The 54,880-nt window shown below is 70.0% G+C and carries 58 protein-coding genes and 1 riboswitch (2 of these 59 only partly in view); of the genes, 19 read left to right on the top strand and 39 right to left on the bottom strand.

The window, feature by feature from the left end:
• Both MUN33_RS13850 and MUN33_RS13845 read right to left on the bottom strand, forming a co-directional pair.
• Positions 1–249, bottom strand: partial view of a 3-methyladenine DNA glycosylase gene (locus MUN33_RS13850; RefSeq protein ID WP_244805480.1) — the start only. The gene continues 693 nt to the left of window position 1, outside the view; 249 of the gene's 942 nt are visible here — the first part of the coding sequence; it begins with the start codon at positions 247–249; the stop codon falls past the left edge of the window.
• Positions 250–354: 105 nt separating this feature from the next.
• Positions 355–720: a MerR family transcriptional regulator gene (locus tag MUN33_RS13845; protein WP_244805479.1), complete on the bottom strand. Its 366-nt coding sequence runs from the start codon at positions 718–720 to the stop codon at positions 355–357.
• 83 nt (positions 721–803) lie between these two features.
• On the opposite strand from MUN33_RS13845, the gene MUN33_RS13840 reads away from it, so the two are divergent.
• Positions 804–1,403 (top strand): DUF998 domain-containing protein, encoded by a 600-nt coding sequence (locus MUN33_RS13840; RefSeq protein WP_244805478.1) that lies wholly within the window; start codon positions 804–806, stop codon positions 1,401–1,403.
• A gap of 63 nt (positions 1,404–1,466) precedes the next feature.
• On the opposite strand, the gene MUN33_RS13835 is transcribed toward MUN33_RS13840, so the two are convergent.
• The 5 genes from MUN33_RS13835 to gnd all read right to left on the bottom strand — a co-directional run bounded on the left by MUN33_RS13835 (position 1,467) and on the right by gnd (position 7,338).
• Entirely contained in the window at positions 1,467–1,841 is a 375-nt protein-coding gene (locus MUN33_RS13835; protein ID WP_244805477.1) for a hypothetical protein, read from the bottom strand.
• Positions 1,842–1,939: 98 nt separating this feature from the next.
• A complete protein-coding gene (locus MUN33_RS13830; RefSeq protein ID WP_244805553.1) occupies positions 1,940–3,001 on the bottom strand; it encodes a hemolysin family protein in 1,062 nt (353 codons plus the stop codon).
• Positions 2,994–4,385 (bottom strand): hemolysin family protein, encoded by a 1,392-nt coding sequence (locus tag MUN33_RS13825; RefSeq protein WP_244805476.1) that lies wholly within the window; start codon positions 4,383–4,385, stop codon positions 2,994–2,996. Before MUN33_RS13825 ends, MUN33_RS13830 begins: the two co-directional genes overlap by 8 nt.
• A gap of 7 nt (positions 4,386–4,392) precedes the next feature.
• The gene (locus MUN33_RS13820) at positions 4,393–5,535 is read right to left on the bottom strand and encodes a DEAD/DEAH box helicase (RefSeq protein WP_244805552.1); all 1,143 of its coding nucleotides are present in this window, start codon (positions 5,533–5,535) and stop codon (positions 4,393–4,395) included.
• Between the two features lie 354 nt (positions 5,536–5,889).
• Positions 5,890–7,338: an NADP-dependent phosphogluconate dehydrogenase gene (gnd, locus tag MUN33_RS13815; protein ID WP_244805475.1), complete on the bottom strand. Its 1,449-nt coding sequence runs from the start codon at positions 7,336–7,338 to the stop codon at positions 5,890–5,892.
• Positions 7,339–7,442: 104 nt separating this feature from the next.
• On the opposite strand from gnd, the gene MUN33_RS13810 reads away from it, so the two are divergent.
• A complete protein-coding gene (locus tag MUN33_RS13810; protein ID WP_244805474.1) occupies positions 7,443–7,988 on the top strand; it encodes a PaaI family thioesterase in 546 nt (181 codons plus the stop codon).
• 28 nt (positions 7,989–8,016) lie between these two features.
• Here the strand turns inward: MUN33_RS13810 and MUN33_RS13805 are convergent, their stop codons facing one another.
• The 4 genes from MUN33_RS13805 to MUN33_RS13790 form a co-directional block, all read right to left on the bottom strand.
• Positions 8,017–9,567 (bottom strand): bifunctional hydroxymethylpyrimidine kinase/phosphomethylpyrimidine kinase, encoded by a 1,551-nt coding sequence (locus MUN33_RS13805; RefSeq protein WP_244805473.1) that lies wholly within the window; start codon positions 9,565–9,567, stop codon positions 8,017–8,019.
• A complete protein-coding gene (gene thiE, locus MUN33_RS14325; RefSeq protein WP_244805472.1) occupies positions 9,564–10,268 on the bottom strand; it encodes a thiamine phosphate synthase in 705 nt (234 codons plus the stop codon). Before thiE ends, MUN33_RS13805 begins: the two co-directional genes overlap by 4 nt.
• The gene (thiM, locus tag MUN33_RS13795; protein WP_439647866.1) at positions 10,265–11,092 is read right to left on the bottom strand and encodes a hydroxyethylthiazole kinase; all 828 of its coding nucleotides are present in this window, start codon (positions 11,090–11,092) and stop codon (positions 10,265–10,267) included. Before thiM ends, thiE begins: the two co-directional genes overlap by 4 nt.
• 10 nt (positions 11,093–11,102) lie before the next feature.
• A riboswitch (TPP riboswitch) is annotated at positions 11,103–11,198 on the bottom strand.
• A gap of 103 nt (positions 11,199–11,301) precedes the next feature.
• Positions 11,302–12,729, bottom strand: coding sequence for an NAD(P)/FAD-dependent oxidoreductase (locus tag MUN33_RS13790; protein ID WP_244805470.1), 1,428 nt, complete (start codon positions 12,727–12,729; stop codon positions 11,302–11,304).
• 329 nt (positions 12,730–13,058) lie between these two features.
• On the opposite strand from MUN33_RS13790, the gene MUN33_RS13785 reads away from it, so the two are divergent.
• Positions 13,059–14,381 carry a class I SAM-dependent methyltransferase gene (locus MUN33_RS13785; RefSeq protein ID WP_244805469.1) on the top strand — a complete coding sequence of 441 codons (1,323 nt, stop codon included), beginning with the start codon at positions 13,059–13,061 and terminating at the stop codon, positions 14,379–14,381.
• Between the two features lie 33 nt (positions 14,382–14,414).
• Here the strand turns inward: MUN33_RS13785 and MUN33_RS13780 are convergent, their stop codons facing one another.
• Positions 14,415–15,791 carry an MFS transporter gene (locus tag MUN33_RS13780; RefSeq protein WP_244805468.1) on the bottom strand — a complete coding sequence of 459 codons (1,377 nt, stop codon included), beginning with the start codon at positions 15,789–15,791 and terminating at the stop codon, positions 14,415–14,417.
• A 152-nt stretch (positions 15,792–15,943) separates the two neighbouring features.
• On the opposite strand from MUN33_RS13780, the gene MUN33_RS13775 reads away from it, so the two are divergent.
• Positions 15,944–17,650 carry an FAD-binding dehydrogenase gene (locus tag MUN33_RS13775; protein WP_244805467.1) on the top strand — a complete coding sequence of 569 codons (1,707 nt, stop codon included), beginning with the start codon at positions 15,944–15,946 and terminating at the stop codon, positions 17,648–17,650.
• Positions 17,651–17,677: 27 nt separating this feature from the next.
• Here MUN33_RS13775 and MUN33_RS13770 read toward each other — a convergent pair whose 3' ends face one another.
• From MUN33_RS13770 to MUN33_RS13760, 3 genes are all read right to left on the bottom strand, one after another.
• On the bottom strand, positions 17,678–18,196 hold the full coding sequence (locus tag MUN33_RS13770) for a phosphoribosyltransferase (protein ID WP_244805466.1): 519 nt from the start codon (positions 18,194–18,196) through the stop codon (positions 17,678–17,680).
• A 41-nt stretch (positions 18,197–18,237) separates the two neighbouring features.
• Complete coding sequence (locus tag MUN33_RS13765) at positions 18,238–20,091, bottom strand: BCCT family transporter (protein ID WP_244805551.1); 1,854 nt, start codon at positions 20,089–20,091, stop codon at positions 18,238–18,240.
• 253 nt (positions 20,092–20,344) lie between these two features.
• Entirely contained in the window at positions 20,345–21,121 is a 777-nt protein-coding gene (locus MUN33_RS13760) for a DUF2786 domain-containing protein (protein ID WP_244805465.1), read from the bottom strand.
• Positions 21,122–21,187: 66 nt separating this feature from the next.
• Between MUN33_RS13760 and MUN33_RS13755 the strand changes: the two genes are divergently transcribed.
• From MUN33_RS13755 to MUN33_RS13745, 3 genes are all read left to right on the top strand, one after another.
• Complete coding sequence (locus tag MUN33_RS13755; RefSeq protein WP_244805464.1) at positions 21,188–22,528, top strand: hypothetical protein; 1,341 nt, start codon at positions 21,188–21,190, stop codon at positions 22,526–22,528.
• 230 nt (positions 22,529–22,758) lie between these two features.
• A complete protein-coding gene (locus MUN33_RS13750) occupies positions 22,759–24,423 on the top strand; it encodes a TROVE domain-containing protein (RefSeq protein ID WP_244805463.1) in 1,665 nt (554 codons plus the stop codon).
• A gap of 9 nt (positions 24,424–24,432) precedes the next feature.
• Entirely contained in the window at positions 24,433–24,660 is a 228-nt protein-coding gene (locus tag MUN33_RS13745) for a hypothetical protein (RefSeq protein WP_244805462.1), read from the top strand.
• A 55-nt stretch (positions 24,661–24,715) separates the two neighbouring features.
• Here MUN33_RS13745 and MUN33_RS13740 read toward each other — a convergent pair whose 3' ends face one another.
• Genes MUN33_RS13740 through MUN33_RS13725 form a run of 4 tightly spaced genes read right to left on the bottom strand, consistent with a single transcriptional unit; the run spans position 24,716 to position 27,761 of the window.
• Positions 24,716–25,780, bottom strand: coding sequence for an FUSC family protein (locus MUN33_RS13740; RefSeq protein ID WP_244805461.1), 1,065 nt, complete (start codon positions 25,778–25,780; stop codon positions 24,716–24,718).
• A complete protein-coding gene (gene thiD, locus MUN33_RS13735; protein ID WP_244805460.1) occupies positions 25,777–26,598 on the bottom strand; it encodes a bifunctional hydroxymethylpyrimidine kinase/phosphomethylpyrimidine kinase in 822 nt (273 codons plus the stop codon). Before thiD ends, MUN33_RS13740 begins: the two co-directional genes overlap by 4 nt.
• Before the next feature lie 45 nt (positions 26,599–26,643).
• A complete protein-coding gene (locus tag MUN33_RS13730) occupies positions 26,644–27,330 on the bottom strand; it encodes a DJ-1/PfpI family protein (RefSeq protein WP_244805459.1) in 687 nt (228 codons plus the stop codon).
• Positions 27,324–27,761, bottom strand: a complete 438-nt coding sequence (locus MUN33_RS13725) for a nuclear transport factor 2 family protein (RefSeq protein WP_244805458.1) — start codon at positions 27,759–27,761, stop codon at positions 27,324–27,326. Before MUN33_RS13725 ends, MUN33_RS13730 begins: the two co-directional genes overlap by 7 nt.
• A 53-nt stretch (positions 27,762–27,814) precedes the next feature.
• On the opposite strand from MUN33_RS13725, the gene MUN33_RS13720 reads away from it, so the two are divergent.
• Positions 27,815–28,789, top strand: a complete 975-nt coding sequence (locus MUN33_RS13720) for a GlxA family transcriptional regulator (protein WP_244805457.1) — start codon at positions 27,815–27,817, stop codon at positions 28,787–28,789.
• Here MUN33_RS13720 and MUN33_RS13715 read toward each other — a convergent pair.
• Complete coding sequence (locus MUN33_RS13715; RefSeq protein ID WP_244805456.1) at positions 28,759–30,039, bottom strand: pyridoxal phosphate-dependent aminotransferase; 1,281 nt, start codon at positions 30,037–30,039, stop codon at positions 28,759–28,761. The two genes, MUN33_RS13720 and MUN33_RS13715, sit on opposite strands and share 31 nt — an antisense overlap.
• The gene (locus MUN33_RS13710) at positions 30,036–31,043 is read right to left on the bottom strand and encodes a DMT family transporter (RefSeq protein ID WP_244805455.1); all 1,008 of its coding nucleotides are present in this window, start codon (positions 31,041–31,043) and stop codon (positions 30,036–30,038) included. The genes MUN33_RS13715 and MUN33_RS13710 overlap by 4 nt, the downstream gene beginning before the upstream one ends.
• Here MUN33_RS13710 and MUN33_RS13705 point away from each other — a divergent pair.
• Positions 31,042–32,505, top strand: a complete 1,464-nt coding sequence (locus MUN33_RS13705; RefSeq protein ID WP_244805454.1) for an aminotransferase-like domain-containing protein — start codon at positions 31,042–31,044, stop codon at positions 32,503–32,505. The two genes, MUN33_RS13710 and MUN33_RS13705, sit on opposite strands and share 2 nt — an antisense overlap.
• Here MUN33_RS13705 and MUN33_RS13700 read toward each other — a convergent pair.
• From MUN33_RS13700 to MUN33_RS14320, 5 genes are all read right to left on the bottom strand, one after another.
• Positions 32,468–33,346, bottom strand: coding sequence for an HAD-IIB family hydrolase (locus MUN33_RS13700; RefSeq protein WP_244805453.1), 879 nt, complete (start codon positions 33,344–33,346; stop codon positions 32,468–32,470). The genes MUN33_RS13705 and MUN33_RS13700 overlap by 38 nt on opposite strands.
• Positions 33,343–33,792 carry an META domain-containing protein gene (locus MUN33_RS13695; RefSeq protein WP_244805452.1) on the bottom strand — a complete coding sequence of 150 codons (450 nt, stop codon included), beginning with the start codon at positions 33,790–33,792 and terminating at the stop codon, positions 33,343–33,345. Before MUN33_RS13695 ends, MUN33_RS13700 begins: the two co-directional genes overlap by 4 nt.
• On the bottom strand, positions 33,792–34,196 hold the full coding sequence (locus MUN33_RS13690) for an META domain-containing protein (protein ID WP_244805451.1): 405 nt from the start codon (positions 34,194–34,196) through the stop codon (positions 33,792–33,794). The genes MUN33_RS13695 and MUN33_RS13690 overlap by 1 nt, the downstream gene beginning before the upstream one ends.
• Positions 34,197–34,250: 54 nt before the next feature.
• Positions 34,251–36,050 carry a penicillin-binding transpeptidase domain-containing protein gene (locus MUN33_RS13685; protein ID WP_244805450.1) on the bottom strand — a complete coding sequence of 600 codons (1,800 nt, stop codon included), beginning with the start codon at positions 36,048–36,050 and terminating at the stop codon, positions 34,251–34,253.
• A gap of 134 nt (positions 36,051–36,184) precedes the next feature.
• Positions 36,185–36,379 carry a hypothetical protein gene (locus MUN33_RS14320; protein WP_439647863.1) on the bottom strand — a complete coding sequence of 65 codons (195 nt, stop codon included), beginning with the start codon at positions 36,377–36,379 and terminating at the stop codon, positions 36,185–36,187.
• Positions 36,380–36,445: 66 nt separating this feature from the next.
• Here MUN33_RS14320 and MUN33_RS14315 point away from each other — a divergent pair, with 66 nt between their 5' ends.
• On the top strand, positions 36,446–36,781 hold the full coding sequence (locus MUN33_RS14315) for an alpha/beta hydrolase family protein (RefSeq protein ID WP_439647862.1): 336 nt from the start codon (positions 36,446–36,448) through the stop codon (positions 36,779–36,781).
• Positions 36,782–36,810: 29 nt separating this feature from the next.
• Here the strand turns inward: MUN33_RS14315 and MUN33_RS13675 are convergent, their stop codons facing one another.
• Positions 36,811–37,551: a GAP family protein gene (locus MUN33_RS13675; protein ID WP_244805449.1), complete on the bottom strand. Its 741-nt coding sequence runs from the start codon at positions 37,549–37,551 to the stop codon at positions 36,811–36,813.
• An 89-nt stretch (positions 37,552–37,640) separates the two neighbouring features.
• Between MUN33_RS13675 and MUN33_RS13670 the strand changes: the two genes are divergently transcribed.
• Genes MUN33_RS13670 through MUN33_RS13640 form a run of 7 tightly spaced genes read left to right on the top strand, consistent with a single transcriptional unit; the run spans position 37,641 to position 43,384 of the window.
• Positions 37,641–38,876, top strand: a complete 1,236-nt coding sequence (locus MUN33_RS13670; RefSeq protein WP_244805448.1) for a sensor histidine kinase — start codon at positions 37,641–37,643, stop codon at positions 38,874–38,876.
• The gene (locus MUN33_RS13665; protein WP_244805447.1) at positions 38,876–39,553 is read left to right on the top strand and encodes a response regulator; all 678 of its coding nucleotides are present in this window, start codon (positions 38,876–38,878) and stop codon (positions 39,551–39,553) included. Before MUN33_RS13670 ends, MUN33_RS13665 begins: the two co-directional genes overlap by 1 nt.
• Before the next feature lie 17 nt (positions 39,554–39,570).
• Positions 39,571–40,386 (top strand): thioesterase family protein, encoded by an 816-nt coding sequence (locus tag MUN33_RS13660; protein WP_244805446.1) that lies wholly within the window; start codon positions 39,571–39,573, stop codon positions 40,384–40,386.
• Complete coding sequence (locus MUN33_RS13655; protein WP_244805445.1) at positions 40,383–41,195, top strand: class I SAM-dependent methyltransferase; 813 nt, start codon at positions 40,383–40,385, stop codon at positions 41,193–41,195. Before MUN33_RS13660 ends, MUN33_RS13655 begins: the two co-directional genes overlap by 4 nt.
• A gap of 20 nt (positions 41,196–41,215) precedes the next feature.
• Complete coding sequence (locus MUN33_RS13650) at positions 41,216–41,776, top strand: hypothetical protein (protein ID WP_244805444.1); 561 nt, start codon at positions 41,216–41,218, stop codon at positions 41,774–41,776.
• A gap of 13 nt (positions 41,777–41,789) precedes the next feature.
• Positions 41,790–42,353, top strand: coding sequence for a hypothetical protein (locus MUN33_RS13645; protein ID WP_244805443.1), 564 nt, complete (start codon positions 41,790–41,792; stop codon positions 42,351–42,353).
• Complete coding sequence (locus tag MUN33_RS13640) at positions 42,350–43,384, top strand: isopenicillin N synthase family dioxygenase (RefSeq protein WP_369414972.1); 1,035 nt, start codon at positions 42,350–42,352, stop codon at positions 43,382–43,384. The genes MUN33_RS13645 and MUN33_RS13640 overlap by 4 nt, the downstream gene beginning before the upstream one ends.
• A 9-nt stretch (positions 43,385–43,393) precedes the next feature.
• Here MUN33_RS13640 and MUN33_RS13635 read toward each other — a convergent pair whose 3' ends face one another.
• The 6 genes from MUN33_RS13635 to MUN33_RS13610 all read right to left on the bottom strand — a co-directional run bounded on the left by MUN33_RS13635 (position 43,394) and on the right by MUN33_RS13610 (position 47,960).
• The gene (locus MUN33_RS13635) at positions 43,394–43,702 is read right to left on the bottom strand and encodes a thiamine-binding protein (RefSeq protein ID WP_244805442.1); all 309 of its coding nucleotides are present in this window, start codon (positions 43,700–43,702) and stop codon (positions 43,394–43,396) included.
• Positions 43,703–43,707: 5 nt separating this feature from the next.
• Complete coding sequence (locus tag MUN33_RS13630) at positions 43,708–44,838, bottom strand: aminotransferase class V-fold PLP-dependent enzyme (protein ID WP_244805441.1); 1,131 nt, start codon at positions 44,836–44,838, stop codon at positions 43,708–43,710.
• A 495-nt stretch (positions 44,839–45,333) separates the two neighbouring features.
• Positions 45,334–46,668 carry a magnesium transporter gene (gene mgtE / locus MUN33_RS13625; protein WP_244805440.1) on the bottom strand — a complete coding sequence of 445 codons (1,335 nt, stop codon included), beginning with the start codon at positions 46,666–46,668 and terminating at the stop codon, positions 45,334–45,336.
• Between the two features lie 6 nt (positions 46,669–46,674).
• A complete protein-coding gene (locus MUN33_RS13620; protein WP_244805439.1) occupies positions 46,675–46,860 on the bottom strand; it encodes a hypothetical protein in 186 nt (61 codons plus the stop codon).
• Positions 46,861–46,878: 18 nt separating this feature from the next.
• Positions 46,879–47,565: a YceI family protein gene (locus MUN33_RS13615; RefSeq protein WP_244805438.1), complete on the bottom strand. Its 687-nt coding sequence runs from the start codon at positions 47,563–47,565 to the stop codon at positions 46,879–46,881.
• A 35-nt stretch (positions 47,566–47,600) separates the two neighbouring features.
• Positions 47,601–47,960 carry a hypothetical protein gene (locus MUN33_RS13610; protein ID WP_244805437.1) on the bottom strand — a complete coding sequence of 120 codons (360 nt, stop codon included), beginning with the start codon at positions 47,958–47,960 and terminating at the stop codon, positions 47,601–47,603.
• A gap of 138 nt (positions 47,961–48,098) precedes the next feature.
• Between MUN33_RS13610 and MUN33_RS13605 the strand changes: the two genes are divergently transcribed.
• Both MUN33_RS13605 and MUN33_RS13600 read left to right on the top strand, forming a co-directional pair.
• A complete protein-coding gene (locus MUN33_RS13605; protein WP_244805436.1) occupies positions 48,099–48,470 on the top strand; it encodes an RNA polymerase-binding protein RbpA in 372 nt (123 codons plus the stop codon).
• 140 nt (positions 48,471–48,610) lie between these two features.
• Positions 48,611–50,038, top strand: coding sequence for an HNH endonuclease signature motif containing protein (locus MUN33_RS13600; RefSeq protein ID WP_244805435.1), 1,428 nt, complete (start codon positions 48,611–48,613; stop codon positions 50,036–50,038).
• Here MUN33_RS13600 and MUN33_RS13595 read toward each other — a convergent pair.
• The 6 genes in view from MUN33_RS13595 to MUN33_RS13570 are tightly spaced (at most 30 nt apart) and all read right to left on the bottom strand, a layout consistent with a single transcriptional unit that may run on beyond the window.
• A complete protein-coding gene (locus MUN33_RS13595; protein WP_244805434.1) occupies positions 50,035–50,847 on the bottom strand; it encodes a polyprenol monophosphomannose synthase in 813 nt (270 codons plus the stop codon). The two genes, MUN33_RS13600 and MUN33_RS13595, sit on opposite strands and share 4 nt — an antisense overlap.
• Positions 50,848–50,854: 7 nt before the next feature.
• Positions 50,855–52,414 (bottom strand): apolipoprotein N-acyltransferase, encoded by a 1,560-nt coding sequence (gene lnt / locus MUN33_RS13590; protein ID WP_244805433.1) that lies wholly within the window; start codon positions 52,412–52,414, stop codon positions 50,855–50,857.
• Positions 52,411–52,911: an FxsA family protein gene (locus MUN33_RS13585; protein WP_244805432.1), complete on the bottom strand. Its 501-nt coding sequence runs from the start codon at positions 52,909–52,911 to the stop codon at positions 52,411–52,413. Before MUN33_RS13585 ends, lnt begins: the two co-directional genes overlap by 4 nt.
• 10 nt (positions 52,912–52,921) lie before the next feature.
• On the bottom strand, positions 52,922–53,671 hold the full coding sequence (locus MUN33_RS13580) for an SDR family NAD(P)-dependent oxidoreductase (protein ID WP_244805431.1): 750 nt from the start codon (positions 53,669–53,671) through the stop codon (positions 52,922–52,924).
• On the bottom strand, positions 53,668–54,771 hold the full coding sequence (locus MUN33_RS13575; protein ID WP_244805430.1) for a M24 family metallopeptidase: 1,104 nt from the start codon (positions 54,769–54,771) through the stop codon (positions 53,668–53,670). Before MUN33_RS13575 ends, MUN33_RS13580 begins: the two co-directional genes overlap by 4 nt.
• Before the next feature lie 30 nt (positions 54,772–54,801).
• On the bottom strand, positions 54,802–54,880 hold the end of the coding sequence (locus MUN33_RS13570; protein ID WP_244805429.1) for a DEAD/DEAH box helicase. It continues 2,633 nt past the right edge of the window; 79 of the gene's 2,712 nt are visible here — the last part of the coding sequence; its start codon lies beyond the right edge, outside the window; it ends in the stop codon at positions 54,802–54,804.

The following is a 54,880-nucleotide window of genomic DNA, read 5'->3' as shown; positions in this document are numbered from 1 at the left end:
CAGGCTCCCGGTGAGCCCGGGACGCTCCCCGTCGTCGGCGACGAGCGAGACCCCGACGCCGGGGTTCCACCGCCCGAGCTTTCCCGGCGTCACGGGGTAGTAGGAGAACATGAAGTCCCAGACAGGGTGGCGTTCCCCACGGGACCGGCGGGCCCGGTGGCCGGCCGTGAGCTCGTCGACGGCTCGGCGGTGCTCTTCCTGGTGAGCGCGCCAGACCTCCGGCTCCAGCACGACATTCCTTTCTTGCATGACGTCTACCGTACGCCCCGACACTCAGTTCGTTGAACGTAGCGTGATCAGCCCCGTGTCCACTATCCGGGGGTCGGGCCCAGGGGACACGCACTCAACCAGGTGTCATCTACCCGCGCGGTGGTCCCCTGACCTCAGAACTTCGAGTGCCTCGTGAACAGTCGCCCGACTCTTGGTCAGACGCTCGATCCGTTCCTCGATGACATCCAGCTGTGTCTCCAGCAGCGTGACCCGCTCGTCGTCCGGCAGAGTCTCCCAGTCGCGCAAGCGGGTCTTCATCTCCGCGAGCGAAAAACCGGCGTCCCTTCCCGCCTGGATGAGACCGAGACGACGTAGAGCGTCCGGACTGTACACCCTGTAGCCATTGGACGCACGTTCGATCTGGCCGGGACCGAACATGTCCTCCTGCTCGTAGTAGCGGATCGCTGAAGGGGAAAGCCCGGTTCTACGTGCGACTTCACTGATCCTCATGAATCCTCCTTGACCTTCAAGGTACTTGAATCTCTAGAGTCCGAACCAGTCCTCGTCTCCGGCTATCCTATGGAAGGCTTCCTATGGCTGACCCCCTCTTCGTCCTCGCGGTCGTGCTGTTCTCCGCCCGACTGCTCCTGCTGTTCCTACTGCAACTGTTGCCGGGCGGTGTCGATCCAGTCCGCGACCCTGTCAGCGACTACGCCGTCGCCGATGCGGCGCGGACTCGGGTGCTGGCCACGACAGCATCATGGGCAGCGGCTATGGCGTGGATAGCCCTGGGCTCCGCGGTCGTGCTGCACACAGACCTCGGCGACGCGAGAGCCGGCCTGGGGTTCTGGCTTCTCGCCCTCGGCCTGCTCCTGGCCGCGATGCCTCTGGTCCCGACTGACAGGACGGGCTCGCAGACGACGCTACGCGGGCGTGTGCATCTCCTGGCCGCGGTCCTCTGGTTCACCCTCGCGTACTCGACCATCGGCCCATTGGGTCGGCTCGTGCGCGACCCAGCCGGACAGATACTCAGTGTGCTCGATGTTGCTGCAGGTCTTACGCTTGCAGCGCTCGTCATCGCACTCGTCCTGCGTCCGCTCCGCAACTGTGCGTTCGGAATCGTGGAACGTGTATTCATACTCGTTGTCACCGTCGCACCCCTCGTCGCGAGTATCGACCTCGCATCTCGATAGGTGGTGTTCACACCGCGCCCGTGCCCCCGGCCAACTGACAAGTCGGGAACAGGATTAGAGCGCTTACCCCTTGTTCACGATGGCGGTATGCCGGACAGTCTCGCCGCCGTCGCGGATCTCCCAATGAATCGACACGCTACCGTGCGGGTACCGGGCCGCTTCCGCAATGTCGTGGTCGATACGGTACTTCGCCGACGAAAGAACGAGAACAGTCGTCGTCATCTGTCCGGTCGAGTGCACGAGCCTCGCCGCAGTGTGGGCAACTTCGCCTGAAGGCGTGGCCGCAAGGACCTTCGTCGTCACCGGGTCGATGTAAATCTGACCCGTCCGCGGGTACAGGCCCTGATCGGTTGTTGCAGCGTTGGCGGCCGGAGCGGCCACGCCGATCGTCGTTGCGGCGGCGACAGCGGCCGCTGCGAGCTTCATAGAACGCTTCATGAGCTTTCCTCTCGGTCAGATGGATGATGATCTATATATATCTGCCCGGAGAGTGCCATGCAGCATGAACTGAGTATCGGAGGCGCCGCACCTGCGGTTCAGTCGTCATGGGTCCAGTCCCGCACGGTTCCCACGAGCTCCTCGATGACGTCCTCGAGGGTGATCACCCCGACCACGGTGCCGTTGTCGGAGATCTGGGCCATGTGCGAACTCGTCCTGCGCAGCTCCTTCATCGCGTGGTCGAAGTTCACCCCGCCCTCCACGGTGATCAGCGTGCGGATGTCGTGCCGGTCGACGAGCTGGTCGGGCCCGGTGGCGGGATCGAGCAGGTTGTCGAGGACGTCCTTGACGTGGATGTACCCCAGGTAGTCGCCGGACGGCCCGGTGACGGGGAACCGTGAGTAGCCGGTCTGCGACACGGCGTCCTCGACCTGACCGACGGTGATCCTCCCGGTGGTCGGGTCGACCGGGATGGTGTGCACGGCCGAGCGGGGGATCACGACCTCGCTGAGGGTGCGCTTCGAGGAGTTCAGGGCCTTCGACAGGCGCGTTGCCTCGGACGGGCCGATCAGTCCCTCGGACCGCGACTCGGCGATCATCTGGGACAGCTCCGACGGGGAGACCGTGGAGTCCAGCTCGTCCTTCTGCTCGACCCCGACCATCTTCAGGGTGATCCTCGCGATCCAGTTGAGCAGTGCCATCACCGGGTGCACGAGACGGCAGAACAGCAGGTGCGGTGCCACCAGGACGGTGGCCACCGACTCCGGGCCGGCGAGGGCGATGTTCTTCGGCACCATCTCGCCGAGGATGATGTGCAGGACCGTGACGATCAGCAGCGAGATCGCGAAGGACACCGGGTGCAGCAGGTTCTCAGGGAGCCCCGCGGCGTGGAACGGCGCCTCGATCAGGTGGGCGATGGCGGGTTCGCCGACTTTGCCGAGGAGCACCGAGGCCACGGTGATGCCGAACTGTGCCCCGGCGAGCATGATCGTGAGGTGTTCGATGGCGTACAGGACCTTGCCGGCACGGCGGTTGCCTGCGGCGATCATGTTCTCCAGCCGGTCGCGACGCGAGGAGATCAGGGAGAACTCCACACCGACGAAGAAGGCGTTCAGACCCAGCAGCAGGACGGCGAAGGCGATGGCCCAGAGGTCATTCACGGTGCTCACCGTCCCCGTCCACGACGTGGCTGTCGGGGACCGGGCGCAGCTGGACCCGGTCGATCCGTCGGTTGTCCATGGACACCACGGCCGCCTCCCACCGGACGGGGTGACCGTCGGTGACGCGCTCGACCAGGTCCCGTTCGCTCGGTGGCAGCAGGACGCGGTCTCCTTCGGTGGGGATGCGTCCCAGCGTGGCCATCACCAGGCCACCGAGCGTCTCGTAGGGACCGTCGGGGGCGGCGTACCCGCAGGCGTCCTCGAGTTCATCGCACCGCACCAGTCCCGAGAGGTCCCAGAACTGTCCGCTGCGCTGGACCTCGGAGTCGGTCCGGTCGTCGTGTTCGTCCCAGACCTCGCCGAGGATCTCCTCGACGACGTCCTCGATGGAGACGATGCCGGCGGTGCCGCCGTACTCGTCGACGACGAGGACGAGCTGGGATCCGGCGGACCGGACGAGGTTGAGGACGGCGTCGCCGCCGAGACTCGTCGGCACGGTGGGCACCCGCCGGGCCAGGTCGCGCACCGGCGTGGTGGCGCGCTCGGCCGCCGGGATCGTCAGGGCGTCCTTGACGTGGACGACGCCGATGGTCTCGTCGAGGTCCCCGTTGACCACGGGGAACCGGGAGTGCCCGGACTCGTGCGCCTGGCGGATGAGGTCGAGCGCGGAGTCGGTGGTCTCCAGGGTGTCCACGGTGGAACGTGGGGTCATGAAATCCTCCGCACTGGCGTCGCCGAACTTCAGGGACCGGTCGAGGATGCGCACCTTGGACTGGTCGAACCCGTCGGCGCCGGTGGAGTGCCGTACAAGCGCCGAGAGCTCCTGCGGGGACCGCGCCGAGGCCAGTTCATCGGCGGGTTCGACGCCGAACCGGCGCACGATGACGTTGGCGGCGTTGTTCATCAGCTGGATGAACCGGTGGAACAGGGTGTTGAAGATCCACACCGGACGTGTCAGCAGCCGCGCGGTCTGCAACGGATTGGCGATGGCGAGGTTCTTCGGGACGAGCTCGCCGAAGACCATCGACAGGACAGTGGCGATGACCAGACTGAGGATCAGCGCCACCGATGTCGACGCGGACGCGCCCAGGCCGACGAGTTCGAGCACCGGGGTGAAGTACCTGGCGAGGATCGGTTCGGCGAGATAGCCGGTGGCCAGGGTCGTCACGGTGATCCCCAGCTGCGACCCGGAGAGCATGAAGCTGAGGTCGCTGTGGGCCCGTCTGACCATCTTCGAGGCGGCGTCGCCGCGGACGGCGACGTCGTGCTCGATCGTCGAGCGTTCCAGACTGGTCGTGGAGAACTCGACGGCGACGAAGACCCCGGTGCCGGCGGTCAGCAACACGAAGCCCGCCAGACCCAGGATGCTGAGCAGGAGGTCCATCCCCGTACTACCTGTCCAGCCCCAGCTCGCCGAGGTAGGCGGTGACGCCGTGGCGGTCCAGCACCCATTCGGTGGGGCTGACTCCGGCCTTGCGCATCATCTGCTCGGTCTCCCGCCGGGTCTCCGCGGTGGTCAGTGTCAGGACGGTACCTGCCTCACCGGCCCGCGCGGTCCGGCCGGCACGGTGCACGTAGGCCTTGTGCTCGGCAGGGGGGTCGATGTGGACGACCAGGTCGACGCCCTTGATGTCGATCCCGCGCGCGGCGATGTCGGTCGCGACGAGGACGGTGGCCCGTCCGTCGGAGAACTCCTCGATCGCGCGGGTACGCGCGCCCTGCCCCTTGTTGCCGTGGATGCCGACCGCCGGGACGCCGTCACGGACAAGCTTCTTCACTTGACGGTCGACGGTGTGCTTGGTGCGCATGAACATGATCGTCCGGGTGGACGCGCGGCCCAGCTGGAGGACGACGTCGTTCCTCGCCGGCTTGTCGTCCACCACGCCGAGGAAGTGCGACATGGTGTCGACCTTCGCCCGGACCTCACCGGTGGAGTGGGTGACCGGGTCGTTCATGTACCGCTGGACCAGCACCTTGATGTCACCGTCGAGGGTGGCGGAGAAGAACAGGTGCTGGGCGTCGGCGGGAACGTGGTCGACGAGGCGACGGACCTGGGGCAGGAACCCCATGTCCGCCATCTGGTCGGCTTCGTCGAGGGCGATGATCTCGACCTCGCCGAGGTTGAGCGCCTTCTGCCGGATGAGGTCCTCGGCACGGCCCGGGGTGGCGACGAGGATGTCGACCGGACGGGCGAGTGCGGTGAGGTTGCGCTTGATGTTGACCCCACCGACGACCTCGATGATCCGCTGTCCCACGGACTCCGCCAGCGGACGGAGCCGACCGGCGACCTGCTGTGCGAGCTCGCGGGTGGGGACCAGGATCAACGCCCGGGGTTTACCGGGGCGGGAGGCCGCACCGGTGAGCCGGGTGATGACGGGGAGTCCGAAGGTGAAGGTCTTGCCGGAGCCGGTGGGACCCCGTCCGAGCACGTCCTTGCCCGCCAGGGCGTCCGGGATGGCCGCGGCCTGGATGGGGAAGGGGTGCTTGAGTCCCTGTGCGGAGAGCTCCTTGACCACCGGGTCAGGCAGACCCATGTCGGCGAAGAGCACCGAGGTGTCGACCCCGGCGGCGGGGCCGGTGGGCACCGGGGTGACGGGGGTGGCAGGGGTGGCACGGGGCTCGGTGCCCTGCGGCTGCCGCTTCTCCTGGTGGATCCGCGGCTGTTGGGGACGACGCCGGGAACGCGTCTGGTTGTTCCTGTCCTGCGGACGGCCGCTCTTCTTCTGCTGTGAACGCTGACCCCGGCCCGAGCCCTGCGGGGACCCTGAGGAGGATCCCCGTGACGACCCGGTGGCCTCCGCCGCGCGGCTGCCGCGGACGACTTTCCGTCGCCGGTTCTTCGACCCGGCGTTGGTGTCGCGCCGTCCTTGCTGTTGACCTGACACGGGTTACGCTTCCACCTCACTGCGGTCGCCGGACCAGAGGGTGTGGAAGTGGCCGTCCCGGTCGGTGCGCTCGTAGGTGTGCGCACCGAAGAAGTCGCGTTGGCCCTGGATCAGCGCGGCGGGGAGCCGCTCGGACCGCAGCGAGTCGTAGTAGGACAGCGAGGAGGCGAACACCGGGATCGGCAGGCCGAGCTGGGTGGAGGCCACGACGACCCGTCGCCAGGAGTCCACCAGGGAGCTGACCTCGTTGTTGAAGTAGGGGTCGAGCAGCAGGGACTGGACGTCCGGGTCGGTGTTGTAGGCGTCGACGATCCGGTTGAGGAACTTCGCACGGATGATGCATCCGCCGCGCCAGATCGTCGCCAGGTCGCGGGGGTCGACGTCCCAGCCGTGTTCGTCGGAGCCGGCCTTGATCTCGTCGAATCCCTGGGCGTAGGCGACGAGCTTCGACGCGTACAGTGCCCGACGGACGTCCTCGACGAAGTCGTCCCGGGACACACCGAGGGCCTCGAGGGTGGTCAGTGCACCGGAGGGGAGGTTCCCGGTCGTCGCGGCGCGCTGGTCACGGGCACCGGACAGCGCACGGGCGAAGACGGCCTCGCCGATGCCGGTCGTGGGGATGCCGAGGTCCAGGGCGGCCTTGACCGTCCAGCGGCCCGTACCCTTCTGCCCGGCGGCGTCGACAATGACGTCGATGAGGGGCTTGCCGGTGGCGGCGTCGGTCTGCGAGAGCACCTCGGCGGTGATCTCGATCAGGTAGGAGTCCAGGTCGCCGTCGTTCCAGGTGCGGAAGATGTCGGCGATTTCGGCGGGCTCGATTCCGGCGGCGTACCGCAGCAGGTGGTAGGCCTCGCCGATGACCTGCATGTCGGCGTACTCGATGCCGTTGTGGACCATCTTGACGAAGTGGCCGGCGCCGTCGGGGCCGATGTGGGTGCAGCACGGGGTGCCGTCGACCTTGGCGGAGATGTCCTCGAGCAGCGGGCCGAGGGACCGGTAGGATTCCGCAGGGCCACCGGGCATGATCGCGGGGCCGTTGAGGGCGCCCTCCTCGCCGCCGGAGATGCCGGCGCCGACGAAGTGCAGGCCACGGGCGGACATCTCGGCTTCGCGGCGGATGGTGTCGGTGTACAGGGCGTTGCCGCCGTCGATGATGATGTCGCCGGGCTCCATGGCGTCGGCGAGCTGGGAGATCACCGTGTCGGTGGCGGGGCCGGCCTGCACCATGATCAGCGCCCGGCGCGGGCGTTCCAGCGAGGCGACGAACTCGTCGACGGTGGCGGAGGGCACGAAGCTGCCGGTGTCGCCGAAGTCGGCCATGAACGCGTCCGTTTTGGCGGCGGTGCGGTTGTAGACGGCTACGGTGTGGCCGTGGTTCGCGAAGTTCCGGGCGATGTTGGAGCCCATCACTGCGAGGCCGACAACGCCGATCTGTGCGGAGGATTCTGTCATGGTGATCCATGATAGCCCCCGGTGCGCCAACTCCGCCCGCCGCGGGGCGCCTGTCGCTAGACTCTGCGGAATACAGGACGCACGGACGCGAGGAGACACGGACGATGACACAGGCGGCACAGTCGGCAGAGTCGGCAGAGGGCGCGGCACAGGGGACGGACGGGACGGGGGTGCCGGACGGTGCGCTGGAGCGGATGCTGGAACTGATGACGTCGGCGAGTGCCGGTGAGCTCAGCGAGGGACAGACCGCGGAGCTCTCGGAGCTCTTCAGTTCCTCCATCCCCTCGCTGGACCGCACGCTCGGGCTGCGGTACGTGGAGTTCGTGCCCGAGGTCGTCGTGGAGTTGACGGTGGCCGAGGCGCACGTGCAGCCGTGGGGGATCACCAACGGCGGGGTCTACGCGACGATGGGGGAGTCGGCGGGGTCCTTCGCCGGTTTCATCGCCGGCGGCGGGGGGATGGTGATGGGGACGACCAACTCGACGAACTTCCTGCGGCCCTCGACCCCCGGTGACGTGATCCGGTCGACGGCGCGTGCGGTGCACACGGGGCGGACCAGTCAGCTCTGGCGCATCGAGCACGTCAACGCCGGCACCGGGAAGTTGTGCGCGACCACGGAGCTGCGCACCGTGGTGGTGCCCCGCGGGTAGTTCCCCCGCTAGGGCTGCCGTGGCCAGGTCAGCGGCGGTGGGCCTGGTCGAAGAACTCGACCTCCCAGCGGGCCGCGTCGAGGAACGCGCGGGCGGCTTCGGCGCGCTGGCGGGGGCCGGCGGAGGCGAACGCGTCCTCCACCAGGGAGACCGCCTGGCGTACGCTGCCGGTGAATTCGTCGCCGGAGTAGGTGTCCAGCCAGGCCGAGTAGGGGTTGTCCGGGGTGGAGCGTCCGGCGAGGTCCAATCCGACCTCGGCGTAGAGCCAGTAGCAGGGGAGGACGGCGGCGGCGCCGACGACGTGGTCGCGGGACTGCACGCAGGTCGCCAGGTGCGAGGTGTAGGACGCGGTGACGTGTGACGGGGCGGCAGGTTCGGCGTCGCCCAGCCAGGAGCGGTGCAGTTCGGCCTCCTCCTCGAGGCATTCGACCGCGCCGCGGACCCAGAACAGTGCGGAGGTGGGGTCGGGTGCGCTGGCCCCCAGGGAGGCGAGCGCGGGGGAGTAGCGGGACAGGTAGACCGCGTCCTGTGCCAGGTAGAAACCGAAGTCCTCCCGGGACAGGGCTCCGCTGCCCAGGTCGGTGATGAAGGGCAGTTCGGTGACGGCGGCGAGCAGGGGTGCCTGGGCCTGCCACAGGGCCGCCGTCCAGGGGCCGGCGGCGGGGATGCGGGCGGCGGGGGCCGTCGTCCCGCCCACGGCCGCGAGCTCGTCCGGGGTGTCGAGGGCCCCGGGGACGGATGTGGACAGGCTCCACGGGGTGGTGTCGGCGGCGCGGGCCAGTCGTCGTGCCCGGTGGGTGTGGTCCACCGGGCCGTTGCCGGTGCCGACGTGCAGGTCGTCGGCGTGGCGGATGGCTTCGGAGAGCCAGCGGCTGGACCACCGTAGTGCCTCTGCCGGGCTGTCGCCTGCGGCGAGCCGTGTGGCCAGGGCCGACGACAGCGAGCAGCCGGTGCCGTGGGTGTTGTGTGTGTCGACGCGGGTGACCGGTACGGCCGTGACCTGGCCGTCCGGTGAGACCACCGCGTTGTCGGCCGCGGTGCCGGACAGGTGACCGCCCTTGACGACCACGGTGGTCTGCAGCCCGGCGGCGAGCCGGCGGCCCTGGTCGAGTGCCTCGTCCAGGGTCGTGGCGGTGGTGGTGCCGCCGAGGGCGGCCAGTTCGGCGAGGTTCGGCGTGATCACGTCCACGGTCCGGCAGAGGTCACGCAGGGCGGCTTCGGCGTCTTCGGTGAGCAGCCGGTCGCCGCTGGTGGCGACCATCACCGGGTCGACGACGGTGACCGGGACCGGGTGGCGCCCGAGGTACTCGGTGACGGTGCGGGTGATCTCGGCGGTCCCGAGCATGCCGATCTTGACCGCGTCGACGGTGACGTCGTCGAAGACGGCGTCGAGTTGGGCGGTCAGGAAGTCGGTGCCCGGGGTGTGGACCTGCCGGACGCCGTGGGTGTTCTGGGCGACCAGGGCGGTGACCACGCTCATGGCGAACCCCCCTGCGGCGCCGATGGACTTGATGTCCGCCTGTGCACCGGCGCCTCCGGTGGGGTCGGTGCCGGCGATGCTGAGTACGCGGGGGATCATGCGGGGTCCTTCCGGTCGGTGTGCGTGAACAGGGTGTGCAGGTCGTCGGCTGCGGTGGTGGGGTCGTCGGCGGCCATGACCGCCGAGACCACGCAGATGCCCGCCACGGCGGTGCGCCGCAGGGCGGCGGCGTTGGCGGTGGAGACACCGCCGATCGCGACCGAGGGGATGCCGAGTTCCAGGGCGTGGCGGGCCAGGTCGTCGACACTGCCCGGGCCGGTCACCCCCAGGGCGCGTCCGGTGTCGGTCTTCGTCGGTGTCAGCTCCACCGGGCCGAGGCCGAGGACGTCCGGCGGGCGCATCCCGTCGGCGACGAGGCTGCTGAGCCGGTCGATCTGGGAGTGGTCGTCGACGGAGAGCCCGAGCATCAGGTGGTCGGGCAGCAGGTCCCGGGCGGTGCGGACGTCGGTGTCGTCCTGGCCGATGTGCAGGTGCAGCCCCAGCCGACGGGCCACGTCGATCCGGTCGTTGACGAACAGGGGGACCCCGGTGCCGGCGAGGACGTCGGCGACGTCCGCCGCGCGGTCGGCGAAGGCCCGGTCGTCGAGGGTCTTGTCGCGCAGCTGGACGACGCCCACTCCGCCGGCGACCGCCTGCTGGACGATGCCGGCCACCGCGTCGCGTCCCCCACCCAGTTCCGGGTCGGTCACCAGATAGAGGCTCCAGTCGACCTGCTCGGCGGTGGGGTGGCCGGGGGTCACCGGCCGGTCTCCTCGACCGCGACCAGGTCCGTGATGAGCGACGGGTCGGCCGCGACGGTGTGGAGCGCGTCGAGCCAGGCGACGGCGAAGCTGCCGGGGCCACGTCCGCCGCCGTCGGCGTCCCGGGCGGCGAGGGTGCCGGCAGCGCCCACGTGGGCGTGGGCGGCGAGCACCGCGTCGTGGTCGGTGAGCTCACCCGGGGTGGCACGGGCCGCACCCAGGTAGGCGGCGGTGAGTGCGCCGAGGGAGCACCCGGTGCCGATGACGAGCTGCAGCAGCGGGTCGCCGGAGTTCAGCCGGCTGGTCCGGCCGTGGGAGACGACCAGGTCCTGTGCCCCGGAGACGGCGACGACACCCCCGGTGCGGTCGGCGAGTGCGCGTGCGGCGTCCAGCGCGGCGTCGACCTCGTCGGTGGAGTCCACTCCGCGCCCACCGCCCGGTGTCCCGCCCTCGAGTGCGATCACCTCGGAGGCGTTGGCGCGTACGGCGGCGGGCCCGTGCGTGACGATGTCCCGGCAGAAGCCGGTCCGTGCCGCCGGCCCGCCGCAGGCCACCGGGTCGAGGACCCAGGGGGTGTGCGCGTCCGTGGCGCCACGGACCGCCTCCCGCATGGCGACGTACTGGGCGGCGGTGGGACTGCCGGTGTTGACCAGGACCCCGGAGGCGACGGCGGCGAAGTCCGCGGCCTCCTCGGGGGTGTCGACCATCGCCGGCGCGGCGCCCGCGGCGAGCAGGACGTTCGCGGTGACCTGGGGGACGACCTGGTTGGTGATGCACTGGACCAGCGGGGTGCGCTGACGCAGGGCGTGGACGGCATGGACGATGGTGGTGAGCGTGTCTGGCACGGACCATCCCTTCGCTAGTTCGAACTAGAGCAGGTTCAACGGGTGTGTTCTCAGCGCGAATGACCGCGCACCCCGTGTCTCGTGGTGTCCAGCCTACCGTGTGCCTCCGGGCGGATACGCCGGACCCCGGGCACGCCCACACCGGATGCGTGCCCGGGGTCTGATGCGTGCCCGGGGGAGGAGGGTGACTAGTCGGCCACGGCGCGGGTGTCGCGGCCGTCGCCGAACTTCAGGTTGTCGCGGACCTCGATGGAGCGGCTCTCCTGCTCGTCCTCGAGAGCGCGCAGCTTCCGCAGGGCGTTGCGTGCGTGCAGCTGCTGGCGGGTGGCCACCAGGTGCCACCGGTTCGGCGACAGGGTGTTCAGGCCCCAGCTGTAGGCGGCGACGAAGCGGTTGCGGAAGCCGACCATGAACATCAGGTGCACGGCGAGCCACATGAACCAGCCGACCGGTCCGGAGATCTCGGCCTTGCCCAGCTTCACCACGGCGTTGAAGCGGGACACGATGGCCATGGTGCCCTTGTCGAAGTACTTGAAGTCGGGACGCTCGGTGCTGCCCTCCTCGACGCTGGCGCGGATGATCGAGGCGGCGTGCTCGCCACCCTGGATCGCGACCTGGGCGAGGCCCGGCAGCTTGTCCAGGCTCATCATGTCGCCGATGACGAAGATCTCCTTGTGGTCGCCCACGGAGAGGTCCTTGTTCACCGGCACGCGGCCGGCGCGGTCGGCCTCGACACCGTCGATCTGGTCGGCGATGTGCTTGCCCAGCGGGCTCGCGGCGACACCGGCGGACCAGATCTTGCAGTAGGCTGGGACGGTGGTCTCTTCGTCGGTCTTCATGTTCTTGAAGGTGACGCCGTCGCGGTCGACGTTGGTGACCAGCGACTCGGTGACGACCTCGACGCCGAGCTTCTCCAGGGTCTTCTGTGCCTTGCGGCCGAGCTTCTTGCCGAAGGGCGGCAGGACGTGCGGGCCGCCGTCGACCAGCAGGATGCGGGCCTGCTCGGTGTCGGTGGTCCGGAATTCGTTACGCAGGGTGCGGTGGGCCATCTCGGCGAGCTGGCCGGCGAGCTCCACGCCGGTGGGGCCGGCGCCGACGATGACGAAGGTCAGCTGACGGGCCTTCTCGGCGGGGTCGTCGGTGATCTCGGCGCGCTCGAAGGCGCCGGTGATGCGGGCGCGCAGTTCCAGGGCGTCGTCGATGCTCTTCATGCCCGGGGCGAACTCGGCGAAGTGGTCGTTGCCGAAGTAAGACTGGCCGGCGCCGGCGGCGACGATGAGCGAGTCGTACTGCAGGACGACGTCCTTGCCGCCGAGGTCGGCGGTGAGGACCTTGTCGTCGACGTCGATGTCGCGCACCTCGGCCTTGATGACGCGGGCGTTGTTCTGCTTGCGCAGGATCTGGCGGATCGTCGGGGCGATCTCACCGGAGGACAGCACACCGGTGGCCACCTGGTACAGCAGCGGCTGGAACAGGTGGTGGTTGGTGCGGTCGATGATGGTGACGTCGACGTCGGCCCCGGCGAACTTCCTGGCGGCGAACAGCCCACCGAAGCCTGCGCCGACGATGACGACGTGGTGACGGCCGGACGGCCGGAAGGGGGTGGCGGTTGTCATATCAGCGAAACTCCTCGTTCTGCGGTGACTGCGGCGCACTCGTCGGTGTCGGCGCCGGCGGGGTCATCACGTGTTCTCTCTGCGTTGTGTCTGTGGCACTGCTGCGTGTTCTACAGGGGGTCGGTGGACGCCGGTGTAGTGTCGTCAGCCGACGGACCTCCCGGTCGCGTCGGACCTGGGTGCCCATACTAGTGCCTGTCGACGGTGTACTCATCACGCGGGCAGCATGCGGTCAGCTCTCGTCGGGCCCCTTTCTGTTTCGGGTGCAACCGGGGGTGAGTGATAGTTTTACCCAGGAACGCATGATACCAGCGAGGACGGAGGCGGAGGTGGCACCAGCTGTCGACGACGGCCGACGCCGTCGCGACCCGCGCGACGGTCGGGAGGCCTACATCGACCCGGAGCGCTGGCCCGGCGTGGCACGCCTGCCCGAGGCACCGTTCCTCGGGCGGCGGGCGGTCAACCTGCAGCAACGGCTCGAGGAACTGACCCAGCGCCATGGCGTCGCCCTGACCGCCGGAGCGGTTCCCCGGCTGGTGGTCGACGACGGCCTGGTCCTGGACCGGGTCGTCGACGCCGGCTGGCTCGGCCTCGCCGAGGGGTACATGGCGGGGGAGTGGACCGCCGAGCCACTGCCGGACGTCCTGGGGGTGCTGCTGACCCAGCCCCTGGAGGGCGGCCTCGGACGGACGTTGTCCCGGCGACGCCGGAGGGTCTCCGGTCACGTCCGGGCCGGTGACCTGCCGGACGCCCTGGTCGACATCTACACCGGCCGCTACCGTGCCACGGGTTCCGCCCTGTTCGCCTCGGGGACCAGGACGTCCGAGGTGGAGACCCCGGACCAGGCCGGGCACGCCACGGCGGTGACGGTGCGGTACTTCGACGCGCCGACCGACCCCGGCCTGGTCGAGCGCGCGGACCTCGACTCCGCACAGCGGCACCGCATCAACGCCATGCTGGACGAGGCCCAGGTCGGACCTGGGCACCGGGTGCTGGAGCTCCCGTCGTCGGGCGGGGCACTGCCGGTGATTGCGGCCCAGCGCGGCGCCCACGTCGACGTGCTGACCTCGGACGTCGATCATGCCGAGAGGGTGCGCGCCTACGCCCACGACGCCGGGGTCGGCGGGGCGGTGCGGGTGCAGACGATCCGCGGGCCGGTACCGTCCCCCCGCCAGTGGGCCGGCACCTACGACGCCGTCTTCAGCGTGGAGCGGATGGAGACCCTCGGCGACGACGGCACCATCCACTTCCTCCGCGCGGTGGAGCGCATGCTCGCCGCCGACGGGATCGCCGTGGTCCAGTCGGTGGTGCGGGTCCCGGACTCCGGGCTGCCCGACGAGACCGTCGGCGACAGCATGGACGTGATGCGCGCCTACGTCTGGCCGGCCGTGGAGTACCCCACCGACGGGCATGTGCTGACCCAGGCGAACCGGGCGGGGCTGCGGTTGACGGCACGCAACCGGATGGGCTCGCACTACGCCACGACGTTGGCGTTGTGGCGCAGTGCGTTCAACGCGCGGGAACGGGCTGCGGCGGCGGCCGGTTTCGACGCCGTCTACCGCCGGCTCTGGGACTACCAGCTGGCCCTGCACGAGGCCCTCGCCCGCGCCGGGGCGTTGGACTGCGAGCAGTTCGTGTTCCGGCGCTTCTGACGGGGAGGTTCCCCGGCGCGCGACACCGTGTGGCTACACCGTGTAGAGGTCGGCGTCCCGGGTCTCCGGCATGAGCCGGATGGCGACCAGGCTGACCAGGACGACGACCGCGAGGTAGGCGCCGACCGCCCACGGGCCGTGTGCGGTGGCCAGCGCGACGGCGATGAACGGGGCCACCGCCGCGCCCAGGATGGACGAGACGTTGTAGGCGATCCCGGAGCCGGTGTACCGGACGTTCGTGGGGAACATCTCCGGGAGGACGGCGGACATGGAGCCGAAGATCAGGCCCATGAGGAACATCCCGATGGCCAGGAACACGCCGGCCTTGACCTCCCCGGAGGTGGCGGGGTCGAGGAACGCCTGGAAGGCGCCGGAGTAGATGAGCACCAGGACGGAGACCACGGTGAGGTAGCGGCGTCGTCCCACGGTGTCGGAGAGGTGGCCGGCCAGCGGGATGCCCACCACGAAGAACAGGACGGTGATCAGCTGGATCACCAGGAAGTGGTTGTAGGGGATCCCCAGGCCCTCGCCGGCGTCGCGGTCGCCGATGCCGTAGGACAGGAACCAGGTGGTCACCAGGTAGAACAGGGTGTAGGTGGAGACCATCACGAAAGTGCCGAGCAGGACCGGACGCCAGGCGGTGCGGAAGACCTCGACGGTGGGGACCTTGACGTCCTCGCCCTTGTCCAGGGTGTCCTGGAAGACGGGCGTCTCCTCGAGCTTGAAGCGGACGTAGAGCCCGATGACCACCATCACGGCCGACAGCAGGAACGGCACCCGCCAGCCCCATGTCATGAATGCGCCGCCGGGTGCACCGTGGGTGTGGTCGAGTGCCAGGACGAGGATCAGGAACAGCCCGTTGGCCAGGATGAAACCGAACGGTGCCCCGAGCTGGGGCCACATGGCGGCGCGGGCGCGTTTGCCCTCTTCGGCGTTCTCGGTGGCCAGCAGTGCCGCGCCGGACCATTCGCCGCCCAGGCCGAGCCCCTGGCAGAAGCGCATCAGCGCCAGCAGTGCCGGTGCCCACAGGCCGATCTGCTCGTAGGTGGGGAGCAGGCCGATGATGAAGGTGGCGATGCCCATGGTCAGCAGGGCGCCGATCAGGGTGGCCTTGCGTCCGATGCGGTCACCGAAGTGGCCGAAGAGCACGGACCCGACCGGTCGTGCCACGAAGGCGAGTCCGAAGGTGGCCAGGGACGCCAGGAGCCCGATCGTGGAGTTCTCGTTCTCCGGGAAGAACAGGTGGGGGAAGACGATGATCGCGGCCGTGGCGTAGGCGTAGAAGTCGTAGAACTCGATCGTCGTGCCGATGGTCGAGGCGAAGATCACACGACTCTTCTTGTTGCCGGTGGCCGTGACGGGCGGCACCGGTGCGGGTGGATCGGAGTGGTCGGTGAGGGACGTGGTCATGGAGCGGCTGCGATTCTCTCTTCGTGAACGTGGATGTGTCGTGACGACGATCTGTGAAACTACGCTTCCCACACAGCGAACGCAAACGTCCGCTGTATGGGATAAATCGGTTGGGTGCCCTGCCCTCCGCGCAGCACCTAGACTGCTTTCGTATGGGAGACAAGCAGGTACGCACACCAGAACACGCAGCGCCACCGGTGATCGTCGTCGGTGCCGGACTCGCCGGGCTCGTCGTCGCCTACGAGGCGGAGAAGGCGGGACGGGAGGTGCTGGTCCTCGACCAGGAGAACCGCGCCAATCTCGGCGGACAGGCCTACTGGTCGCTCGGCGGGCTCTTCTACGTCGACAGTCCGGAACAGAAGCTCATGGGCATCAGGGACTCCGAGGAACTCGCCTGGCGTGACTGGCGGAACTCCGCGGACTACGACGACGCCGACAACGACCACTGGCCCCGGCAGTGGGGCCGGGCGTACGTCCACTTCGCGGCCACGCAGAAACGCGACTACCTGCGCTCCCTGGGGCTGAATGTGCTGCCGACCGTCGGCTGGGCCGAACGCGGCAGCGGCGACGCCTCCGGGCACGGCAACTCGGTGCCGCGGTTCCACCTCACCTGGGGAACCGGGCCGGAGGTCGTCCGGGTCTTCCGTGAACCCCTGCTCGAGGCGGAGAAACGCGGGACGGTCCGTTTCGCCTTCCGTCACCGGGTCGATGAACTGGTCGTCGAGGACGGTGCGGTGACCGGCGTGCGCGGGAGCGTGCTGACCCCGTGTGACGAGCTCGGGAGGGGCGTGGCCTCACCACGCGAGGTGGTCGACACCTTCGAACTCCGGGGAGCGGCCGTGGTGGTGACCTCCGGCGGAATCGGGGGCGACCTCGACCTGGTGCGCCGGTCGTGGCCGACGCAGCGGTGGGGGGAGTGCCCCGCCGACCTGGTCGCCGGGGTGCCGGCGCATGTCGACGGGCGGATGATCGGGATCTCCGCCGCGGCCGGTGCCACCACGGTGAACACGGACCGGATGTGGCACTACACCGAGGGGATGGCGAACTGGGACCCGGTGTGGCCGAACCACGGCATCCGGATCATCCCCGGTCCCAGCACGTTGTGGTTCGACGCGGAGGGTCGGCGGCTGCCGACCAGGATCTTCCCCGGCTCCGACAACCTCGCCTCCCTGGAGCACATCGGACGCACCGGCCACGGCTACAGCTGGTTCGTCCTGGACAAGACCATCGCCGACAAGGAGTTCATCTTCTCCGGGTCGGAGCAGAACCCGGACCTCACCGACAAGTCCCTGCGGAAACTCGCCGGCAAGGTCGGACCGGGGACCCATGTCGCGGTCCGTAACTTCATGGACCACGGGGAGGACTGGGTCATCGCCGACGACCTGGAGTCGCTCGTGGAGGGGATGAACAACCTCACCGACGACGGCGCGCCGGTGATCGACCCCGGGGAGCTCCGTGACCAGATCGAGGACCGCGACAGCCAGCTCGACAACAGGTTCTCCAAGGACGCCCAGGTCAACTACCTGGGCACGGCGCGCAAGTTCCTCGGCGACAGGATCGTGCGCGCGGCGAAGCCCCACCGGATCCTCGACCCGGCGCACGGCCCGTTGATCGCGGTGCGGCTGAGGATCGTGACCCGCAAGACGCTCGGCGGGATCGAGACCGACCTGTCGGGACGCTGCCTACGCTCCGACGGCACCGTCCTGCCGGGCCTCTTCGCCGCCGGCGAGGTCGCCGGATTCGGCGGTGGCGGCATGCACGGGAAGAACGCCCTGGAAGGGACGTTCCTCGGCGGCTGCATCCACAGCGGGAAGCGCGTCGGCGAGGCGTTGGGGCGGCGTGAGGGCAGTGCCGGTTAACGCCGGTTAACGCCGGTTACGAGCCGTCTACGACGCGTCGCCGCCGGTAGGCTCGCCCGACGGGGTGATGACCGGGAAATCCGACCAGGGGAAGTCGATCCACTGGTCGGTCTTCTTCCACACGTAGTCCGGCTTGATGATCGAGCGGGACTTCTCGTAGATCACCGCGGTGCGTGCCTCGGCGACGGTCTCGGCACAGAACTCCTGGACGAGCTCCAGGGTCTTGCCGGAGTCGGCGACGTCGTCGGCGATGAGGACCTTCATCCCGGACAAGTCGACGGCCTCCGGGGTGGGGGGAAGCATCACCGGCTGGTCCAGCGTCTCGCCCACGCCGGTGTAGAACTCCACGTTGATCACGGAGACGTTCTTGATGCCCATCGCGTAGCCCAGGGCACCACCGATCAGCAGCCCGCCACGGGCGATGGAGAGGATGAGGTCGGGCTTGTAGTCGTCCACGACCGTCTGTGCCAGCTCCTTGATGGCGGTGCCGAAGAGGTCGTAGGTGAGGATCTCGCGTTCAGTGTTCGAGGGGCTCGTGGGGCTCATAACGACTCATCGTATCGTGTGCCCGTCGCGCGCGTGACAGACTAGTCCCGGTTACGGCCCGGGGTCGCCGGAGCGCCGTCGGCGCCCCCGTCCTGCCCGTCGGCGCGACCGTCGGGCGTCCACCCGTCGGCCCACGTGCCGGAACCGTAGTCGTAACCGACGTCGTTGCCGTCCTCGTCGGTCCGCCGGTACCAGTCGGTGACCCGGTCGGCGGTGGAGTCGAAGTGGGCCCCGGCACCGGTGCCGTCCTCGGTCCTGGAGACGGACAACTCGAAGTCGTCACCGTGCTCCTGCATGCCCTTGACCACGGCGTTCTGGATGGCCGAGCGCGCGTAGTCGCGCCGGATGGCCGCCGGGTCGGTGGAGAGGTCCTTCACGAAAGCGACCGCCAGCACGATCAGCACCACGGAGAACGGGATCGCGATGAGGATCGTCAGGTTCTGCAGGCCGGTCAGCGCGGTCTCCCCGCCGGTGAGGAGCATGACCACGGCGATGCCCATCATGCACAGGCCCCAGAAGACCACGACCAGCTTCCTGGGCGACGGGTTGCCCTTCTCCGACAGGGTGCCCATCACCAGCGACGCCGAGTCGGCGGAGGTGATGAAGAAGACCGCCAGCACGAAGACCAGGATGAACGGTGTCAGCGAGCTCAACGGGAGGTTGTCGAACACCGCGAACAGGATCTGCTCGGGCGAGGCGTCACCGGCGACACCGTCCTTGCCCTCCCTGAAGAAGGTGATGGCCGTGCCGCCGAAGACCGTGAACGCGAGGATCAGAATGAAGGTCGGGGCCAGCGTGGTCACCAGGGCGAACTCGCGGATCGTGCGGCCGCGGGAGATCCGGGCGATGAACAGTCCGACGAACGGGGTCCAGGCGATCCACCACGCCCAGTAGAACGCCGTCCACACGGACTGGAACTCCAGCGTGTCCTCGCCCCAGGACAACGAGCGTCCCATCATGTCGAACATGTTGTCGGCGTACGCCATGATGCCGGAGGGCACGAGGTTGAGCAGGAACAGCGTGGGCCCGAGGAGGAAGGTGAACAGGACCAGCCCCAGGGTGAGGGTGATGTTCAGGTTCGACAGGTAGCGGATACCGCGGGCGGCACCCGAGACGGCACTGACGATGAAGCACAGGGTGAGCACGGCGATGATCATGATCAGCACCGTGTTGGTGACCTCCGAGGCGCCCGAGACGATCTGGATCCCCTCGCTGATCTGCAACGCCGACAGTCCCAGTGTGGCGGCGGTACCGAACAGCGTGGCGATGATCGCCATCATGTCGACGAGGCGACCGGCGATCCCCGACGTCTGGCGTTCACCGAACAGGGAACGGAAGACCGAGCTGAACAGGGAGACGCGGCCGCGGCGGTAGGAACTGTAGGCCAGTGCGCCGCCGACCATGGCGTAGAGCCCCCAGATCGCCAGGCCCCAGTGGTAGTGCGCCTGGGCCAGACCGCGGTGCAGGGCCTCGGGGGTCTCTGGGTACGTGGTGTGCGGTGGCGGGTCCATGTAGTAGGTCAGCGGCTCGGAGGGGCCGAAGAAGAAGATCCCCACGCCGAGGCCGGCGCCGAACATCATGGCGATCCACGCGAAGCGGGAGAACTCGGGTTCCTCGCCGTCGGTGCCCAGTGTGATCTGCCCGAACCGGGAGAAGGCGAGGTAGATCATCAGACCTGCGGCGGAGACCATCACCACGTTGAGGAGCCATCCGACGTTCCTGATCGCCCAGGAGAACATCGTCGAGGAGACCGCGGACACCGACGACGGGCTGGTCACGCCCCAGGCGATGAAGGAGAGGATCAGGGCCGCGGTGATGAAGAACACGGCCTTGTCGAGACCGAAGCGGTTACGTTGGTCGTCGATGCTGATCCCGGGGACGAGCCCGGGGTGCATGTCGTCGGGGTAGAGCCCGGTCTCCGGGGCGGCCGGCGCGTCCGGGGCGTCCGGGGCGTCTGGCTCTGCGGCCGGGGCCGGTGGGGTGGAGGAGGCGGAGAGAGGGGAGGAAGGCTGGTCCGGTGAATCCGGCACGGAGTCGTTCCGTTCTCCACCCGGTAGTACCGTGCCCGGCGAACGGGCACAGGTGCACGGTACCGGGCGGTGTAGAGGTCAGTTCGCCGGGTGATGTTACGGGACGGGCCCCGGATAGTCAGCCTCGACCGATCGCGGGAAGGCTGCGTGCCTCCAGGTCCGCCACCGCGCGGGAGTCCGCCGGAATCACCCCACGATCAGCCAGTCTGTGCATCAGCTTCGACGCCTGTGCCAGGTAGCTCGACTCCTCGGCCGGGGTGGTGGCCGCGTCGGCGTGTCGGAGGAGTTTGAGCGCCCGGTCCGCATCCCCCTGCAGCGCGTCGCTGAGGTCGTCCACCCCCGTGCGCCGGGCGTTCTGCTCGGCGGCGCGCCAGGCCCGTGACAGCACCGACACCGCGGCGACGTAGGCGTCCACGGCGGTGGCGTCGGGGTGGCGCCTGTCGCCCGGGATGTTCTCGGTCCGCAGCTGCCCGGCGCGCTCCAGGGCATCGTGGAAGTCCTGGTTGACCGGGAGCGAAAGATCCCACAGGGCGGGGAACCGCAGGAGCTTCTCCGGGTCGAGCTCCCAGGCGCCGTAGTGCTCCAGGACCGAGTCGTGGGTGGCCACCGCCGTGGTCCAGCGTCCGACCGTCGCCGTGGCGGAACCGGCAGGGCTGGCAGTGCGTGAAGAACCGGCGGGGCCGGCAGGGCGCGCGGAGGTCCGGACGACCAGCCACAGCATCACGGCCGCCGCGAGAACGCCCCCGCCCACCGACGCGCCGGGTGCCGACACCCGTGACAGCACGAACAGGCCGACCACCCCGAGCACGGAGAGGACGGCGACGGCAGCGGTTCCTGGCGTGACGCCGGGCGTCACGCCTGGCGCGCCGGTGGCCGTAGTGCGGGTGTGTGCCATGTCTGAACAATGTACCGGACCGGTGACCTCGTCCGGCACGGGGATACGAGGGGATAAGATACGTCCGTGACCGACCACAGAAACACGCGGGAGCCGTCCCCGGCGCCCGTGACGAACCGGCCCGGTGCCGGATGGGTACTGCCGGCTGTCGGGGGTGCGGCGGCCGCGGCGCTGCTCGTCATCGCCCCGACACTCCCCGAGGGAGCGGGACGGACCGCCGCGTACCTCGTCGCCGCCGTCGCCATGGTGGCGGTGATCACCGGGTTCCCGCTTCTCCTGCGGAGACACCACGGCAGCGCCGGGCCGGGCCCCCGCAGTGCGGTGGCCGTCGGGACCTTCCTCGGACTCTTCGTCGGCGGGCTCGTCGCGGTCGTTCCGGCGGGGTTGTCGACCGGGCAGGAACAGCCGGGCGCCGTGGCGGGCGGGCCGCCCGGTGGTCTGGCCGAGATCTGGGAGTCCGCCGTGGCTCTGGCGGACGGGACCATCGAGGCTGGTTCGGAACGGCTGGTGTCCTTCGACGTGGACGACTTCATGGAACGGTCCGCCAGCTTCTCGTTCATCGGTGACGACGGCACGGTCTACAGCTCGAACTGGTCAGTCTCCGACGGGTGGGGCGAGGTCCGTGAAGACACCACCGGATCGTCCCCCTACACCCGGCGCGACAGTTTCGGGGCGGCCCAGGTCTCCGCTGATCTCGACGAGGTCGCCGCGGACGCGCTGGAGGCGGGGGCCGGAGTCGTCCGGGGGCTGACGTTCCTGGGGGTCGAGATCGAACGGGCCGACCCCGGCCTGGTCGTCGACGTCCCGGGGCGCGAGCACGTCGTGGGTACCGACGGTGCCGAAGCGGTGATCGGTGTGTCGCTGCGGGACGACCCGGACACCAACATCGGCGTGTTGACGGTCCAGGCCGACGCCGCCGGCGGACTCTCCGCCGCGTTGGCGTCCCCGGCGGACCCGGTGGCGACCTTGGACCGGGTCGAGACGGCCTACCGCGCGGCCGGGGTGGACCCGGCGGAGGTGCGGCTCTACGAGTTCACCTCCATGGGCGACCTGGACCGGGAGTCGAGGATCGCTGTGGAGGTCCCGGGGCGTCGTTACTACCTCGACTGGGCGACGGGCGGCTTCGCCGAGCTAGAGGTCGCCGACATCACCGGTGGGGCCGAGGGGCCGGTCCTCGCCGACGTCGACGCCGCGGCCCTGGGGCGTGCGGTCGACGATGCCCGCGCCCGGGGGAACCTCGATCCGAAGGAGCTGGACGACGTCTCCGTCGACATCAGTGACCGCCTGGGCGAGGACGCCTACGCGGGACGGTTGACCGCGCGGGTCACCGTGGCCACGGACCCCGACGCCAGCGGCATCTACGGTGTCGTCGGTGACGAGGCGGGGCGCTACCTCGGTCCGGTCTAGTTGCCGGGGGTTGTCGCGATAAACGTAACCTGTTACGGTTATGTCAGACGGGCTCCTGGCGGCGGGTTACCTGCAAAGTATCCCCCCGCTGCCGACGCCTCCTCCGGAGGAGATGACCGTCGAAAGGATCGAGCACCCGCGGGTTCCTGCTGTTCGCAGATTCCCTCCGGGTGTCCAGTTGTCTGCGGCCCCTTCCGTTCACTGCACCACCGGACCTGGGAGAGGACACCATGCAGAAGAACCCGCACCGTAACCACTCCGACCGTGCCGACGAGACGGTGTCGGGGCGCGCCTCGGCGCTGCTCGGCTACACCACCCGGCAGACACCGCAGGACGTCCCGGCACCCGGCCGCGGCGACCAGGTCCCCAACAGTGCCGGCGGGCACGTGTTCGAGGTCACCCCGGAATCCCGCCTCGACAGGTTCCTCGTCCTCGGCAGTGACGGAGGCTCCTATTACGCCACTGCGGCGGGGCTGACTGAGGACAACGCCCGGTTCATCCTCTCGGACCTGCAGAGTCGCGGGCGTGGGGTCGTCGACCAGATCGTCGCGGTCTCCATGGCGGGGCGCGCACCGAAGAACAGCCCTGCACTGTTCGCTCTGGCCCTGGCGGCCAGCCACGGGGAGGCCGACACCCGCAGGTACGCCTTGGGGAACCTTCCGAAGGTCGCCCGTACCGCGTCGCACCTCTTCGAGTTCCTGGCCTACCTCGACAACCACCGTGGTTGGGGCCGGCAGGTCCGTGACGCCGTCGCGTCCTGGTACCTGGACAGGGACGCCGAGGCGATCGCCTACCAGGCGGTGAAGTACCGTCACCGGTCCGGCTACACCCACAAGCGAGTGCTCGACAAGGCCCACGTCGCCGATGCCGTCGGTGCCCACGCTGACGTGCTGCGCTGGGCCCGGTACGGCAAGGCCCGCGACGGGGTTCCGGCGGTGATCCGCCAGTTCCGCGAGGTGGCGCAGTGTCCTGAGCGGGCAGTGGAGGTGATTTCCCGCGACGGGTGCCAGCTGTCCTGGGAGATGCTGCCGAACGAGGCACTGTCCGTTCCCGCCGTGTGGCGTGGCCTGATCGAGGCCGACCGCATCCCGGTGACGGCCCTGATCCGGCAGCTGACGCGGCTGACCAGGCTGGGGGTGTTCGACGACCCGGAGATCTCGCGCACGGTCGCGGGGCGGGTCACTGACGTCGACCGCCTCGCCCGGGGCCGGGTCCATCCGGTGAGCGTCCTGGTCGCGCTGCGTACCTACGCATCCTGCGAGGGGGCGGTGCCGCGGATCATCGATGCCCTCAACGAGGCCTACATGGCGGCGTTCGGGACGCTTCCCGGCATCGACGCGAGGGTCGCGCACGCTGTCGACGTGTCGGGCTCGATGCACGGGAGCCCGTTCCGCGGTGGACCACTGACGGCGGCGGAGGTGTCTGCGGCGATGGTCTGCACGGGCCTGAAACAGAACCCCGATGCGCACGTCTGGGCGTTCACCGGCGGGCAGACCGAGGGCGGCGCGTGGAGCCGCAGGTCGCACATCGAGAGGTTCTCCGGGTTGTCCGCCGGTCAGCGCATCGACGATGCGGTCGACACCCTGCGATCGGCCCGGTGGGACGGCACCGCCACCGACGCGGCGGCGCCGATACTGCACGCCCTGGACAACGACATCGCGGTGGACACGTTCATCGTCTACACCGACAACGAGACCTGGGCGGGGGAGATCCACCCGTACCAGGCCCTGCGGCGGTACCGGGAGGCCACGGGCATCGACGCGAAACTCGTCGTGATGGCGATGACCTCCACGGGATTCACCATCGCCGACCCGGAGGACGCGGGGATGCTCGACGTCGTCGGGTTCGATGCCGCGGTGCCGACGGTCGTCGCCGACTTCGTCTCGGGGAGGTGAGGTACAGCCGTGCCCCGCTCTGCAGGACCGCAGCTCCCGAACGCGGTCGCCCGGCAGCTCCGTGACGCCGTCTCGTCGGCCCAGGACGCCCGCGACCGCGCGACGGAGCTCCGTGTACGAAGGAACGAGGCCGTACGCCACGCTCACGAGCTCTACGGGTGCGGGGCCACCGAACTGTCACGCCGCAGCGGGCTCGGCGTGGAGACCGTGCGGGCGATCCTCTCCGGACGGACGTAGGGGACAGGACCACCGCGGCCACCGCGGGCGGGAACTCGTCCGGGGAACATGGATGTCATCCTGCCAGACGGGCCGTCCGCCACCGTGTGAGGGCCACGGCGCACAGGACCACCACGATGCCGACCGTCACCCCGATCACGGTCTCGGCGACGCGGGCCGCCAGGAGCTGTCCCACAGGTTGCGGATGGGCCAGGTAGACCATCAGCAGGGCCAGCGGGGTGATGAACACCAGCGCCAGCGAGTAGTTCCTGAGCACGAACAGTTCGGCGAGGAACTGCATCAGGACCACCCAGACGACGACCTGCCAGGGCTGGCTGGGGAACGACAGCAGGAACGCGGCGACGGCGACGCCGAGGACCGTCCCCACGATCCGGTGCAGGCCGCGCTCCACCTGCTGCAGGCGCCGGGGTGCCGACAACGGCACCACGGCGGCCACCTGGGCCCAGTAGGGGGACGGGATCCCGGTGAGCGTGGCCACCGAACCACCCACCAGGGCCGCCGTGCCGTACCGGAGGAACTCGCGGCGCCGGTCGGCGACCGGGACGAACGCCGGCGGGACGTCCCGGGCGTCGGCGTTCGCCTCACCGACCCACCGGGACAGCACACCGAGCAGCACACACCACGTGGCGGACGCCGCGGCGATCGCCAGGGCCAGCCACGCGGGGACGCCCACCGGGGTCGAGGCCACCGCCGTGGTGGCGAACACCGGGAACACCGCACCGGCGGGCTGCAGGCCGCGCACACTGACGAACGTCGCGGACCCCGCGGCGACGAGTGTGCCCGCCAGTACCGTGACCCACGCGTGTACGGCACCGGACCACCCGGCGCCGAACTGGGCGATGACCCCGCCCAGCCCCACGCACAGCGACAGCATGACCCCGACGCAGAGCTGCTGGCGCACCCGCGTGCGGGGCGTGGTGTAGCGGCCGTAGAGCGAGGAGAACGCGCCGAACGACGCGAACAGCGACCATTCGATGCGGTCGGTGACCAGCAGGAGGGCCACCGGTACGGCCAACGACAACGTCACCCGCACCGCCGGCACCAGGTCCGCCCGCGCCGGCCCGAGGGTGACCAGGCTGCGGGCGGTGGAGGTCACCATCGCCCGGGACGGGTGGTTCACGCCCCCTGCCACACCGTGTCGAACGGGGTGTTCGCGGTGACACGGTGCTCGATGCCACGGGTCACCAGGTCCTTGGCCTTCTGGACGGCCTCGACGATGCCGGTGCCCTTGGCCAGCTCCGCGGTCAGGGCCGCGGCGACGGTGCAGCCGGCACCGGAGACCCGCTGCTCACCGATCTTCGGGGCGGAGAACCGGGTGATCGTGTGACCGTCCCACAGCACGTCCACGGCCTCGTCGCCGGGCAGTTCCACGCCGCCCTTGGCCAGGACGTAGGGGACGTGCTCGCCGATGCGCCGGGCGGCCTCCTCCAGCTCGTCGACGGTGGTGATGCTCTCCATGCCGGACAGGGTCTGGGCCTCGAACACGTTCGGGGTGACGACGGTGGCCAGGGGCAGGATCTTCTCCCGCAGGGCGTTGTCGGTGTCCAGCGCCGCACCGGGCTCCTGGCCCTTGCAGATCAGGACCGGGTCGACCACCAGGTTCCTCCAGCTGCGTTCGGCCAGCTTCCCGGCGACGACGTCGATGGTCTGCGGGGTGCCCAGCATGCCGACCTTCGCGGTGTCCATCGCCTCGACAGGGTGGGTGGCCAGGGCCGCCTCGAACTGCTCGGCGATGACGCCGGGCTCCACCGGGTGGAACCGGTGGCCCCAGTTGTCGGCAGGGTCGAAGGCGACGATGCAGCTCAGCGCGCCGACACCGTAGACACCGAGTTGCTGGAAGGTCTTGAGGTCGACCTGGATACCGGCTCCACCGGTGGCCTCGGAACCGGCGATGACGAATGCGACGGGAGGAGTGTTCAGGGAAGTCTTGGACATCATGGACATCATGGTAGGTCAGCGGGCGTGGTGCGGGACCACACGGTGTCAGTTCGCACCGTGCACGGCGGCGAACGGGTCCCACCCCGGGTCACGGTGGACATCGAGCTCGATGTCGTCGGTGATCCGGTCCGCCACGGTCGGCCCGGCCAGCGCGGTGACCAGGGCGTGCGTCATGTCCATCCCGGCGGCGACCCCGGACGAGGTCCACACCGGTGCGTCGGCGCGGTCGTCCCCGGTGGGGGTCCCGGTGTCGAGGACCCACCGCGCCTGCGGGATCCAGTCGACCCGCTCTCCCTGGGAGGTGGCCCAGGCCCACGACTTCTTGTTCGACGTCGCCCGGCGCCCCTCCAGGACACCGGCGGCGGCGAGCACCGCCGAACCGGTGCACACCGACGTGACCACCGTGGCGTGTCGGCAGATCCCGGCGATGTCGGCCAGGACACCGGCGTCGCCGACGAGGGTCCGGGTGCCGATGCCGCCGGGGACGAGCAGGATGTCGGGCCCGTCGGGTGCGCGGCACAGGTCGGCGAGCCCCAGGTCCGCCTGGACCTGCGCGCCCTGTGCACTGCGGACCGGGTCCCCGGCTTGAGCCGCCACCCCGGCGTACACGACGGTCCACCCCGGCACGTGGGAGAGGATCTCCACCGGTCCGAAGACATCGAGGACCTCGAAGCCCTCGTAGAGAAGCACGGTCACCGTCCTGGTGGCTGCCGGGTCTCCGGTCGTCACCATGCCGGGACCTCACCGTCGGCGGGGGTCACGCGCAGCTCCGACCGGGATACGGCGACGTCGTTGATGCTGGCTTCACGCCGCGCCATCAGTCCGTCGTCGTCGAACTCCCAGAGCTCGTTGCCGTAGGACCTCCACCACTGGCCCTGCGCGTCGTGCCACTCGTACTGGAAGCGCACGGCGATCCTGTTGCCGCTGAATGCCCAGAGGTTCTTGCGCAGTCGGTAGTCGAGTTCGCGGGCCCACTTGCGGGTGAGGAAGTCGACGACGGCGGCGCGGCCGACGACGTGTTCTCCCCGGTTCCGCCATTCGGTGTCGGGGGTGTAGGCCAGCGCCACCCGCTGCGGGTCGCGGGTGTTCCAGGCGTCTTCGGCGGCCTGGACCTTCGCCAGGGCGGTGTCCAGGGTGAACGGGGGTGTGGGGTGGGTTGTCATGGTTCCGACGCTACGGGGTGGACACCGGCACGGGTGAGTGGCATAAATGACCTGTGCCGAACATTACGCGCCATTCCGCGGGCGCCCATCACGTCGTCATCCTGGCGCTTCCCCATGTCGTGGCCTTCGACCTGTCGACGGCGGCCCAGGTCTTCGGCTTCCGGGAGGAGGACGAGTACCGGACGACGGTGGCCGGCAACGCCCCCGGGGAGGTGGAGACGTCCACCGGGTTCACCGTCGGGGGTGTCTGCGGTCCGGACGTTGTCCTGCAGGCGGACACGGTCGTCGTCCCGGGGTTCAACAGCCGCCTCGACACCGCTGACCCGGGGACGCGGGAGGTGCTCGATCTGCTGGTCCGGGCGTCGGAGGCGGGGGTGCGTATCGTCTCCATCTGCACAGGGGCGTTCGCCCTCGCCGCCGCCGGGCTGCTGGACGGCCTGACGGTGACCACCCACTGGTACCGCGCCGGGGAGCTGCAGGAGACCTACCCGGCGCTCACCGTCGACCCCGGTGTCCTCTACATAGACCACGGACATGTCGCCACGAGCGCCGGCGTCGCCGCCGGGATCGACCTCTGCCTGCACCTGGTGCGGCGCGACATGGGAGAGCAGGTCGCGACGCGTATCGCCCGGCGGATGGTGGTCGCGCCGCACCGGGCGGGCGGCCAGGCCCAGTTCATCGAACGTCCCGCCGTACGCCCGGAGACCGGGATGGCACCGGTGCTCCAGTGGATGACCGAGCACCTGTCGGAGCCGCTGACGGTGACCGACTGCGCGCGCCGGGCCGGGATGTCACTGCGCCATTTCCAGCGCCGGTTCACCGCCGAACTCGGGGAACCGCCCGCCACCTGGCTCATCCGGCAACGGGTCTCCGAGGCCCGTCGGCTCCTCGAGGTCACCGGCCTCACCGTCGACGCCGTCGCCCGTCGGGCGGGCTTCGGTACGGCGACGACGATGCGCCGGCACATGGTCGCCCAGCTCGGGGTCACACCCACGGCCTACCGCCGGAGTTTCGGCGGCCCGTCCTGACGGTAGCCGGCCAGGAAGTTCCCGAGCCGCTCCATCGCGGTGGCCAGCACCTGCTCCGGGGGCAGCAGCACGATCCTCAGGTGGTCCGGGGCCGGCCAGTTGAAGCCGGTGCCGTGGACCAGCAGGATGTGCTCCTGCTCCAGCAGGTCCATGACCAGCTGTTCGTCGTCGTGGACCGGGTGGACGGCCGGGTCGAGCCGCGGGAAGGCGTACAACGCCCCACGAGGGGTCACGCAGCTGACCCCGTCCATGCCGTTGAGCGCCGAGCTGACGGTGTCACGCTGCCGGGCGAGCCGTCCAGCTGGCCCGGTGAGACCGGTGATCGTGTCGTCGGCGGCGCACCCCTCGCCACCGAGCGCCGCCACGACGGCGTGCTGCCCGGGGACGTTGGGGCACAGACGTGTCGACGCCATGAGATCCAGGCCGTGCAGGAAGTCCGTGGCGTGCTCCTTCGGTCCGGTGACCACCATCCACCCGGCGCGGTACCCGGCCAGGCGGCTGCTCTTCGACAGTCCGGAGTAGCTCAGGGTCAGCACGTCCGGGGCGACCGCGGCGAGATGGGTGTGGACCGCCCCGTCGTAGGTGATCGTGTCGTAGATCTCGTCGACCAGCAGCGTCAGCGAGTGCCGGCGGGCGATGTCGGCGATGCCCCGGAGGATGTGCGGCGGGTAGACGGCGCCGGTGGGGTTGTTCGGGTTGATGACCACGATCGCGGTGGTGCGGTCGGTGATCCGGGACTCCATGTCCGCCAGGTCCGGGTTCCAGTCGTCGTCCTCGTCGCAGGCGTAGTGCACGGCGGTGCCGCCGGCGAGGGTCACCATCGCCGTCCACAGCGGGTAGTCGGGCGCGGGGACGAGGACCTCGTCGTGGTTGTCGACCAGTGCCTGGCAGGTCATGGTGATCAGTTCACTGACCCCGTTGCCGAGGTAGACGTCCTGCCGGCGCAGCTCCGGGAAACCGGACACCGCACCGTAGCGGGCGATGACCGCGTCCAGGGCGGCGGGGATGCCGTGGGAGTCGGAGTAGCCGTGCGAGTCGGGCAGGGCCTGCGACATCCGTGCGGTGATCTGCGGGGGCGCGGCGAAGCCGAACGGTTGCGGGTTGCCGATGTTGAGTTTGAGGACCTCGGTTCCGGCGCGTTCCATCGCCGCGGCGCGGGCGGCGACCGGTCCACGGATCTCGTAGAGGACGTTGCGGAGCTTCGACGACTGACGGACGGTCCTCGGTGCTGTGGTTCGGGGGTGGTTCACGGTTTCTCCTCCATGGCGGTAGGTGGTTGGGACGGTGTTGTCCGGGTTGTCCGGGTTGTCCGGGCGCGGACGGCGGTTGTGGCGCAGGCGATGACGAGAAGGCCACTCAGCAGGGTGGGCAGGGTGACGTGTTCCCCCAGCAGCAGCACGGCCCAGGCGATGCTCAGCAACGGCTGGACCAGCTGGACCTGACTGACCTGGAGCATGGGCCCGAGGGCGAGGCCGCGGTACCAGGCGAAGAAGCCCAGGAACATGCTCACCACGCCGAGGTACCCGAACGCGGCCCAGGCGTCGGGGCTGACCGCCGACCATGCCGTCCCGGCCGACCCCGCCACCGACAGGAGGGAAAGGACGGACAGGACGGCCATCACGGGTGACCCCAGGACCAGCGCCCAGCAGATGGTCTGCCAGGACCCGAGCTCGCGGGAGAGCAGTCCACCCTCCGCGTAGCCGACGGCCCCCGTGGCCACGGCGGCGAGCAGAAGGAGGTCCGCGCCGTGGAGGCCTCCTCCGGTCCCGCCGCCGTGCAGGACGCCGGCGGTGGCGGCCGCGGCCGCTCCCAGTGCGGCCGCGGCCCAGAACCTCACGCCGGCACGTTCCTTGGTGCGCAGGACGGTGACAGCGGCGGTGGCCGCCGGGAGCGCCGCGATGACCACGGCACCGTGGGCGGCCGGGACGTCCTGGAGGGCGAACGAGGTGCAGACGGGGAACCCGACGACGACGCCGCCCGTGACCAGGCCCAGCCGTAGCCACTGCCGGGCGTGGGGTCGTCGCCGGTACTGGCCGGTGACGAGGAGCGCGACGCCGGCGAGTACCGCGGCGACGACGGCCCGTCCGGTGCCCGTGAACACCGGGGACAGACCTCCGGTGACGGCGACCCGGGTGAGGGGGACGGTCAGGGAGAAGGCGAGGACACCGAGCGCTCCCCACCACAGCCCCGGCGGCAGGATCGGCGGCAGTATCGGTGGACCGTTGCCGGCAGTAGCGCTACTATGATCATTCATGTCTCAGAGTAGCAGTACGCACCTCGTGACGGAACTCCGCCGATGGATCGACGGGAAAGCCGTCGGAACCCCACTACCGGCCACCCGCGCACTGGTCCGCGACCACGGCGTCGGCCCCGGAACCGTCCAGTCGGCGCTGCGCACCCTCGTCGCCGAAGGCCTCGTGGAGACCCGCCCCGGAGTGGGGACCTTCGTCGCCGCAGGCCCGGCAGGACGACGGATGCACCCCGCCGACTACTCCTGGCAGGCCGGGGCACTCGGCGCCCCCACCACCTCCGGGGCGACTGCGGCGACTGCGGCAGCCGCGACCGCCGCCGGCAGCGGCGGCGACGGACCACTGCGACCGACCCCCGAGGACGCCGTCAGCCTGCACAACGGATACCCCGACCGACGCCTGCTACCGGAGAAACTCGTCCGGCAGGCCCTGGCCCGCGCCGCCCGCAGCGACGCCGCGGTCACCGCCGCCCCACGCGCCGGGATGCCCGGACTCCGGCACTGGTTCGCCCACGAACTGGCCCAGGATACCCCCGCGGGGACCACACCGGCAGCGGCAGCCGACGTCACCGTCCTGCCCGGAACCCAGTCCGGCCTCGCGGCGATCTTCCGCGCCGTCGCCGCCCCCGGCGACCCGGTGGTCATCGAGTCACCCACCTACTGGGGCGCGATCCTCGCCGCCGGCGAGTCAGGGGTCCGCCTGGTCCCCACCGTCGGCGGCGACAGCGGACCGGACCCCGTCGAACTCGACCGCACCCTCACCCGCACCGGAGCCCGCGCCTTCTACGCCCAACCCCGCCACGCCAACCCCACCGGAATCACCTGGGCCCCGTCCCGCCGACGCGAGGTCACCGACATCCTCACCCGCCACGGCGCCTTCCTCATCGAGGACGACTGGGCCCGCGACTTCGGCATGACCGACCACCCCGAACCCGCCCCGATGGCCGCCCACGACGACGCCGGCAGGGTGATCTACCTGCGGTCCCTCACCAAGAGCGTCTCCCCGGCACTGCGGGTCGGCGCCGTCGTCGCCCGCGGCCCGGTCGGTGAACGCATCCGGGGCAACGTCGCAGCCTCGGCGATGTACGTCAGCCCCCTGCTGCAGACCGCGGCCCTCGACGTCGTCAGCCAACCCGCCTGGCGCACCCACCGCAACGCCCTCCGGGGCCACCTACGCTCCCGCCGCGACCTGCTCGCCGACGCCGTGCGCACCCACCTGCCGGAGGCCGTGCTGACGGGGCTCCCCGGCGGCGGACTGAACCTGTGGGTCCGGCTACCCGACGACACCGACCTGCACCGGCTCGTCGTCGAGTGCGAACGCGCCGGGGTGATGATCGCCTCCGGCGACGGTCTGTTCCCCGCGGAACCCACCGGCACGTTCATCCGGCTCAACTTCGCCGGACCGGACCCGGGACGTTTCGACCCTGCGGTCAGGACGATCGCCGGGGTCCTGTCGCAGTGTCGCTGACATTGTCACGGACACCGTCGCTGAGCCGCTCGAGCACCGACGCCACCCCGTCGTCGTCCGCCGCGGCGGTGACGTCGTCGGCGACGGCGAGGACGGCCGGGTCCGCGTTCGCCACGGCCACGCCACGCCCGGCCCAGGCGAGCATCCCGACGTCGTTGAGCCCGTCGCCGAACGCCAGCACCTCACTGCGGTCGATGCCCAGGTGGGAGCACAACCGGGACAAGCCGGTCGCCTTGTCGACCCCGGCGGCCATCACCTCCACGAACGGTGCACCGGAGAGGGTGACCTCCACCTCGCCGAGTCCCCGGGTCACCCCGGGCTGCCGGGCGACCCGGGCGAACAGCTCGGACGCGGGAAGCGTGGGGTGGCGGAACACCAGTTTCCCCGCCGGCGCGGCCGCGAGCGCGGTGACGTCCGCCCGCTCCATCGTCGCCGGGTCACGGCTGTGGTCCGCGGTGACCGCCAGGCGGGCGTAGCCGTCCTCGGCGAGGAAACGGGCACCGAGGTCGCGGACCACGGCGAAGCGGACGTCGGGCACACGGTCCCGGACCGTCGCCATCACCCGGGTCAGGGCGGCGGTGCCGATCTCGGCGGAGAACAGCGTCTCGGACGTGTCGAGGTGCACGGCACACGCCCCGTTGCCGCAGACGGCCCAGTCGGAGAACGCGGCCTGACCGTTGACGGCCCTGACCCCGCGGACATTGCGCGCGGTGACGGGGACGACCCGGACCCCGGTCGACCGCACGGCGGTGAGGGCCGCGACGGTCCGTCGGCTCACGGTCCGGTCGCCGCGCAGCAGCGTGTGGTCCAGGTCGGTGGCGACCAGCCGGACGGGCGTCATCCCCGGCTGGTTCCGGGGGCGTCGCCGGGGACGAGGGTGCCCAGCTCCTCGCCGTCCCGGCCCAGCACGCCGAGGGTCCCGTCGCGCAGTTCCACGGTGGTCACGCCGAGCAGCCACTGCGACCAGCCGTCGCCGCAGGCCATCATCGTGGTGGGGAACGGCTCCACCGTGGCGGTGGTGCCCTCGACGGTGTAAGTGGTGGTGATGCCGTTGCAGGCGTCGCTGCCGGTGATCCCGCCGTCACCGTCGAACGTCAGGTAGCCCTTGCCGTCGGGGTCGACCCAGGTGCCGGTGAAACCGGCGGGTGTGGCGGGAGTGGTCACGGTGGAGGCCTCCGTCTGTGTCGTCTCTGTCGTTGGCGTCGTCCCGGTGTCGCCGCACGCCGTCAGCCCGACGGCGAGCAGCGCCGCGGCGACGGCGGCGGTGCCGCCGCGTCGCGTGCGCATCACAGGTCCGGACGCAGCACGCCGAGCACGCCGCCGTCCTCACCGTGGACCACGAGGACGGCACCGTAGTGGTGGACGGTGGACACACCCTGCAGCCACGGGCTCCACGGCCCGGTACAGGCCATCAACGTGGAGACGAACGGCGCGACGTCGGCGACGTTGCCGTTGACGGTGTACGACGATCCGACGCCGTTGCAGCCGTCCGTGCCGGAGACCCGGCCCCGGTCGAAGGTGAGCTTCGCCCCGCCGACCGGGTTGACGTCGACCCACGTGCCCGAGAAAGGGACCGCAGGGACCGACGAGACCGGCACGGGCGGCTGTGCCGCAGCCGAGGGTCCACCCGCCAGGCCGGCGACGGCGAGCGCCGCGACGGCACCGGTGACGATCTTTCGTGTGAGGGTCATGACGTTCCACTCCTTCTGGTTCTGCCGACTCCATCGCCCCGGGACGTCGGGACGTTAGCCGGTGACCTCGTCCAGGGCACCGTCACGCAGGAAGTCCCCGGCCATCTCCACGGCCGGTCCCGAGGAGTCCGCACCCTCGATGAACACGCAGAAGGCGAGGTCACCGACGCTGCCGACGAACCAGCCGTGGGCGGCGCCGTCACCGATCTCGGCGGTGCCGGTCTTCCCGCCCAGCCCGTCGATGTCGCTGAGGGACGAGGCGGTCCCGGAGGTCACCGTCTCGCGCATCATCGCCCGCAGCGCGTCGACGACGGCCGGGTCCAACGGAGCAGGGGCACCCTCGGGCCGGTCGCTGGTGGTCTCCTCGCCCTGGACCACCGACGGGGTGACCATCCTGCCGCCGGCGGCGACCGACGCCTCCATCAACGCCAGGCCGAAGGGGGAGGCCAGGACCTCACCCTGCCCGATCGCCGACTCGACCCGGGCGGCACCGGGGTCGGTGACCGGGACCGACCCGGTCACGCTCGTCATGCCCGGCGCGCCGAAGTCCACTCCCAACCCCAGTTGGGCGGCGGTGTCCTTCATGTCCGAGGGCTCCAGACCCCGGGAGATCAGGGCCTGGGTGGTGTTGCACGATTCGGCGAACGCGGTGTGCATCGGGACCGTCCCCAGGTCGAAGTCGTCGTCGTTGGGGATGACCCGGCCGTCGACCTCGACCTGGGCGGGACACTCGACCTCGTCGTCCGGGCCCACCGTCCCCCGGGACAGTGCCGCGGCGGTGGTGACGGTCTTGAAGGTCGATCCGGGCGGGAACTGGCCGGTCATCGCCGGCGTGCCCTGGCGGTCGGCGGCGGCGTTCTGCGCCGAGGCGACGAGACCGCCGGTGGACGGGTTGATCGCCACGATGGACGCGGCCCGGTCCCCGGCGGATCCGGCATCGACGGCGCGCCGTGCGGCGGCCTGCACCCCCATGTCCATCGTCGTGCGCACCGGCTCGCTGTGGGCAGGTTGCTTCTGGCCGAGGACCTCGCCCTCGAGTCCGCGTTCGTCGTCGCCGGTGGTCGTCAGCGTCCACCCGGCGGTGTCGTCGAGACGCTTCTCCCAGTAGGCCCGCAGGTCGCCGTCGACGGGCGACGCCGTCCCGGTGGGCGAGAGCAGCCGGCCCTCCTCCCGCGAGGTCACCCCGGCGACGCTGTCGAGAGCCCCGGCGACCGTGGCGGTGTCCTCCGGGCGCAGCGCGAACAGCGTCGCCCCGTCCTCCCCGGCGTCGGCGATCTGTGCGGCGACGCTGTCGGTGTCGAGGTCGTCGATCACCGGACGGACCGCCTCGGCGATGGCCGACGCCTGCTGTCCGGGGTCCGTCCCGTCGTCGGGGGTCGCGGTGAAGACGGTGACCGTGGTCCAGGACATCTGGGTGTCGTTGCGTGCGTCGAGGACCGGGAGACCGTAGGTGCGGTCGTCGGAGTAGGACACCGCGGTCTCCGGGGTCAGTGAGGAGGCGAAGATCGCCGGGTCCCAGACGACCGTGTCGTCGTCGGCCGTCGACAGGGACCCCTCGGAGGTGACCTCGTCGCCGGACGGGACGGTCCAGGTGGTGGTCGTCGACCCGTCGTCGACGTCCAGCTGTGCCGACGTCTCGCCGATGGAGCCGTCCATCTCGGTGAGGTAGCGCTCCGCGGCGTCCGGGTCGTCGGTGTACCCGGCGGCCCCGGCCCAGTCACCGTCGTTGACCAGGGAGACGAAGCTGTCGGTGGGGGAGTCGCTCCACGGGGCCGAGCACCCGCCGAGTACCAGGGCGGTGGACAGGAGGGCTCCGGACACGGGGAGGCGGAGACGGCGCGTGAGGGAAGTCATGGCACCAAGTTCACCCCCGCGGGCGCCGTGATGCAAGGCACCGCCGGGAAAGGGTGGTTTCGGTGACAGAACCGACACGGGAGGTCTCCGGACATGATCGAGAACAACTTCTACACCGCCCAGACACAGGGGCCCTACGTCACGGCGTCCATCGGCCGCCTCGACCTCGAGGAGGGTGGGGTGATCGAGGACTGCTGGCTGGCGTACGCCACCGCCGGGACCCTGAACGAGGCGATCGAGTCGGACCCCGGTTTCGCCTGCGGCGAGTACTCCTCCCACACCCAGGTCGCGGACGGCCTGCGCCGCCAGGCCCACCTGTGGGCGGTCATGGGGCTGTCGACCGAATGGTGGGAGAGGGAGGCCTGGCGGGGACTCGGACTGGAGTCCCCGAGGAGGTGCTCACGGACTTCCTGGACCCGTTGTTCATGTCGACGGATCCGAACACACTGCTGCACGACGCGTGGAAATGGCAGCGGGGTGATGTGTCCCGGCACACCGGCGGTGACCTCGCCGCTGCGCTCGGCCGGGTGCGCGCCACGACGTTCGTCATGCCGATCAGCGAGGACATGTTCTTCCCTGTCCGCGACTGCGCCGCCGAACAGGAGCTGATCGCGGGAAATGAACTGCGGGTCGTCGAGGATGACGCCGGGCATCTCGGCCTGTTCGACATGAGCCCGGACTACGTGCGCCAGGTCGACGCCTACCTCTCGGACCTTTTCGCCCGTCAGTAACCCGGCTCCGCGAACCGGCCCGGGGGCAGTCACTGGAGGAACGCCAGTGCCGTGGGTGCGGTGTTCAACACCACGACCACCCCGACGATGCCCACCGCCCAGGAGAACGCACCTGCCGCGCTGCGGATGCTCCAGTCGTGGACGCGGGTCAGCACCCCGTCCAGGTGCCGTCCGGCGAATATCCTCGCCGCGGCCAGCAGCGCGGCGGGAGCGACCATGAGCGCGCAGTAGGCGGCGAGGAGGACCGCCGCCCGGCCGATCCCGGCACCGCTGTCGACGATGACGCCGATCGCCGCGAGGTACGGGACCATCGTCGCCACCTCGGCCAACCCGGCGAGCAGCGCCAACCCCGTCAACGCCCGGTAGCTGAGGCTCGCCGTGCGCACCCGCTCCGCCCAGCGTCGCGCACCGGCCTCCGGGTCGCCGCCGCGCTTCCGGATCGCCTTCGGGTCGATCCGGAACGACCACACCACCAGCAGCACACCGATGACCGCGTACACCGTCATCGCCCCAGGGGAGGCGAGTGCGTCACCGAAACGCTCGAGTAGCGGCAGCGCGCCCGCGGCCAGCGCAAGCCCCACCGCCCAGTAGAACAGGCCGATGACCATGAGGTAGTAGACGGTCGAGGTGGCGATCCTCACCGCCCCCACCCCGGCTCCTCCGACGACGAGGAGCAGGACGGGGACCACGAGGGTGCCGATACTCGTCGAGTCGACGAGTGCCAGGACCGCCAGGGTCAGGTAACTGAAGGACTCGGGGAGTGTACTCATGGTCCCCATGCTCGTCGGTCGTCGAGCCCGCCGATCTCCTCCATCGGTAGGAGATTCCCGTGTCCGGGTCCCTTGCTAGCCTGATGTCCATGGACGACGGAGGGCATCCCGGGATCGGCAGGAGTGACGTCCGTGCCGCGGTGGTCTACGTGGTCACCGTCGTCGTCCTGTACCTGTCGGGGGTCACCACGCAGTCGTTGCTCGGTGGTGCCGGGGTGGGGACGTGGCCGGGGCCGGTGTCGCTGGTGCTCCTGCTGTGCGGGGCCGTGGCGACCGTCTTCCGGTCCGCCCGCCCGGTCGTCCTCCTGGTGCTCGTCGTGCCGGTGAGCCTGCTGGAGTTGTCCTTCGGCGCACAGGTCAGCGCGTATGTCCTGCTGGTGGAGGGGCTGTGGGCGCCGGTGGCGCGGGGGAGCAGGGCCGCGGCGAGGGCCGCCACCGGGACCGGCGTCGCCGTCGGCGCCCTGATTGCCGTGGCGATGCTGGTGGGCTGGGACGACGGCATCCCGCTCGGTACTGCCCTGGTCTTCGGGGCGTTGCTCGTCGTCGCGATGGTCTTCACCCCGCTGGCATGGGGATGGGAGGTCCGGCACCACCGGGTGGCGCAGGAGGCGGCCGAGGAGCTCGCCCGTACCGAACATGAACTCGCCGGGGAACGCGCCACCCGGGAGGTGCAGTCGGACAGGTTTCGTATCGCCCAGGACCTGCACGACGTGGTGGCCGGGCACCTGAGTGCGGTCGCGCTCCACACGAACCTGGCGTTGGAGCTGGACGACCCGGCCACCCGTGCACGGTCGCTCACGACCGCCCGGGACAGCGCGGAGGCCGCACTGGGCGATCTCCGGGACGTGATCGAGGTCCTGGCCGGCGGCGGGGCGGGGGACAGCAGGCAGACTCCGATGGCGGTACCCACGCTGAACTGGGAGGTTTTCCGGCAGCGGCTGGGTGACGGCGCCGTCGTCGAGGTTGACCCGCGGGTCGACGACCCCGCCGTGGTCCCCGACGGGGTGCGCTCGGCGCTGTTGCACATCGGCGCGGAGGCGGTCACGAACGCACTGCGGCACGGCACCGCGCCCCGGTCCCTCCGTGTGTCGGTCCGCGCCGACCGCGTGGAACTCCTGTGCCTGAACCGGCACCGGGCGTCGGAGGCTCCGGAGGGCCGGACAGCAGGGTCGGTCGGCACCGGGGTCTCGGGGCTGCGCACCATGGACAACCGGGCGCGGGCACTCGGGGGAACGGTCGAGGCCGCACCCGCCGGGGACCCCTCGGACCGGTGGCAGGTCAGTGTCCGCCTCCCGCTCCACGGGCCCGACAGGAAGGGGAACTGATGCCCAGCGCACCGATCAGGGTCGTCGTCGCCGACGACCAGCCCGCGTTCCGGGCGGGGGTCGTCACGTTGATCGGCACCGCCCCCGACATGAGTGTGGTCGGGGAGGCCGACGACGGGCCGTCCGCCGTCGACGTCGCCACCCGCACCCGTCCGGACGTCGTCCTGACCGATGTGCGTATGCCCGGTGCCAGCGGTATCGACGTCACCCCGGCCCTGTGCGCCGCCGGGTGCCGGGTGCTGGTGATCTCCGCCTTCGGTCTCGACGGGGACGTCCTCGACGCCATCGGCGCAGGCGCCGACGGTTACCTGGTGAAGACCGAACGCCCCGCCAACATCCTCGCCGCGATCCGGTCGGTGGCGCAGGGGGATGCGGCCCTGTCCAACGAGACGACCACCGCCGTGCTCACCGCCCTGCGCCGTCGCGCGGAGGCCACACACTCCCCGCGGGAGGACGGTAGCGGGGCCGGCACCGCGAACAGTGACGTCCACCTGACCGGACGTGAGGAGGAGGTGTTGGCGCGGGTGGCCGCCGGCCTGTCCAACCACGAGATCGCCGTGGAACTCCACATCGGCGACACCACGGTGAAAACCCACCTGGGGAACCTGTTCGCCAAGATCGGCGTGGTCTCGCGGCTCCAGGCCGCACTGTGGCACAGGGAACACCGGGTACGGTGACAGGTACAGTGAACCGGGTGAGCGAATACGCAGACGTCAGCGCCGTCACCTCCGTCGGCGACCACCGCTGGACCGCCCGGATCGACCCTGGGTGGACCATCCTGGGCAACCCCAACGGCGGCTACCTGCAGACGGTCATGGCACGTGCCGCGGTCGAGGAGGCCGCCGCGACAGCAGACGACGGTGTCCATCCGCACACTGTCGCCGTCTCCACCCACTTCCTGCGGTCGCCGCGCCCCGGCGCGGTCGACCTGAGCTCCGAGTTACTCCGCAGGGGCCGGACCACCACCCAGGTCAGGGTCCGGATGAGCCAGAACGGCCAGGTCACCGGGGAATCGCTGTTCACCCTCGGAGCGCTCGGGGACGCCGACGTCGATTGGGCCTCACCTGAGCTGCCCATACCGGGTGTGACGAAGGACGAGTGCTCCCGGTACCTCCCACCGGCCGAGGCGTTCCCCGTCGAGATCCTCCGGCACGTCGGGTTGTACCTGCATCCCGGACAGACCGCCTTCACCTCCGGCGAGCCGCGTGGGCGGGGCGAGGTCCGCGCGTGGGTCGAGCTGCCCGACGGCGAGGACTTCACCCCAGAGTCGCTGCTGCTCGCAGCGGACGTCCTGCCTCCGGCGACCTTCGACGTCACCCCCGGTGGCTGGGTACCCACCATCGAGCTGTCGACCTACGTGCGGGCGGTACCTGTCCCCGGACCGGTGAACGTCCTGCTCTCCGCCGGCATGATCAGGGGCGAACGGGTCGATGAATCGGCGACGGTGTGGGACTCCGCCGGCAATCTGGTCGCCCAGTCCCACCAGCTCGCCGGTATCCGGGTGGGATGACCGTGGCGGACACCCCGACCTACACACACGGCCACGGCCGCGCGGTCCTCGACAACCACCTGAGCCGTACGGCACAGGACTCGGTGGCGTTCGCCCTCCCGTACGTGCGCCGGGATTCCCGCGTCCTCGACGTCGGGTGCGGGCCGGGGTCGATCACGCTGGACCTGGCGGCGGCGGTCGCCGGTGCCGGCGGTGCGGCATCCCAGGTCATCGGGGTGGAGAACGCCACGGCGCCGGTGGAGGCGGCACGGGACCTCGCCTGCCGGCGGGGCATCGGTGCGGTCTTCATGACCGGGGACGCCCACACCCTGCCGTTCCCCGACGGCACATTCGACCTGGTCGTCGCCCACCAGGTGCTGCAGCACCTGGCCGACCCGGTCGCCGCCCTGCGCGACTTCGCGCGCGTCGCGGCCCCCGGCGGCGTCGTCGCCGTCCGGGACGCCGACAACGGCGGCATGTTCTTCCACCCGCAGCCCGACGGGTTGCTGGAATGGCGGCGCGACTACCGCCGTCGCGCGGGGGACAACGGGGGAGAGCCGGACGCCGGCCGCCGCCTCACGGCGTGGGCACGTGCCGCCGGGTTCGGTCCCGGCCAGGTGACCTACAGCACCTCGAACTGGCACTACAGTGCCGGGGCGGGTGCGTCGTGGCTGGCGGACAGCTGGATCCGCCGTACGCGCGAATCCGCCGACGCCGGGGCCGTCGCCACCGACGTCGCGTCCCGGATCTGCGCCGGCTGGACGGAGTGGGGCGCCGACGGTGCCGCGGTGTTCGTGATGCCCCACGGGGAGTTGTTGATCCGGGTGTGACCGGATGGAAGACTGGCAGCATGAGCAACCAGCAGCCCTACCGTCCGGACCCGAACCGTGGCTACGGCCAGCAGTACGAGCCGACCCGGCAGTACGCGCCACCGCAGCCGCAGCAGAACCAGGGCTACCAGCAGCAGCCCGGTTCCGGTCGGCAGCCCGGTACGGAGGGTCTGTTGGCGGGACGGTTCGACACCAGGAAGGTGATCGTCAACCTGGTGATCCTCGGTGTCCTCTGCGCGGTGATCTCATTCGCGCTGCTGCTGGTGGTCGACCTCGTCGTCTCCGCGGTGACCGGCTGGGCAGCCCAGGGGCCGGGCGTGGCGGTCGTCTACGGCGCGATCGCCGGCATCGTCGGTGTCCTCGCCGGCCTGCTGTACATCCCCGTCGTCGGCACCGGTAACGAGAACCTCTTCGGTGCCGCAATCCTCGCGCTGGCGATCGCCGCGGGCGTGGTCTACGTCCTCCTCGGCGGTCTCCTGGACGGCGACTGGAACACCCTGCTCACGCTCGGGGCGATCCTGTGCACCGCCGGTACCGCGTATGTCGCACCGACGCGTATCGAGTCGGCCCGGGTGCGGTAGGGGAGCGGACGGCATGACCGCGGATCCCTCGACACCGGACAACGCCGACGCCGCCCGCGTGGTGGCGGCCACCGGACTGGACTGGGACAGGATCGTCGGGGCCTTCGAGGCCGCCGGTGGGGCAGAGGCGTCCCACACCGACCTGGCTGCCGCGGTGCACCCGCTGATGGTCGGGTCGGGTGTCGGGAACCCGGGGTGGTGGGGGCAGGGCGCGACGGTCGCCTACGAGAAACAGATCGGCCGCCGTGTCACCGGGCAGTCCGGCGCGGGGGACTTCCAGGTGTCCGCGACCCGCACCGTGCGGGCGACCACCGGACGGGGCGAGCTCCGGGACGCCGCCGGTGCCGCGGTCACCGCCAGCGGGTTGGTCACGGTGGTGGATCAGGCGCGTGTCTCGGACACGCCGAAACGGTCGTACTGGCGTTGTTCCCTGGACGGTGGGCCGGCACTGCAGGTCGCGGTCGAGCCGAAGGACACCGGGCGGTTCACGGTCACCCTCACGGTGACCGGTATGTCCACCGCCGCGCACCGTGAGGCCATGCGTCCGGTGCTGAAGGAGATCCTCTCCGACCTGTGACGGCGGTGTACGATGATCTGCGTCACCGCAGGATGAAGAAAGGTACACCGTTGACGGCCACGCTGCTGGACATCCCCCTGATCGACGTCGCGGAATGGCGCACCGCCGAACCGGGGCGGCGCACCGAGCTCGCCGAGCGTCTCGACCGGGCGATGAAGGACTCCGGCTTCTTCATGGTCAGCGGGCACGAAATCGAACACTCTTGGTCGGCGGAGCTGCGTGCCGCGGCGGCCGAGTTCTTCCGGCTGCCGGACACCACCAAGGAGAAGTACCGCACGGTCGTCGGGGGACGCGGCTGGATCCGTACCGGGGACGAGGCCAACGCCTACTACGGCGAGGAGGCCGACCCCGAGACCGCCGACCTGAAGGAGACGCTCACCTTCGGCCGGGACCACCGCACCGGTGATGCTGAGATCGACGCGACGTACTTTCGTCCGAACGTCTTCCCCGGTGAGGTCCCGGCCCTGGAGCCGTTGGTCACCCGCTGGGCGCAGGCGGCACGTGAGCTCTACCGGGACCTGCTGGAGATGCTCGCCACCGCGCTGGGCCTGGACGAGCGGTACTTCGTCGAGCGGGCGGAGGATTCGCCGCACACCTTCAACATCAACCGCTACCCGGCGTTGTCCGTGGTGGGCCGGGCACGGGAGGGGCAGTACCGGATCGCCCCGCACACCGACTGGGGGCTGGTGACGATCCTCGACCGTGAACCCGGCTACGGCGGCCTGCAGGTGCAGACGGCGGACGGGGAGTGGCAGGACGCCCCGTATGTCGAGGGGGCGTTGACGATCAACATCGCCGACCTGCTGGCACGGTGGACCGGGGACAGGTGGCGTTCGACGAGGCACCGGGTCCTGGCCCCGAGCGAGGACGCCCCGTCCGAGGAGCTGTACAGCATCATCGCGTTCATGGAGCCGGACATGACCCAGGTCGTCGAACCGCTGGCGCCACCCGCCGGGGGCGGTGCGGACTATGCGCCGGTGCGTGCGGCGGAGTACTTCAGCGAGCGCAACGCCGCAGCCGCTGTGGGGTGACCGGGACGGTCACGTACCGTCGTCGATGTGGCTGTCGAGCCGCTCGACCTTCCCGGTGATCTCGCCGGTGCGTCCCGGACGCAGATCGGCCTTGAGCACCAGCGACACCCGCGGGGAGTACTCGGCGACGGCCTCGCAGGCGCGTTTGACCACCGGCATCACCTCGTCCCACTCACCCTCGACGGTGGTGAACATCGACGTCGTCTCATGGGGGAGACCGGACTGGCGGACGACCTCCACGGCTTTGGCCACGATATGCGCCATCGAGCCGTCCGGTTCCGGGGTCGTCGCCGGTGCGATGGAGAAGGCGAAGAGCATGTCGCCTACAGTCCCAGCTCGTCGAGGGCGGTGCGGAGGCGGTCGACGGTGCCGTCGACGTCACCGAGCTTGTCGAGGCCGAACAGTCCCAGGCGGAAGGTGGAGAAGCTCTCCGGTTCACCGCACTGCAGCGGGACACCGCCGGCCACCTGCACGCCGGCTTGCTTGAACTTCGCCCCGGACTTCACGTCCGGGTCGTCGGTGTAGGCGACGACGACGCTGGGGGCGGCGAACTCGCCGGTGCAGATGGGGGAGATGCCGCGTTCCTCGAGCAGTGCCCGGACCTTGGTCCCGAGGTCGATCTGGGCGGCACGCAGGTTCTCCAGCCCACGGTCCCGGGCTTCGGCCATCAGGGCCGCGTTGTGCGCCAGGCCGTCGGTCGGCAGGGTCGCGTGGTAGGGGGTACGGCCCTCACCGTACTCGTCGGTGATGAAGAGCCACTTCTTCAGGTCCACCGCGAAGCTCGTGGAGGTGGTCTTCTTCACGGCGTCGTGCCCTGCCGGGCTGAGCATGACGTAACCTGCGCACGGCGTACCGCTCCATCCCTTCTGCGGTGCGCTGACCAGCACGTCGACGCCGGTGTCGGTCATAGACACCCAGGAGGCGCCCGAGGCGACGCAGTCGAGGACGACGAGTGCACCGACCTCGTGGGCGGCGTCGGCCATGGCGGTGATGTAGCTGTCGGTGAGCTGGATGCCGGCGGCGGTCTCGACGTGCGGGGCGATGACGACCTCGGGGCGTTCGCGGCGGATCGCGGCGGTGACGTCCTCGATCGGGGCCGGGATCCAGCGGGCGGTCGGCTCGTCACCGGTCTGCCGTGCCTTGAGGACGGTGACGTCGTCGGTGATCCGGCCGGTGTCGATGATCTGTGACCAGCGGAAGGAGAACAGGCCGTTGCGGACGATCAGGGTGCGCTTCCCGGTGACGAGCTGGCGGGCGACGGCCTCCATGGCGTAGCTTCCGCCGCCGGGGACGACGGCGACGGTCTCGGCGTCGTAGGTCTCGATGAGGATGTCACGGATCTCCTGCATGACCGAGGTGAACCGGGCCGACATGTGGTTGAGGGACCGGTCGGTGAAGACGACGGAGTACTCGAGCAGCCCGTCGGGGTCGATATCATTGTGTGGGAGGTTCATGGGGTTATTCTCCCATAGGGTGATCTGTTTCTCAGCGGGAGGGGTGACATCGGCCAAAGTGTCATAATGTATATTATCGGCGGAATGGGACAGGAGGTGGGGACGGTGGACACGGGCCCTCCGGGTTCCCGGAGATGCTCTGGCGCCCGTGGGTCTCACTGTCGTATGTCTGCCGCTTGTCGTCGGCCGTCGCCCATCCTCGTCCGCCGTCACTCACTGCCGCGTGGATTCTCCGTGTCGGCCGCTGTGTCGACGGGCTATGTGCTGTACGCGGTCCTCATGTGTCTCGCTGTGTCCCAAGGTGGTCCGGGACGTCCGACGGCCCGGCGTTCCGGCGTTCCGGTGGTCCGGGCACGTTGCGTCGTGCCGCGGTCCGTCGTATCTGGCGCGCCGATATACGGACCACCTCCTGCGCCCTGCCTGCCCCGGAATCCCGGCCTATTTACGTCACTGTGACGTAAATAGGCCCGGCTCCTCCCTCCGTCCCGGACATGCTCAGAGCATGCTCGCGAGGATCACCTGGGCGATGCTGAAGTAGATCACCAACCCGGTCGCATCCACCAGAGTGGAGACCACCGGTGTCGAGAACACCGCCGGGTCGACGCCGATCTTGCGTGCGATCAACGGCAACACGCCGCCGACGATGCACGCCCAGGTGCAGATCCCCACGATGGTCAACGCCATGACCGCACCGATGCGCCACTCGTAGATCAGCGCGATGAACGGGAATATCAACGCGCCGAGGAAAATGCCCAGAAGGAACCCGACCCGGATCTCGCGCCAGATCACCTTCCAGATGTCCCGTGGGCGGACTTCGTCGACGGCGAGCGCGCGGACCACCGACGACGCCGCCTGCGAACCGGCGTTACCTCCGGTGCCGGTCACCATCGGCACGAAGGTCGCCAGGACGACCACCGAGGCCAACGTGTCCTCGAAGAACGACATCACGTTGACGGTGAGGACGGCGGTCACGATGAGGACCAGGAGCCAGACACCTCGCTTGCGGGCCAGGTCGAACACCGTCGCCGTGAGATACGGCTGCTTCAGCGGTTCGGAGCCGCCGGCGCGGTAGACGTCCTCGGTCACCTCCTGCTCGAGGATCTCCATGGCGTCGTCGACGGTGATCATGCCGAGGAACCGTCCTTCGTGATCCACGACGGGCAGCGCCAGGAGGTCCGCCTCCTGCACGAGGCGTGCCGCGACCTCCTGGTCCTCCGTCGCGCGGACCGCGTGGGTCTCGACGTTCATCAGCTCCGACACCGGCGTGCCGTCCGCGGCCGTCACCAGGGACGCGAGGTTGACGACGCCCACGAGCTGCCGGGTGGAGTCGGTGACGGCGAGGACGGCGATATCCCGGTTCCGCAGCTGGCGCCCCCGCAGCTTCTTCAGTGCCTGTTCCCTGCTGTTGCCGACGTCGATCACGGTGGGAACCGGGGTCATGATGCGGCCGGCGGACTCGGCCGGGTAGCCCAGCAGCTCCGCGGTGACGGTACGGCGGTCCGTCGGAAGGTCGGTCATCATGCGCGCGGCGACGGCGGCCGGCATCTCGCCGAGCAGCTGCGCCCGGTCGTCGTCCGGCAGAGTGAGAAGGAGGTCGGCGAACCGGGCTTCCCTCAGTCCGGTCAGCAGCTCCGCCTGGTGGGTGACATCCAGGTACTCGAAGACCTGGACGGCGCGGTCCTTGTCGAGGAGCCGGAAGATCACCGCCTGCTCGGCGGTGTTCCGGCGGGACATCTCGTCGGCGACGGCCACCGTCGTCATGTCCTTGAGCTCCACCTGCAGCGTGGCTACGTCCCGACGCTCCAGAAGCTCGTCGATGCCGTGTCCCATGGCGACTCAGGTCCGGTACCGGTCGTCCCGGTACAGCTTGAGCAGCTGCCAGACGGTGAGGCCGAGAAAAGCGACGCAGACGACGGCGAACACGTAGCCGAGGGTTCCCCCGGTGAAGAGCATGAACGCCGCGGCCGCGACGAGGGCGACCAGCCGGATCCACCGGGTGAAGAGCATGACGTCTCTGTCCATGGCGATGTCCTCTCGGGGTCAGTTCTGCAGGCCGAAGACCAGCAGCAGGTCCACTGTTCCTTCTTCGGCGATCTGTGACGCGACGAACTCCGGGGACACGATCCCGAAGGCCTCCCGCTCCACCGGCACCTGGCCCTGCACGATCACGTTCTCCCCGGTCCGGAGGACGGACAGGTCGGCGCTGACCTTGTTGGTCTTGCCGTGCATGGTGAGTTCGCCGTTGACGGTGACGGTGTCGACTGTACCGTCCTCCGGCAGGGACGACAGGTCGACCGGGTCTGTGACCGTGAACGTCGCCTCAGGGTACCGGTCGGTGTGGAGGATGTTGTCCCGGACGTGGATGTCCCGCTTCTCGATGTCGGACTCGATGCTGGCGGTGTCGACGGTCACCGCCCCCTCCCGCAGGACCCCGTCCGAGACGACGAGGGACCCATTGACGGACGCCGTCCGCCCCGAGGTCGTCTTCTCCTGGCCCGGGAGGACCTCGTCGAAGGTGTAGCCGGCCTCCGTGGAGTTCTGCCCCACTCCGCCGACAGTCTCCCAGTGGCCGTCCACCCCGACGGTGGCGGGTTCGCCGCTTCCCTCCGCGATGGATGCGGTCTGCAGCCCCTCACTGGTGAGGAGCTTGTACACCGGGGGGCCGACAAGGGCGATGGCCAGAGCGACGACTGCGACGACAACCAGCGTGACGATACCTTTCCGCATGTCTGTCCATGCTAGCCCCCTTCCGACCGTGAGCCCTATTCGCTTCTCCCCCGGACCCCCTCCGCGGCCCTGGCGAGGGCGACGAGTTCCTCGCAGAGTTCCAGGATGCTGGCCGAGGGCTCGCCGTCGTTGACCGCTTCGCGGATGTCCTCCGCCGCACACCGCACCTCGAAGAGGCGGTCGGTGAGCTCCTCGGCGGCGGCCCTGGGGAGGATGACGGAGTCCACCGGGATCGTCGTGTCCTTGAGCGACTGGCGTTGTTCATAGGCGCGTTGGCGGCAGGATTGGCTGCAGTACCGTCGGCGACGGCCCGGGCCTTCCTGGGCGATCTCGCGGCTGCACCATTCGCAGCGGTGACCTGACGGCCGTTGTGGGTCGGTGACATGGTCGGTCATGTAGTCCATCATTGCACTTCTGAGGTAGTGTGGTGTGGTTGAGCACCGTGGTGGCGCCCGGGAATTATTCGGGCACCTCGTCCGTTGAGGAGGAGGAAGGATCCACCACGTCCGCATGATGAGAAGGGTGATGCACCGATGGCAGATCGTGTACTGCGTGGCAGTCGAATGGGAGCGGTGTCCTACGAGACCGACCGTGACCACGACCTGGCCCCCCGGCAGATGACCAAGTACCAGACCGAGTCCGGTGAGATCTTCGAGGTCGCGTTCGCCAACGACGCGGAGATCCCCAGCGAGTGGATGTGCAAGAACGGTCAGCTCGGTCAGCTCATCGAGGGGGTCGGCCAGGACGCGAAGCCGCAGAAGCCGGCCCGTACCCACTGGGACATGCTCCGTGAGCGCCGGTCGCTCGAGGAGCTGGATGTTCTCCTCGAGGAGCGTATCGAGCTGCTGCGTAAGCGCCGTCGCACCGCGATGAAACTGATGAAGGAGCAGTCCGCGAACTCCTGAGTCACGCGGAACTGACACGGTCGTCGGCCCTCCGGTGATATGCCGGAGGGTTTCGTGTGTCAGCCGCGGAATCGAACACACGTTCGATAATCTCGGTTTCCTCCGGTTCTGCGTCCGGGGTTGTCGGTAGTGTGTTCGACATGGATGATTTCCCGCTGGTACCCAATCCCCCGTCCTTCGAGGTCAGGTTCGTCTCCGGTGTGGTCGTCGACATGGGGCGCCAGGACTGGCCGTCGGAACCGCGCCGGCGGTGGTCGATCGAGACGTCGACGGACCCGGCTGTCGTCGCCGTCAGGAGGGCGAACCGCTCCATCGTGGAGGCGGCGGTCCAGTGCGCACCGTCCGGCGGCGCAGACGTGGTCGCCCATCATGCCCGTGTCCAGGCGAAGCTGTCGGTGACACGGTCGCGTGCCGAGACCTACACCGACATTGGTCTGCTGTGCGAGCGCATGCCACAGCTCAAGGCCCACCTCCGCAAGGGGATATTCAGCATCGACCACCTCCGTCTCCTGGCACGCAGTGTCGACGGTGTCCGGCACGAGGACACGGCCCGGGCGGAGGAAGCGCTGATCGAGGTACTCACGCCCCGTCGGGACGGGCAGCAGGTCCCCGGCCCGCGGGCATTGTTCCGGAAGGTCACCAAGGCTATTCATGGCGTCGACGAACACGCCCGGCCTGTCGACCACACCGATCCCGACCCGCCTGCGGTGACATGTGCCGAGATGATCCCCGTCCCGGACGGCGACGCGGTACCTGAGGTCGACCCGCCCGCCGGCGTGGACCCGAGGGACGGCGGGACGTTGACCCGCCGGGTGAGTGTCGACACCTACGACCCCACTGCGACGGTGATCACGGTGACCCTCCCGCCGGAGGACGCCGAGGAGGTGGTCGCCATCCTCGACGCGGTCTGCCGCGAGATGTCCTGTTCCCGCGCGGACGGTGTGCTGCATCTCGCCAGGGGTACCGTCGACACCAGCGTGACGTTGAACCTCTACCGTGAGATCACCAGTGACGTCGCGGCGACCTCCGGCGGTCACTGGCTCGACGCCATGGCCACCGACGCGTTCATGGAGCGGGTCACCCACCTGCGGATCCCGGGCCACGAGGCCACGGAAGCGTACACGCCGACCCGTCGCATGGTGGAGTTCCTCGAGGGGGTCTACGTCACCTGCACCTACCCCGGGTGCGAGGTCCCTGCAGACCGCTGCGACGTCGACCATGTGAGCCGCTACAACCACGCGGACCCGGACTCCGGAGGGCCGACGGACACACGGAACCTGCACCCCCTGTGCCGGGGCCACCACCAGCTCAAGACGCTCGGCTGGATCGACGCGACGAAGGCCGACGACGGTGCGGTGATGTGGTCCAGCGTCGACGACGGGCACATCTACGTCACGGAACCGACCGGACCCCTGGCCGGGTACGCCAGGACGAGTTTCGCGGCACAGGCGAGCAGACGGTTCCGGACCGTCCGGGAGCACAACGAGCGACGGCAGGCGCAACGGGCGGCCCAGCAGGCGGCACTCGCCGCGGCGCGGACAGCGGCCACCGAGGAGGTGCCGTTCTAGCGGCCCAGCTTCTGCTGCACCGAACCCTTGCCCAGCTGCCAGAAGGCCCCGACGAGAGTGCCGATCTGGGCGGCACGGTGGCGGATTCCCCATGTCGTCACGACCATCAGACTGTCCTTGATGAAACTGCCGGCCAGCTTCGACTCCCCAATCTCCCGCTCAGTGAAGGTGATCGGCACCTCGTCGACGGCGAAACCACCCTCGACAGCGCGGAAAGCGAGGTCCACCTGGAAGATGTACCCGGCGTTTGACAGTTCGTCCAGATCCAGGGACTCCACCAGCACCCGACGGTACGCACGGTAACCGGCGGTCATGTCGGAGAGCCCGGCGCCCAGGGCCAGCGAGATGTAGATATTGCCGGCCTTCGACAGGAACCACCGGTTCCACGGCCAGTTCACCACCTTGCCGCCAGGGACGTAGCGCGAGCCGATGACCAGCTCCGAACCGGCGTCCACCTGGTCCAGGAGGCGGTCGAGCTCCTCGGGGGCATGTGAACCGTCCGCGTCCATTTCGCACAGCACCTGGTAGTCACGCTCCAGGCCCCACCGGAACCCGGCGACGTAGGCGCCGCAGAGGCCACCCTTGCCCTCACGGTGCAGCACGTTGACGTGCGCGTCGGAGGCGGCGAGTTCGTCGGCGAGCTCCCCGGTACCGTCCGGGCTGTTGTCGTCGACGATGAGGATGTCCACGCGGTCGGGCTCCGCCGCGCGGAGACGGCCCACGATAAGCGGAAGATTCTCCAGCTCCTCGTAGGTCGGGATGATGACCAGGGTGCGGTCACTGGGGTGAGTCGGATGTCCCGTAGCCAACCTCTGCCTACCTCTTCTTCTGACGGAAACCTGCGTAAAGCACGAACACGGCGCCGAAAGCCACGAGGATCCACTCCCCGACCGGGCCGATGCGTGCCGACAACGTCTCAGTATCGCGCACCGGAACGTCCTCCTGCAAAAGACCCGCCCGGAAAATCTCTGTCCGGTCCGTCACAGCCCCCTCCGGCGAGACGATCGCCGAGACACCCGACGTCGCGGCGACGATCACCGAGCGGTCGTACTCGATCGCCCGCATCCGGCTGATCGCCAACTGTTGGAAGGTCATGTCCGTGAACCCGAAGGTCGCGTTGTTCGTGGGGCTCGCGAAGACCGTGGCACCTGCACGGGTGGCGTCACGGAAGGCGCCGTCGAAACTGACCTCGTAACAGGTGGCCACCCCGACAGGAACGCCGTCCATCCGGACCACGCCGTCGCCGTCGCCGGCCTTGAAGTTCCCCGCCATGTCGACATAGGGGCTCACGTGGCGCAGCAGGTCGCGGTAGGGCATGTACTCGCCGAACGGCTGGAGGAACTTCTTCACGTGCTGGTCCCCTGCCCCGGTCTCCGGGTCCCACACCACCGCGGTGTTCCGGGAGCCGACCTCGTCCCGGGTGAGCGTGCCGACCAGCAACGGTGCCCCGACGGCCTCCGCGGCGGCGCTGATCTGCTCGGCGGCACCGGGGTTGGCGAACGGGTCGATGTCGGAGGCGTTCTCCGGCCAGATCACCAGGTCGGGTCGGGGCCGCTCCCCTGCCTCGATCTCCTCGGCCAGGCGGAAGGTCTGGGTGAGGTGGTTGTCCAGCACCGCGGCACGTTGGGAGTTGAAGTCCAGCCCGAGGCGCGGGACATTGCCCTGGACGGCGACGACGTTGAGCGTCTCGTCGACGTCACCGCCCCAGGACGTCGGGACGACACCGAGGACGAGACCGCCGCCGAGCGTGGCCGCCACGGCGGACACGGCGGTGATGTAGCGCCGCTGCAGCAGCAGGGCCACCGCCAGTCCGCAGAGCACCACGGCGTAGGTGACGAGCGCGGGGCCGGCGACCGTCGTCCACTCGGCCAGGGGGCCGGTGATCTGCCCCCACGCGACCCGTGCCCAGCCGAACCCGCCGAACGGCCACGACGACCGCAGCCATTCGGTGGCGACGTACCACGCGGGGACCGCCGTCAACAGCAGGACGGTCCACCCGGTGGCCCGCGATCGCCTCGTCCGCCGGGCCTGGACGACGCAGACCAGGCCCAGCCCGAACCCGAAGAGCAGACTGTACAGGGACTGCAACAGGGCCAGACCGATCCAGGCGATCGCGCCGACGTACTCGCCGACCCAGGGCAGCAGGAACAGGTAGCACACCAGCCCCTGGACCCAACTCAGCCACATCACCCGCCGACGGATCCTGCGGGGGCCGGTGGCGTCACGCGGGACGTCCGCGACGGCCCTGGCCACGACGACGAAGAAGACCGTGAACCCCAGCGGAGCGGCCCACCACAGTCCGGTGGGCTGGTAGGAGGCGAACTGGGCCACCCCCGCGGCCGCCGCACCGGCCGTGAGAAGGAGGAGACGGATCACGCCCTGTCGTCCCTGCCGTCAGCGGCATCGCTGTCGTCGCGCCCGTCGAACTCGTCGCTACGGTGGTCGATGACCTCACCCCAGCCGTCGACGTTCTTCGTCTGGGGCATGCTCACCCCGGAGACGGTGGAGAACGACGCCCCGCCGAAGCTGGTGATCCGGCGGCGCAGGGCCTCCCCCAGGCCCCGGCGGACCAGCGAGCGGGTCGGCGGCAGGAGCAGCACGATACCGAGGACGGCGGTGAAGAGCCCGGGCAGGGCGACGAGGACCGCGCCGACGGCGCTCAGCGCGGCGTCCGCGGTGAGACGGCCGGGGTGCGACTGGTCGGTCAGCGAGCGACGGACCAGTTCACGGAACTGCCACCCGGCGAGCAGCATTCCGCCGATGAACGTCGCCACCACCAGCAGGACCGTCCACCCGAACCCGATCCAGAGTCCCAACAGGACGAACACGAGGATCTCGGTGGCGATGTAGAGCAGAGGCAGCAGTCGGGGCATACCCCACAGCCTACCGTGGCGCCCGGCGCCACAGGGCCCGCGGGACCAGCGGCATGATCCGGGCGAGCAACGCGAGCCTGCGCGGGACCCACACGTCCGACGTGCGTGACGCCAGGCCCTGCACCGTCGCCTCGGCGACGACGTCCGCGGTCACCGACATCGGCGCCGGGTCCATCCCCTCGGTCATCCGCCCGATGACGAACCCCGGGCGCACCACCGTCAGCCGTACCCCGGTGCCACGCAGCGCGTCCTGCATGCCCTGGCAGAAACCGTCGAGACCGGCCTTCGCCGAACCGTAGACGTAGTTGGGCCGTCGGACCCGCGCGCCGGCGATCGACGAGAAGGCGACGAGGTCGCCGTGACCGCGGGCCACCATGCGGGTTGAGAGCTCGGTGAGCAGGACGGCCTGGGCGGTGAAGTCGGTGTGCAGGACCCGTTCGACCTCGGTACCGTCGCGCTCGGCGAGCTCCTGGTCGCCGAGGACACCGAACGCGGCGATCGCCGTGTCGATCGTGCCGCCGGCCTCGACGGCGTCCAGGACCCCGGGCTGGCCGGCGCAGTCGGTGGCGTCGAAGAAGACGGTCTCCACCGTCCGTGCGCCGGCCTCCCGGCACGCGGCGGCGAGGTCGGTGAGGGCGTCGGGCCGTCGGGCGGCCAGGACGATGTCGTTGCCGGCGGCGAGCCGGAGGATGATCTCGGCACCGATCTCGCTGGTCGCGCCGAACAGGGCGATCCGTGCCGGGGACGTCGTGGCGTTCACCGGGCCACCTCCGCGGCGACGAGGTCGTGGGTGGTGGTGTTGAGCGGCACGCAGCCGTCGCCGGTGAGCACCACGATGTCCTCGATCCGTGCACCCCACCGGCCCGGCACGTAGATCCCCGGTTCGATGGAGAACGCCATCCCCTCGGCGAGCACGGTGTCGTCGCCGGCGATGATGAACGGTTCCTCGTGCCCGGAGACACCGATGCCGTGGCCGGTGCGGTGGGTGAAGTACTCCCCGTACCCGGCGTCGTCGATGACCCGGCGGACCACGCCGTCGAGGTCGCCGGCGGTGATCCCGGGGCGCGCCGCGGCACGTCCCGCGGCCTGGGCGTCACGCAGGACGGTGTAGGCGTCGCGCTGCTCCCCGGACGGGGTGCCGAGCACGTAGGTGCGGGTGCAGTCGGAGTGGTAGCCGGAGTCGAGCGTGCCACCGATGTCGACGACCACGACGTCCCCGTCGGCGAGGACACGGTCCGAGAAACTGTGGTGCGGGTCGGCACCGTGCGGGCCGGAGCCGACGATGACGAAATCCACCGTGACGTGCTCGGCGAGGATCATCGTCGTCAGCTCCTCGGCGACCTCGCGCTCGGTACGCCCCGGCCGCAGCAGACCGGGGACCCGCCTGTGCACCGCGTCGATGGCGTGCCCGGCCCGGGTGAGTTCGGCGATCTCGACGGCGTCCTTGACCATGAACACCTCCCGCAGCACGGTGGTGGCGTTGCGGGTGCCCACTCCCCTGGCCTGGAGGGCCAGGAGGTGGTCGGCGGTCATCGCGGCCGACACCGCCACGGTCGCGCCCGCCGGGAGCTCGAGCAGCGCCAACGGGTCCTCGCCGTCGGTCCACGGCACCACGCGGACACCGGCGGCACCGGCCACACCGTCACGCAGGGCGGCGGCGTCCACGGCCGGCACCACGACGTGACGGTCTGCGGGGGTCACCACCAGCGCGGTGAAGCGCTCGTGGGTGTCGATGTCGCTGTCGAGGAGGAAACGCAGGTCGGCACCGGGTGTGAGCACGGCGGCGTCGAGGCCCTGCTCGTCGAGGAGCCGGGCCACGGTGTCGAGGCGGGAGGTGTAGGTGGGGACGGGAAAGCTCATGGGAAGCCAGTGTAGGCCAGAGCAGGTCCGCTACGCGCCCAGCTCCACCACACCGCGGCGGATCGCCGGCACGGCTTTCCGGGCCGACGCCTTCACCGACAAGGAGTAG

The sequence above is a fragment of the Corynebacterium kalidii genome (assembly GCF_022869005.1).
GTDB lineage: Bacteria > Actinomycetota > Actinomycetes > Mycobacteriales > Mycobacteriaceae > Corynebacterium > Corynebacterium kalidii.
This window is presented reverse-complemented; position numbering and strand designations above follow the sequence as displayed.

Bases quoted from the DNA above. Each gene is read 5' to 3' on its own strand.
- MUN33_RS13845 (WP_244805479.1), bottom strand. From the start codon at position 720: ATGAGGATCAGTGAAGTCGCACGTAGAACCGGGCTTTCCCCTTCAGCG.
- MUN33_RS13840 (WP_244805478.1), top strand. From the start codon at position 804: ATGGCTGACCCCCTCTTCGTCCTCGCGGTCGTGCTGTTCTCCGCCCGA.
- MUN33_RS13835 (WP_244805477.1), bottom strand. From the start codon at position 1,841: ATGAAGCGTTCTATGAAGCTCGCAGCGGCCGCTGTCGCCGCCGCAACG.
- MUN33_RS13825 (WP_244805476.1), bottom strand. From the start codon at position 4,385: ATGGACCTCCTGCTCAGCATCCTGGGTCTGGCGGGCTTCGTGTTGCTG.
- MUN33_RS13820 (WP_244805552.1), bottom strand. From the start codon at position 5,535: ATGGGTCTGCCTGACCCGGTGGTCAAGGAGCTCTCCGCACAGGGACTC.
- gnd (WP_244805475.1), bottom strand. From the start codon at position 7,338: ATGACAGAATCCTCCGCACAGATCGGCGTTGTCGGCCTCGCAGTGATG.
- MUN33_RS13810 (WP_244805474.1), top strand. From the start codon at position 7,443: ATGACACAGGCGGCACAGTCGGCAGAGTCGGCAGAGGGCGCGGCACAG.
- MUN33_RS13805 (WP_244805473.1), bottom strand. From the start codon at position 9,567: ATGATCCCCCGCGTACTCAGCATCGCCGGCACCGACCCCACCGGAGGC.
- MUN33_RS13790 (WP_244805470.1), bottom strand. From the start codon at position 12,729: ATGACAACCGCCACCCCCTTCCGGCCGTCCGGCCGTCACCACGTCGTC.
- MUN33_RS13780 (WP_244805468.1), bottom strand. From the start codon at position 15,791: ATGACCACGTCCCTCACCGACCACTCCGATCCACCCGCACCGGTGCCG.
- MUN33_RS13775 (WP_244805467.1), top strand. From the start codon at position 15,944: ATGGGAGACAAGCAGGTACGCACACCAGAACACGCAGCGCCACCGGTG.
- MUN33_RS13770 (WP_244805466.1), bottom strand. From the start codon at position 18,196: ATGAGCCCCACGAGCCCCTCGAACACTGAACGCGAGATCCTCACCTAC.
- MUN33_RS13765 (WP_244805551.1), bottom strand. From the start codon at position 20,091: ATGCACCCCGGGCTCGTCCCCGGGATCAGCATCGACGACCAACGTAAC.
- MUN33_RS13760 (WP_244805465.1), bottom strand. From the start codon at position 21,121: ATGGCACACACCCGCACTACGGCCACCGGCGCGCCAGGCGTGACGCCC.
- MUN33_RS13750 (WP_244805463.1), top strand. From the start codon at position 22,759: ATGCAGAAGAACCCGCACCGTAACCACTCCGACCGTGCCGACGAGACG.
- thiD (WP_244805460.1), bottom strand. From the start codon at position 26,598: ATGATGTCCAAGACTTCCCTGAACACTCCTCCCGTCGCATTCGTCATC.
- MUN33_RS13730 (WP_244805459.1), bottom strand. From the start codon at position 27,330: ATGGTGACGACCGGAGACCCGGCAGCCACCAGGACGGTGACCGTGCTT.
- MUN33_RS13725 (WP_244805458.1), bottom strand. From the start codon at position 27,761: ATGACAACCCACCCCACACCCCCGTTCACCCTGGACACCGCCCTGGCG.
- MUN33_RS13705 (WP_244805454.1), top strand. From the start codon at position 31,042: ATGTCTCAGAGTAGCAGTACGCACCTCGTGACGGAACTCCGCCGATGG.
- MUN33_RS13710 (WP_244805455.1), bottom strand. From the start codon at position 31,043: ATGAATGATCATAGTAGCGCTACTGCCGGCAACGGTCCACCGATACTG.
- MUN33_RS13700 (WP_244805453.1), bottom strand. From the start codon at position 33,346: ATGACGCCCGTCCGGCTGGTCGCCACCGACCTGGACCACACGCTGCTG.
- MUN33_RS13695 (WP_244805452.1), bottom strand. From the start codon at position 33,792: ATGCGCACGCGACGCGGCGGCACCGCCGCCGTCGCCGCGGCGCTGCTC.
- MUN33_RS13690 (WP_244805451.1), bottom strand. From the start codon at position 34,196: ATGACCCTCACACGAAAGATCGTCACCGGTGCCGTCGCGGCGCTCGCC.
- MUN33_RS13685 (WP_244805450.1), bottom strand. From the start codon at position 36,050: ATGACTTCCCTCACGCGCCGTCTCCGCCTCCCCGTGTCCGGAGCCCTC.
- MUN33_RS14320 (WP_439647863.1), bottom strand. From the start codon at position 36,379: ATGACCGCCCACAGGTGGGCCTGGCGGCGCAGGCCGTCCGCGACCTGG.
- MUN33_RS13675 (WP_244805449.1), bottom strand. From the start codon at position 37,551: ATGAGTACACTCCCCGAGTCCTTCAGTTACCTGACCCTGGCGGTCCTG.
- MUN33_RS13670 (WP_244805448.1), top strand. From the start codon at position 37,641: ATGGACGACGGAGGGCATCCCGGGATCGGCAGGAGTGACGTCCGTGCC.
- MUN33_RS13665 (WP_244805447.1), top strand. From the start codon at position 38,876: ATGCCCAGCGCACCGATCAGGGTCGTCGTCGCCGACGACCAGCCCGCG.
- MUN33_RS13655 (WP_244805445.1), top strand. From the start codon at position 40,383: ATGACCGTGGCGGACACCCCGACCTACACACACGGCCACGGCCGCGCG.
- MUN33_RS13650 (WP_244805444.1), top strand. From the start codon at position 41,216: ATGAGCAACCAGCAGCCCTACCGTCCGGACCCGAACCGTGGCTACGGC.
- MUN33_RS13645 (WP_244805443.1), top strand. From the start codon at position 41,790: ATGACCGCGGATCCCTCGACACCGGACAACGCCGACGCCGCCCGCGTG.
- MUN33_RS13635 (WP_244805442.1), bottom strand. From the start codon at position 43,702: ATGCTCTTCGCCTTCTCCATCGCACCGGCGACGACCCCGGAACCGGAC.
- MUN33_RS13630 (WP_244805441.1), bottom strand. From the start codon at position 44,838: ATGAACCTCCCACACAATGATATCGACCCCGACGGGCTGCTCGAGTAC.
- mgtE (WP_244805440.1), bottom strand. From the start codon at position 46,668: ATGGGACACGGCATCGACGAGCTTCTGGAGCGTCGGGACGTAGCCACG.
- MUN33_RS13620 (WP_244805439.1), bottom strand. From the start codon at position 46,860: ATGGACAGAGACGTCATGCTCTTCACCCGGTGGATCCGGCTGGTCGCC.
- MUN33_RS13615 (WP_244805438.1), bottom strand. From the start codon at position 47,565: ATGCGGAAAGGTATCGTCACGCTGGTTGTCGTCGCAGTCGTCGCTCTG.
- MUN33_RS13610 (WP_244805437.1), bottom strand. From the start codon at position 47,960: ATGACCGACCATGTCACCGACCCACAACGGCCGTCAGGTCACCGCTGC.
- MUN33_RS13605 (WP_244805436.1), top strand. From the start codon at position 48,099: ATGGCAGATCGTGTACTGCGTGGCAGTCGAATGGGAGCGGTGTCCTAC.
- MUN33_RS13600 (WP_244805435.1), top strand. From the start codon at position 48,611: ATGGATGATTTCCCGCTGGTACCCAATCCCCCGTCCTTCGAGGTCAGG.
- MUN33_RS13585 (WP_244805432.1), bottom strand. From the start codon at position 52,911: ATGCCCCGACTGCTGCCTCTGCTCTACATCGCCACCGAGATCCTCGTG.
- MUN33_RS13575 (WP_244805430.1), bottom strand. From the start codon at position 54,771: ATGAGCTTTCCCGTCCCCACCTACACCTCCCGCCTCGACACCGTGGCC.